Annotated in this window: 51 protein-coding genes (1 of these 51 only partly in view); 18 read left to right on the top strand and 33 right to left on the bottom strand. The window is 60.5% G+C overall.

The window, feature by feature from the left end; all coding sequences use genetic code 11:
• Positions 1-229 precede the first annotated feature (229 nt).
• Positions 230-1,018: a DUF6624 domain-containing protein gene (locus B5F90_RS05080; protein WP_143256107.1), complete on the top strand. Its 789-nt coding sequence runs from the start codon at positions 230-232 to the stop codon at positions 1,016-1,018.
• A 400-nt stretch (positions 1,019-1,418) separates the two neighbouring features.
• Positions 1,419-2,675 carry a DNA (cytosine-5-)-methyltransferase gene (gene dcm / locus B5F90_RS05085; RefSeq protein ID WP_162607752.1) on the top strand — a complete coding sequence of 419 codons (1,257 nt, stop codon included), beginning with the start codon at positions 1,419-1,421 and terminating at the stop codon, positions 2,673-2,675.
• Between the two features lie 33 nt (positions 2,676-2,708).
• On the opposite strand, the gene B5F90_RS05090 is transcribed toward dcm, so the two are convergent.
• The 4 genes from B5F90_RS05090 to B5F90_RS05105 form a co-directional block, all read right to left on the bottom strand.
• Positions 2,709-3,563 carry a hypothetical protein gene (locus tag B5F90_RS05090; protein ID WP_087361727.1) on the bottom strand — a complete coding sequence of 285 codons (855 nt, stop codon included), beginning with the start codon at positions 3,561-3,563 and terminating at the stop codon, positions 2,709-2,711.
• Positions 3,564-3,621: 58 nt separating this feature from the next.
• Positions 3,622-4,392: an ATP-binding cassette domain-containing protein gene (locus B5F90_RS05095; RefSeq protein ID WP_087361728.1), complete on the bottom strand. Its 771-nt coding sequence runs from the start codon at positions 4,390-4,392 to the stop codon at positions 3,622-3,624.
• The gene (locus tag B5F90_RS05100; RefSeq protein WP_087361729.1) at positions 4,389-5,243 is read right to left on the bottom strand and encodes a zinc ABC transporter substrate-binding protein; all 855 of its coding nucleotides are present in this window, start codon (positions 5,241-5,243) and stop codon (positions 4,389-4,391) included. The genes B5F90_RS05095 and B5F90_RS05100 overlap by 4 nt, the downstream gene beginning before the upstream one ends.
• A 120-nt stretch (positions 5,244-5,363) precedes the next feature.
• On the bottom strand, positions 5,364-5,948 hold the full coding sequence (locus B5F90_RS05105) for a CPBP family intramembrane glutamic endopeptidase (protein WP_162607753.1): 585 nt from the start codon (positions 5,946-5,948) through the stop codon (positions 5,364-5,366).
• 1,107 nt (positions 5,949-7,055) lie between these two features.
• On the opposite strand from B5F90_RS05105, the gene B5F90_RS05110 reads away from it, so the two are divergent.
• On the top strand, positions 7,056-8,420 hold the full coding sequence (locus B5F90_RS05110) for a S41 family peptidase (RefSeq protein WP_162607754.1): 1,365 nt from the start codon (positions 7,056-7,058) through the stop codon (positions 8,418-8,420).
• Positions 8,421-8,666: 246 nt separating this feature from the next.
• Here the strand turns inward: B5F90_RS05110 and B5F90_RS05115 are convergent, their stop codons facing one another.
• The 12 genes from B5F90_RS05115 to dnaA form a co-directional block, all read right to left on the bottom strand.
• Positions 8,667-9,188 (bottom strand): helix-turn-helix transcriptional regulator, encoded by a 522-nt coding sequence (locus B5F90_RS05115; RefSeq protein ID WP_087361732.1) that lies wholly within the window; start codon positions 9,186-9,188, stop codon positions 8,667-8,669.
• A 656-nt stretch (positions 9,189-9,844) separates the two neighbouring features.
• Positions 9,845-10,234, bottom strand: a complete 390-nt coding sequence (locus tag B5F90_RS05120) for an HIT family protein (protein WP_087361869.1) — start codon at positions 10,232-10,234, stop codon at positions 9,845-9,847.
• Positions 10,235-10,678: 444 nt separating this feature from the next.
• Positions 10,679-11,230 (bottom strand): hypothetical protein, encoded by a 552-nt coding sequence (locus B5F90_RS05125; protein WP_087361733.1) that lies wholly within the window; start codon positions 11,228-11,230, stop codon positions 10,679-10,681.
• Between the two features lie 4 nt (positions 11,231-11,234).
• The gene (locus B5F90_RS05130; protein ID WP_087361734.1) at positions 11,235-13,454 is read right to left on the bottom strand and encodes a RelA/SpoT family protein; all 2,220 of its coding nucleotides are present in this window, start codon (positions 13,452-13,454) and stop codon (positions 11,235-11,237) included.
• An 18-nt stretch (positions 13,455-13,472) separates the two neighbouring features.
• Positions 13,473-14,486 carry a recombinase RecA gene (recA, locus tag B5F90_RS05135; RefSeq protein WP_087361735.1) on the bottom strand — a complete coding sequence of 338 codons (1,014 nt, stop codon included), beginning with the start codon at positions 14,484-14,486 and terminating at the stop codon, positions 13,473-13,475.
• Between the two features lie 330 nt (positions 14,487-14,816).
• Positions 14,817-15,401, bottom strand: coding sequence for a hypothetical protein (locus tag B5F90_RS10805; protein ID WP_143256108.1), 585 nt, complete (start codon positions 15,399-15,401; stop codon positions 14,817-14,819).
• Between the two features lie 164 nt (positions 15,402-15,565).
• On the bottom strand, positions 15,566-16,030 hold the full coding sequence (gene bcp / locus B5F90_RS05145; RefSeq protein ID WP_087361737.1) for a thioredoxin-dependent thiol peroxidase: 465 nt from the start codon (positions 16,028-16,030) through the stop codon (positions 15,566-15,568).
• Positions 16,031-16,114: 84 nt separating this feature from the next.
• On the bottom strand, positions 16,115-16,333 hold the full coding sequence (locus B5F90_RS05150) for a hypothetical protein (protein WP_087361738.1): 219 nt from the start codon (positions 16,331-16,333) through the stop codon (positions 16,115-16,117).
• Between the two features lie 104 nt (positions 16,334-16,437).
• A complete protein-coding gene (locus tag B5F90_RS05155; RefSeq protein WP_087361739.1) occupies positions 16,438-16,980 on the bottom strand; it encodes a carbonic anhydrase in 543 nt (180 codons plus the stop codon).
• On the bottom strand, positions 16,977-17,891 hold the full coding sequence (locus tag B5F90_RS05160) for a WYL domain-containing protein (RefSeq protein WP_087361740.1): 915 nt from the start codon (positions 17,889-17,891) through the stop codon (positions 16,977-16,979). Before B5F90_RS05160 ends, B5F90_RS05155 begins: the two co-directional genes overlap by 4 nt.
• 101 nt (positions 17,892-17,992) lie before the next feature.
• The gene (locus B5F90_RS05165) at positions 17,993-18,550 is read right to left on the bottom strand and encodes an STM3941 family protein (RefSeq protein ID WP_087361741.1); all 558 of its coding nucleotides are present in this window, start codon (positions 18,548-18,550) and stop codon (positions 17,993-17,995) included.
• Positions 18,551-18,777: 227 nt separating this feature from the next.
• Complete coding sequence (gene dnaA / locus B5F90_RS05170) at positions 18,778-20,190, bottom strand: chromosomal replication initiator protein DnaA (RefSeq protein ID WP_087361742.1); 1,413 nt, start codon at positions 20,188-20,190, stop codon at positions 18,778-18,780.
• A 228-nt stretch (positions 20,191-20,418) separates the two neighbouring features.
• Between dnaA and B5F90_RS05175 the strand changes: the two genes are divergently transcribed.
• The 5 genes from B5F90_RS05175 to B5F90_RS05195 all read left to right on the top strand — a co-directional run bounded on the left by B5F90_RS05175 (position 20,419) and on the right by B5F90_RS05195 (position 26,819).
• Positions 20,419-22,161, top strand: a complete 1,743-nt coding sequence (locus B5F90_RS05175) for a phospho-sugar mutase (protein WP_087361743.1) — start codon at positions 20,419-20,421, stop codon at positions 22,159-22,161.
• A 611-nt stretch (positions 22,162-22,772) separates the two neighbouring features.
• Positions 22,773-23,726 carry a hypothetical protein gene (locus tag B5F90_RS05180; protein WP_239307747.1) on the top strand — a complete coding sequence of 318 codons (954 nt, stop codon included), beginning with the start codon at positions 22,773-22,775 and terminating at the stop codon, positions 23,724-23,726.
• A gap of 265 nt (positions 23,727-23,991) precedes the next feature.
• Entirely contained in the window at positions 23,992-24,396 is a 405-nt protein-coding gene (locus B5F90_RS05185; RefSeq protein WP_087361745.1) for a BlaI/MecI/CopY family transcriptional regulator, read from the top strand.
• A 6-nt stretch (positions 24,397-24,402) separates the two neighbouring features.
• A complete protein-coding gene (locus B5F90_RS05190; RefSeq protein ID WP_087361746.1) occupies positions 24,403-26,205 on the top strand; it encodes a M56 family metallopeptidase in 1,803 nt (600 codons plus the stop codon).
• Between the two features lie 293 nt (positions 26,206-26,498).
• A complete protein-coding gene (locus B5F90_RS05195; RefSeq protein WP_087361747.1) occupies positions 26,499-26,819 on the top strand; it encodes a nucleotide pyrophosphohydrolase in 321 nt (106 codons plus the stop codon).
• 141 nt (positions 26,820-26,960) lie between these two features.
• Here the strand turns inward: B5F90_RS05195 and B5F90_RS05200 are convergent, their stop codons facing one another.
• Together B5F90_RS05200 and B5F90_RS05205 are read right to left on the bottom strand one after the other, a co-directional pair.
• Positions 26,961-27,845 (bottom strand): hypothetical protein, encoded by an 885-nt coding sequence (locus tag B5F90_RS05200; protein ID WP_087361748.1) that lies wholly within the window; start codon positions 27,843-27,845, stop codon positions 26,961-26,963.
• Positions 27,806-28,702, bottom strand: coding sequence for a transglutaminase family protein (locus tag B5F90_RS05205; protein WP_087361749.1), 897 nt, complete (start codon positions 28,700-28,702; stop codon positions 27,806-27,808). The genes B5F90_RS05200 and B5F90_RS05205 overlap by 40 nt, the downstream gene beginning before the upstream one ends.
• Here B5F90_RS05205 and B5F90_RS10970 point away from each other — a divergent pair.
• Positions 28,701-28,856 (top strand): hypothetical protein, encoded by a 156-nt coding sequence (locus tag B5F90_RS10970; RefSeq protein ID WP_162607755.1) that lies wholly within the window; start codon positions 28,701-28,703, stop codon positions 28,854-28,856. The two genes, B5F90_RS05205 and B5F90_RS10970, sit on opposite strands and share 2 nt — an antisense overlap.
• On the opposite strand, the gene B5F90_RS05210 is transcribed toward B5F90_RS10970, so the two are convergent.
• From B5F90_RS05210 to B5F90_RS05235, 6 genes are all read right to left on the bottom strand, one after another.
• Entirely contained in the window at positions 28,853-29,740 is an 888-nt protein-coding gene (locus B5F90_RS05210) for a hypothetical protein (RefSeq protein WP_087361750.1), read from the bottom strand. The genes B5F90_RS10970 and B5F90_RS05210 overlap by 4 nt on opposite strands.
• A gap of 87 nt (positions 29,741-29,827) precedes the next feature.
• Positions 29,828-30,055, bottom strand: a complete 228-nt coding sequence (locus tag B5F90_RS05215; RefSeq protein ID WP_087361751.1) for a hypothetical protein — start codon at positions 30,053-30,055, stop codon at positions 29,828-29,830.
• Positions 30,056-30,069: 14 nt separating this feature from the next.
• A complete protein-coding gene (locus B5F90_RS05220) occupies positions 30,070-30,810 on the bottom strand; it encodes a DUF3857 domain-containing protein (protein ID WP_087361752.1) in 741 nt (246 codons plus the stop codon).
• 129 nt (positions 30,811-30,939) lie between these two features.
• Positions 30,940-31,587 (bottom strand): class I SAM-dependent methyltransferase, encoded by a 648-nt coding sequence (locus tag B5F90_RS05225; RefSeq protein ID WP_087361753.1) that lies wholly within the window; start codon positions 31,585-31,587, stop codon positions 30,940-30,942.
• Complete coding sequence (gene truA, locus B5F90_RS05230; RefSeq protein ID WP_087361754.1) at positions 31,574-32,419, bottom strand: tRNA pseudouridine(38-40) synthase TruA; 846 nt, start codon at positions 32,417-32,419, stop codon at positions 31,574-31,576. The genes B5F90_RS05225 and truA overlap by 14 nt, the downstream gene beginning before the upstream one ends.
• A 126-nt stretch (positions 32,420-32,545) precedes the next feature.
• Complete coding sequence (locus B5F90_RS05235) at positions 32,546-33,976, bottom strand: aspartate ammonia-lyase (protein WP_087361755.1); 1,431 nt, start codon at positions 33,974-33,976, stop codon at positions 32,546-32,548.
• 283 nt (positions 33,977-34,259) lie between these two features.
• Here B5F90_RS05235 and dapB point away from each other — a divergent pair, with 283 nt between their 5' ends.
• The 5 genes from dapB (at position 34,260) to B5F90_RS05260 (ending at position 41,219) form a co-directional block, all read left to right on the top strand.
• A complete protein-coding gene (gene dapB, locus B5F90_RS05240) occupies positions 34,260-34,973 on the top strand; it encodes a 4-hydroxy-tetrahydrodipicolinate reductase (RefSeq protein WP_087361756.1) in 714 nt (237 codons plus the stop codon).
• A gap of 103 nt (positions 34,974-35,076) precedes the next feature.
• Positions 35,077-36,429 (top strand): signal peptidase I, encoded by a 1,353-nt coding sequence (gene lepB, locus B5F90_RS05245; RefSeq protein WP_087361870.1) that lies wholly within the window; start codon positions 35,077-35,079, stop codon positions 36,427-36,429.
• On the top strand, positions 36,429-37,037 hold the full coding sequence (locus B5F90_RS05250) for a YigZ family protein (protein ID WP_087361757.1): 609 nt from the start codon (positions 36,429-36,431) through the stop codon (positions 37,035-37,037). Before lepB ends, B5F90_RS05250 begins: the two co-directional genes overlap by 1 nt.
• 116 nt (positions 37,038-37,153) lie before the next feature.
• Positions 37,154-39,940 (top strand): excinuclease ABC subunit UvrA, encoded by a 2,787-nt coding sequence (gene uvrA / locus B5F90_RS05255; RefSeq protein WP_087361758.1) that lies wholly within the window; start codon positions 37,154-37,156, stop codon positions 39,938-39,940.
• Positions 39,941-39,998: 58 nt separating this feature from the next.
• Positions 39,999-41,219, top strand: coding sequence for a pitrilysin family protein (locus tag B5F90_RS05260; RefSeq protein WP_087361759.1), 1,221 nt, complete (start codon positions 39,999-40,001; stop codon positions 41,217-41,219).
• 215 nt (positions 41,220-41,434) lie between these two features.
• Here B5F90_RS05260 and B5F90_RS05265 read toward each other — a convergent pair whose 3' ends face one another.
• The 4 genes from B5F90_RS05265 to B5F90_RS05280 form a co-directional block, all read right to left on the bottom strand.
• Positions 41,435-43,039, bottom strand: coding sequence for an MFS transporter (locus tag B5F90_RS05265; RefSeq protein ID WP_087361760.1), 1,605 nt, complete (start codon positions 43,037-43,039; stop codon positions 41,435-41,437).
• Positions 43,036-44,103, bottom strand: a complete 1,068-nt coding sequence (locus B5F90_RS05270) for an HlyD family secretion protein (RefSeq protein WP_087361761.1) — start codon at positions 44,101-44,103, stop codon at positions 43,036-43,038. Before B5F90_RS05270 ends, B5F90_RS05265 begins: the two co-directional genes overlap by 4 nt.
• 15 nt (positions 44,104-44,118) lie before the next feature.
• Positions 44,119-45,387: a TolC family protein gene (locus B5F90_RS05275; protein ID WP_087361762.1), complete on the bottom strand. Its 1,269-nt coding sequence runs from the start codon at positions 45,385-45,387 to the stop codon at positions 44,119-44,121.
• Positions 45,388-45,514: 127 nt separating this feature from the next.
• A complete protein-coding gene (locus B5F90_RS05280) occupies positions 45,515-45,901 on the bottom strand; it encodes a MarR family transcriptional regulator (RefSeq protein WP_162607756.1) in 387 nt (128 codons plus the stop codon).
• Between the two features lie 399 nt (positions 45,902-46,300).
• On the opposite strand from B5F90_RS05280, the gene B5F90_RS05285 reads away from it, so the two are divergent.
• The 3 genes from B5F90_RS05285 (at position 46,301) to B5F90_RS05295 (ending at position 50,094) form a co-directional block, all read left to right on the top strand.
• Positions 46,301-46,894: a DUF4251 domain-containing protein gene (locus B5F90_RS05285; RefSeq protein WP_162607757.1), complete on the top strand. Its 594-nt coding sequence runs from the start codon at positions 46,301-46,303 to the stop codon at positions 46,892-46,894.
• Positions 46,895-47,130: 236 nt separating this feature from the next.
• Positions 47,131-47,496 (top strand): winged helix DNA-binding protein, encoded by a 366-nt coding sequence (locus tag B5F90_RS05290; RefSeq protein ID WP_087361764.1) that lies wholly within the window; start codon positions 47,131-47,133, stop codon positions 47,494-47,496.
• A gap of 78 nt (positions 47,497-47,574) precedes the next feature.
• Complete coding sequence (locus B5F90_RS05295) at positions 47,575-50,094, top strand: FAD-dependent oxidoreductase (RefSeq protein WP_087361765.1); 2,520 nt, start codon at positions 47,575-47,577, stop codon at positions 50,092-50,094.
• A gap of 86 nt (positions 50,095-50,180) precedes the next feature.
• Here the strand turns inward: B5F90_RS05295 and ald are convergent, their stop codons facing one another.
• The 4 genes from ald to B5F90_RS05315 all read right to left on the bottom strand — a co-directional run bounded on the left by ald (position 50,181) and on the right by B5F90_RS05315 (position 56,283).
• On the bottom strand, positions 50,181-51,287 hold the full coding sequence (gene ald / locus B5F90_RS05300) for an alanine dehydrogenase (protein WP_087361766.1): 1,107 nt from the start codon (positions 51,285-51,287) through the stop codon (positions 50,181-50,183).
• 90 nt (positions 51,288-51,377) lie between these two features.
• Complete coding sequence (locus B5F90_RS05305; RefSeq protein WP_087361767.1) at positions 51,378-53,813, bottom strand: TonB-dependent receptor; 2,436 nt, start codon at positions 53,811-53,813, stop codon at positions 51,378-51,380.
• Positions 53,814-53,935: 122 nt separating this feature from the next.
• A complete protein-coding gene (locus B5F90_RS05310; RefSeq protein ID WP_087361768.1) occupies positions 53,936-55,387 on the bottom strand; it encodes an aminoacyl-histidine dipeptidase in 1,452 nt (483 codons plus the stop codon).
• A gap of 68 nt (positions 55,388-55,455) precedes the next feature.
• Positions 55,456-56,283: an SDR family oxidoreductase gene (locus tag B5F90_RS05315; protein ID WP_087361769.1), complete on the bottom strand. Its 828-nt coding sequence runs from the start codon at positions 56,281-56,283 to the stop codon at positions 55,456-55,458.
• A 245-nt stretch (positions 56,284-56,528) separates the two neighbouring features.
• Here B5F90_RS05315 and ispF point away from each other — a divergent pair, with 245 nt between their 5' ends.
• Entirely contained in the window at positions 56,529-57,011 is a 483-nt protein-coding gene (gene ispF / locus B5F90_RS05320) for a 2-C-methyl-D-erythritol 2,4-cyclodiphosphate synthase (protein WP_087361770.1), read from the top strand.
• 206 nt (positions 57,012-57,217) lie between these two features.
• On the opposite strand, the gene B5F90_RS05325 is transcribed toward ispF, so the two are convergent.
• Positions 57,218-57,396: the end of a DUF4251 domain-containing protein gene (locus B5F90_RS05325; RefSeq protein WP_087361771.1), read on the bottom strand. The gene runs 364 nt beyond the window's last position; the window shows 179 of its 543 coding nt (coding positions 365-543); its start codon lies beyond the right edge, outside the window; it ends in the stop codon at positions 57,218-57,220.

Consider the following 57,396-nt stretch of genomic DNA (forward strand, 5'->3'; position numbering starts at 1 on the left):
TAAGCTCACTTACGCCGATGGTACTGCGGTTCTCCCGTGGGAGAGTAGGTAGCCGCCTCTTCAAGGTCAGACTCACAAGGTCTGACCTTTTTTTGTGCCCATAGGCGAACGGCGCGCGGAAGGCGGGCGTTGGTCTTCGGTCTTCGGTTTCGGTGTAAAGTGTAAAATGCTATCTTTGCACTCTGTTTCTATCAGTTTTTAGACTTGTATTGATTTAGCATACATGAGCATGAAGCCTATTTTCTATGCGGCGGTGCTGCTTGCGTTCACAACGCTCAGACTGAACGCGCAAAGCTTTTCTGATGTGGCAGATAGCTGCTATTTTTATCTTGAACAGGGCGATACTGCTTCGTTTGGCAGAACCTGCGACCGATTGCCCGATGCGTATGAGAGAACCTATAATGCCGAATTATATTCCATCGCCATGGAGTTGACCGGGATAAGAAACATGGACCAGGGAATTCGGTTGCTGCTGCTCGATGCCCGGAAGAAGGACAGGGATGTCTCCCAAATCAGGCGGATGATGGAGCAGATAGACTGCCGAAATGCCAGCCGTGTCGCTGAAATTATTGACCGATACGGTTGGCTTGCCCCTGAGGAGGTCGGCTATGAAGCCAACGAGGCTCTGTTCCTGTGTATACAGCACACTCAGGACTCGTTGATTCAAAATAAGTACCTGCCGGTTCTGAGAGATGCGGTCCAAAGCGGTGCGGCCGAGGGGTGGCAATACGCCTTTCTCACGGACCGATGTCTCATGAATCGGGGCGAGCGGCAAATCTATGGTACTCAACGGATAGCCAAAGGTGGGGGCGATTATCTGGTGCCGTTGCAGGATGCAGAGCGGGTTGATTCACTGCGTGCGAGCTTAGGTATGGAGCCCTTGCAGGTGTATATGTCGGATTGCGGCTTGGAGCAGGGCTGGAGTATGGAGTACTACAAAACCCATTTGCAACTGCACGAGTCAATCTTTGACTCATGGTACAGGCACCGGCGCGATGCTGTGCGGACTGATAAATAGTCTGCTTTGTGGCTCGTTTTCGGGGGGGCGTTCGGCTGAATTTGTTGCTGGAACCGCTCTGGAACGAGGAGTCGAGCCGGGGAGTGGTGCAGCTAGCTGGCAGGCGAACGGATGGTCACTGGCCTTTAGGTGCAATTGCTGCTTGACCTTGAAGAATTAATGTGCCACCATGTGTGTAGATAGCCACACCAAACAAGGAGGAGTTTCCGAATAACCGGAGACGAACCGCAGGTCAGATTCACAAGGTCTGATTTCTTGAGGCCAGACATGGGTGCCTCGGTATTTGTTTTGATGATAAAATATCCGTAATTTTACACTTTATTCTTAGAATATGCGAAGCCTTATGCCATGGGCTTGAGCACTTGTCCGTTGTAGTTGTGCTTTGCTTAACAGATATTTGATGAAAGTAATAGAGTTATTCGCTGGAGTTGGTGGTTTCAGAGTCGGTTTGAATCGGGTAGATGAGAACTTTTTTGATACGGTGTGGAGCAATCAGTTTGAACCTGCAACGAAAAGGCAGCATGCATCGGAGGTTTATGTAGCTCGTTTTGGCTCTAAGGGCCATGTAAATGCGGATATTGCAACGGTAAAGACAGAGGATATCCCTGACCATGATATGTTGTGTGGAGGTTTCCCCTGTCAGGATTATTCCGTTGCTCGAAATCTTGGACAGGCTGCAGGACTTGTGGGTAAGAAAGGTGTTCTCTGGTGGGAAATTGAACGGATTGTGCGAGAGAAGGGGGAGCGCGCTCCGCAGATATTATTTTTGGAGAATGTCGATCGCTTGCTGATTTCTCCAGCAATGCAGCGCGGGAGAGACTTTGCCGTGATATTGCAATCTTTGGCGGATAATGGCTACGTAGTTGAGTGGCGAGTGATTAATGCTGCGGATTATGGAATGCCTCAGCGGCGTCGGAGAACCTATATTTTGGCATACAGAAAAGGCAGTCCGATAGCTTCATCTATTGTTGATTCTGCGTCCTGGCTTTTTCGCGATGGAGTATTTGCTTCGGCTTTTCCGGTTGTGAATAAGGATGTTAACGGGTTGTTTGGGGCGCAGCTATTCCCGTTTCGACTGAAAAAGGATGGTGATGATTTGGCTGATTTGAGTCAGAAATTTAATGCGGAGAATAAACTCAGACCATTTGAAAATGCTGGGATTATGATTGATGGTCAAGTATGGTCTGTCAGAGTGGAGAGCAGTTATTCAGGGCCGTATACGACTTTGGGGGATATTTTGGCGTTGGGAAAGGAACACGCTTTGGTAAAGGACGAGTTCTACATTCCTGAGCAGGAATTGTCCAAATGGGAATACCTGAAAGGCGCAAAACATGAAGTTCGCAGGACCAAGGAGGGGTTTGAATTTACTTATAATGAGGGGGGGATGGCTTTCCCAGATGCTTTGGATAAGCCTTCGCGAACTATTATAACGAGTGAGGGCGGTGCTACGGCTTCCCGTTTCAAACATGTAATTCGCGACCCTGAAAATGGACGGCTGAGGAGGCTGATTCCTCTGGAATTGGAGCGATTGAACATGTTCCCCGATGGCCATACCGAAGGTCAGAACGATACAAAGAGAGCATTCCTTATGGGAAATGCTCTCGTGTGTGGAATTGTTACAAGGATAGGAGCAGAAATTTATCGTCGATTGAAATAGAATGAGTTGTGCTGTGTGGTGGTCGTATTTGCCCTATAAGTATTGGTCGATAATTTGGGTAATGGATATTGGCGTCGATGCTGCTGACCTGACTCTTCTCCGACGCTCATTGCATTCAATACCCAATTCAGGGAAAAAGGATGCCATCTCCTGATTGGATATGGGTGATACGCCATAGCTCCTTATTAGTTTGTATATGAAATCAGCCCAGGATGTGTGACCGAGCAGACAACATGCATCGTGTGTATAGGTCTTCATGTTGTTTTCTCGCCCAATGCCGGTCTTCTTTTGTAATTTTCCCTGAGTGAAATATTTGACATCCTCATTGAATCCTATGGCATCCAGGAAATGGATATATACTTCCATCGGAATTCCTTCGTAGGAAGATATTGATGAGCAAATCAGGTCGAGCAGTTGGCGGGGTGGTTCGTAAATATAGTAGTGCTTGTTGTCTATGTTGTCTATGCGGTGGTCAATTAGTAGTGCGTTCCTATAGAAGAGAGTAGCAAAGGCAACCAGGAGGTCTTTGCTGTTTGGCTTTGAAAGACAGGATTCCATGAGGCGGAAAATGTCATCGAATCCACCTCGTACGGAATCAATCACAACACCATCCTTTAGTACTGAAGGGCGCATGTCGTTACAATTCTTCTGATTATTGCCGGTTTGACCGGATTCATAGAACTCTTTTCCGTACTTTCCCAAGCTGACTTTATAGCTTAATTCTTGCGCGTATTCCCATATGTTGTTGAAAATCATTGTGCCTTCTGTCGCCGAACCGGGCCATCCGAGTGCAATGTCAATTAGGTCTAACCGCTTCTCGTATACTTCGCGTTTGAAGGCAGGAGAATCGACCTTTACATTTAGAGCATAATTTGTAAGATTAATCATATAAGGTCTTGTTAAGGGTTGGTAATGAGTAAAAAGGGGCTTTCAAGCCCCTTTTTTGTTATTCATGGTCCGGACAGCCGTCGCCGGGATGGTGCTCGAGCACCGTGTGGGGAACGACGCCGTGGGTCAGCAGCTGAATCGGGCAGTCGTAGTTGCGCAGTTGCTCCTCGGTGATGCGGTTCGAGTGGTGGCGGTGCACCTGACGGTTGACGCAGGCAATCTCCTTGACGACGCTTGTGATGGTTCCGATGTCGTGCGAAACCATCACAATCGCCATGCGGCTGTTCAGCTCATGGAGCATGTGGTAGAGCTCCTTTTCGAACTTGTTGTCGACGAAGTTGGCCGGCTCGTCGAGTATCAGCAGCCTCGGGTCGGAGATGATGGCCCGGCAGAGCAGCGCCCGCTGCATCTGTCCGCCCGAGATTTCGCCAATCGGGTGGTGCGCCACCTCACCGATGCCCGCAGCCTCGAGCAGCGCAAGGGCCTTGGCGCGGTCTTCGCGCGTGTAGCGGGAGCGGAAGCCGCGGCGTCCCTGGAGCCCCGAGAGGGTCGTTTCGACCACCGAAATGGGGAACGAACGGTCGAAGTTCGAGAGCTGCGGCATGTAGCCAATCAGCCGCTCCTTGCCGTGGAAGAGCTCCGGAGCCAGCGTGATGGTGCCGCGATAGGGTACCGTGCCGAGAATCGCCTTGACCAGCGTGGTTTTGCCGCCTCCGTTGGGGCCGATGATGCCGATGAAGTCGTCGTCGGCGATGTCGAGGTTGACGTTGCGGAGCGCCTCGTAGCCGTCGTAGCTGACGCTCACGTTGCGCATGGAGACAAGGTTCATGGGCGGGCGGTGATTTGGTCGGTGATTTCGGCGATGTTCGCCAGGACATCCTCGCGCAGCGGGTCGATGGCGACGCTCGTGGCATTGAGGTCGCGGGCGATGATTTCGACGGCCGATGCCGGGAACTGGCTCTGGTAGAGGATGCGGGTGATGCCGTCGGCCCGGGCCTGTTTGATGATGCGGGTCAGCTCTCGGGCCGAGGGCTCCTTGCCCTCGTTCTCGATGGCCACCTGGCGGATGCCGTAGTCGCGGGCGTAGTAGGTGAGGGCCGGATGGTAAATCAGGAAATAGCGCGTTCCGGCCGCCTTGAGCCGACTGCCCACCTGGCGGTCGAGCTGTTGCAGGGCCGCCTGCAGTTTGCCGTAATTAAGCGTGTATTTTGTCGAATCGGGATAGGCGGCATGAATGGCTTCGTAGGCGTTTGCTGCCATCTGCTGGAGTGCGCGCGGCGAGGTCCAGATGTGGGGGTCGACGCCGAGGGCATGTTCGTGGCCGTCGTGGTGGTGTGCACAGCTGCCCTCAATCAGCTCGATGCCGCGGCTCAGGTTGACGACGCGCTGGGGCTCCTCGAGCTTCGAGAGCAGCGAGTTCTCGAAGTCGATGAGTCCCACGCTGAAAATCTGTCGTGCGCGGTTCATGCGGGCGAACTGGCGCGGCGTGGGTTCGAAGGTTTCGGGGCTCGCTCCGGCGGGAACAAGCACCTCGATGTCGAAATCAGAGCCGACGATGCCGCCGATGATAGTGCGCAACGGCAGAATCGAGACGACCATCGTGCGGTCGTCCGTCCGGGGTGTTTCGCCGCACGCGGCCAGCAGCAGGGTAGTGACGAGTAGAAGGAGGTATTTTCTCATGGTGGATGTTTCTTGCGACAAAGATAAGAAAAAACCGCGGTTGCCGCACTCCGGGTTGCGTATGTCTTCCGGTTGCATCGCTGGTGTCCCCGGTTTGTGCGCATAGGGTGTAGGTCCTCTTCAATTTCGCCGCGGCTGTGTTTCATGCGGTTGGCGGGTGGGTTCGTGGCGGCTGGCTCCGACGGCGCTCAGTATCAGCCACGGCTCGACGAAGAGGTTGATGAGCACATGTGCCGCCACGGCAGGCAGCAGATTGCGCCCCGCTGCGACGTAGACTACTGCGAGCAGCAGGCCCAGTGCCGCGGTCGATGCCGCCGAGGCTGCCCCTGTACGCAGGTTCCCGCCCAGGAGCGACCACGAGAGGTGTATCTGGCCGCAGGCAAGGGCCGAGAGCACGATTTGCATCAGCGCGCACGCTCCGTTGCCCTGGAGCCAGTCCATCAGCATCTGACGGAAGAGGGCCTCTTCGACGATTCCGCCCGCAAATCCGGCATAGATGCCCAGCCATTTGAGCAAACCTTTGAAACAGAGAAGATTCTGCCGGACTTCGGGAATCATGCGGGCCGTGTAGGCAATGTAACCGGCGGCCGTTGCCGCGGCCAGGAGCCAGGCGTGGGGTAGGACCTCTCCGGAACGGCTGAAGCCCAGATAGTTCAGAAATTTCTCGGGGCCGTTCACGCACCAGATGACAATGAATGTGGTCATGAAGGCCGCTGTTGCAGCGAGTACAATGGCTGCGGTTCGTCTTTGTCGGTGGTCGTTCGATTTTTCCATTTTTTATCGCAATTCGGTGATTTGCTGTGTGGTCCGGTCTTTATGCGGGGTTCAGGTCGTATCTTTCTTTGTTAATATTAATAAGTTTATAATATAAACCAAAACATTTTGCTTTTTTTGTTTGAAAGGGGAGTTTTTGTGCTTGCAGCAGCCCTTTGCGCGGTTGGTGAGGGAGCTTTTGCAAGTGAGGACACTCCAGCTCCTTGAGTTTGAACCGTGTAATGCTCATTGTTGCAACCGGGCGCTGTTGAGCGTATAATGGCGGCGTATGTTGCTGTGGATGAGTCTGTTTTGAGCTGTGAGGATTGTGGGGCTTTACCTGTCCGCGGCTGGCGCCATATTTTATACGCGCAATGCTCCTTGTATATATGTGTCCGTCAGCCGTTTTGCGCGATTACGTTCGGGCAAAAAAGTGTTGGTTTTCAATGCATCGGGTTCTCTGCACCTGGTTTGCCAATCCGGAGGGACCGGTGTCGGGTTCGAGTAGGCTATTCCCTATTTACCCGTTAATAATTTAACATAATGTAAATATTAATTCATTCCTCGTCTGCTGCGAATCCCTCCGGCGTTCCGTATTTTGCCGAATTGCGTTGTCCCTGGCTGTTGCATCTCCTGCCAAATATGACTATATTTGATGGATGTTACAATTATCCTTGGATTTCTTTTGGGCATGACTCTTATCTTCGACAGCAATAATTCCGACCAATGAAAAGGAACCTGTTCACATCTTCGGCCGTACTTCTCTTTTCGGCCTTGACCCTTGCATGCTGTGGCGGCAGCTCCGTTCAATCGCCTTCGACCGAGGAGGCCCGGGCTGCGTTGGTACTCCCCGAGGCGCCCGACAGCGCGCAGCGCTCCGCGGCGGTACAGGCCGCCCGGATATGGGGCTTTGTCAAGTACCACCATCCGGCATTCGCCAGGAAATCGCTGAATGCCGATGCCGAGTATTTCACGCTGCTGCACCGTATTATAAATGCGCCGGACTCGGCTCGCAACGCGGTGTTCGCGGAGTGGATTGCCGCATTGGGACCTGTTTCCATGCGTTCCGACAGCAGCGTGAAGTGCGAAGTCTTCAACGATTTCGCATGGATTTACGACACGCTGCAGCTGGGTGCGCCCCTGAGCCGCATGTTGGCTGAAATCCGTCAGGCGGACCCGGGCAAAAACAGATATGTGGAGCAGACCTCTGTCAACGTCTCATACATCGAGCCGGAATATACGGATATTCCGGACGAAGACATCGCATACAGACTGCTCGGTGTGGCTAAATTCTGGAACGCCGTCGACAGCTACTCCCCGAACCGCAATCTGACGGACCGCCCGTGGGACGAGGTGCTTCGCGACTATACGGCCATGGCATTCGACTCCTCGGTCGACTTCATGGCGCTCTACTCCCGCATGGTATCCGAACTGTGCGACTCGCATGTCAATTCGTGGTTTATTCCGCTCTTCGGGGGCCGCTTCGTCCCCGTCGTGTGCCGCTTCGCCGGGGAGCGACTCTTCGTTACGGACACCTGTACGCTTGTGCCCAATGATTTCCGCGTCGGGGACGAGATTCTCCGTATCGACGGCAAAAGCCCGGTCGAACGTTTGGCGGAACTCGCGCCCTACATGTCCTGCTCCAACCGTGCTGCGCTCATGCGCGACGGCTCCTATGCATCGCTGCTCACGGCGAAGGAGGAGGTGCAGCTCGAGTATCGGAGCCGCGGGGAGCTCCGCACGTCGACCCTCTCCACGGTCGATGGCGAGCATTTTGTCGGACGGATATACGCGAATCTGTATTCGCCCCAAAAGCCGACGTTCGAAGAGGTGGCCGACGGCATCGCCTGCATCCGTATCGGCTCGCTTACGTGCGACGATGAACCCGAGCTTGAGGAGCTGCTGAAGAGGTACGACAAGCTGATTATCGACCTGCGTGCATATCCAGCCGAGTACGATGTAATCCACAAGCTGCTTCCGGAGTATCTCTTTCCCGAGGCCCGGGAGGCAGTTGCCGTGCTGCTGCCTCAGGCCGACACTCCGGGAACCGTCGTACGTTGGGTCGAGTCGACGGAGCGGAGCTCCGATTCCGGTCGGCTTTTCCGGGGGCAGGTCGTGCTGTTGGTCGATGCCTGCTCGCAGTCGATGTCCGAGTATTTCACAATGTTCCTGCAGACCATTCCGGGCGTCGTGACCATTGGCAGCCAAACGGCCGGCGCCGACGGAAACGTAACGCGCATCCAGCTGCCCTATGCGTCATTCAGCCTCACCGGTCTCGGTGTCTGCTATCCCGACGGGCTGAACGCTCAGCGTCGCGGTGTGAAGATTGACCGTGTGGTCGAACCGACTGCCGAGGGGTTGATGCAGGGTCGGGACGAACAGATGGAGGCGGCAATCGACTGTCTGAACGGGGCTCGTATCTGAAAAGTGCGCCCGTAACCATAAAATGAAAAGGAGGGAATCATTTCGATTTCCTCCTTTTTTATTATCGCCTCCAGATTGCACCCATCCTGTACGGATTGATGCCTGTACCGTTGTGAGCCGATGTCTGGCCTGCATGAATTTTCTGCCCGGATAATCAGGATGTAACGGGGTTCTTTCCCTGTTTTCCGCCCGATTTTAACCCTCCGTGTTTGCGATATTCAGAGTCGTTCCGACCGGTTGCCGGAATTATCGCTCCGACGGCGTGTAACTTTCGAAGGTGTGGTCGTCGTAGAGGATAACGATGCGGCGCACCAATCCGTGTCCGCGCAGGGCAACCTGCTGCAATGCCTCTGAGGTGAGGGCAGCCGACGATGCTCCGGCTGATGCGGTCGATGGCGTTGCGATGGAGGCGTCTCCAGCCGCCGGACCGAAGAGCGTTGTCCCGGCCGGACTCTTCGCCCTGGTCTGACCGGCCGCTCCGGCTCCGATTCCTGTCCCGACTCCAACTTCGGGCGACCCGCCATTCACCGCCGCACCCGTTGCTGCGGCGGTCGTGTCACTCCGGTACATCGGCCCCTTGTCGAGCAGAAGCCAGTCGGGGCTGAGCCGGGGAAATTTCAGCAGCATCTTTTGCAGAAAATCGAAGCTGGGCTTGTTGCGCCCGGCCAGAATGTGGGAGATTCCCGCCGGATTGATTTCGAGTCTTTCGGCCAGCTGGCTTGGCTTCAAACCTTCACTTTTCATGATATCGAGCAATTTCTCCCTCATCAGCGTAATTTTTTACAAATATAAACACTTTTCATTTGTAAATCAAGAAAATTTGCTATTTGTAAAATGTCAATAACTGTTGATAATGTTTACAAATGGAAACAAATAAATTCCGTTAAAAGTTGCCCTTCGTTGTTACGTTTGTTTTTACTTTATACTGTATTAATTAAAATACTCGTTTTCAGTGTAATATCAATGATAAAATCTTGTTGTGCGCCCTCTACGCCGGCGTGCTTGCATCTTCTATTGTTTTGGTTTATCGTTCGTTGATGTAAATTTCGTAAAATATTGATATTATGAAGTATTTAATGGTGCATGTTTAGTGGTTTAACAGCGGTTGTAGCCGAGAAATTGCACCCGGATGAGCGTTTATCGATAATTTACAAATATATATTATTAACAGGGCAAGCAGCACTATTCTTTTTACATATGTAATTACAACTGGAAAATATCCCTCTCCCTAATCTTTACAATTGTAAAATAAGCACCTCCCTACCCTACTTTTTGACCGTTTTTGGCGTATTCCGCTCGGCTGTTCATATCTTTTGTTTACAACTCTGTTTGCAGCTCAGATTATGTTAAATAATAAAGAAGCGGAGCAGGATAAAGATATCCTACTCCGCTCAGGAATAATCAGTTACCTGTTTGTTAACAACCTACTCCCTGGAGAGCTTTTCCGCAATTTCGCGGAACTCTTCCGGAGTCAGTTGGAGCTTTTCGCGGTGAAAATCGACGTCGTTTTCGCTGTTCATCGGTATCAGATGGATGTGTGCATGGGGAACTTCGAGTCCCAGTACCACTACTGCCACCTTCCTGCAGGCGGTTTCCCGCTTGATTCGGGCTGCAACCTTCTTGGCAAAGAGCATCATGCCGGCAAGGGTTTCGTTATCGAGGTCGAAGATATAGTCGACCTCCTTCTTGGGAACGACGAGCGTATGCCCTTTGGCCAGCGGATTGATGTCGAGGAATGCGTAGTAGCGGTCGTCTTCGGCGACCTTGTAGGAGGGAATCTCCCCCGCAATGATGCGTGAAAAGATGGATGCCATAATCTGAATAGTGTTGAATGTTATTGTTTCCGTTGTCTTGATGCGGCACCGGGCGTCTATCCCGGTCTCTGTCCGGTGCGGTTCGCTCCGGCCGGGGCGGTTAGGCGCGTCGTGTGCTTCGTGTGCCTCTATGTGTTGCCTCTCTATGGGACGGTTTTGTGTCTCGCTTAACGGCTTCTTGCCGCGGGAGATTCTTCGCCGGTCCATCTGGTCGAAGGTCGGCAACCGGGGCTGTAGAAAAGCCCGTGGGCACCTCCCTGCCGAATCATCGGGTGCCGGTCAGCTGCAGGGTGCCTCGCCAGGCGTCGGCGCGCATCCCATGTCTGCGAGCCTCGGTTTTCCGCGCTTCATTCTTCCCGGGCGGTGCACCTCGTTGTTCGCTTCGCTCATCGAAGTCATGTTCATATAGACAGTTTGTCCGCGGCTCGGTTGTTTGGTGTTATGTTACTCCTCGAATTTGGGCTTCAGAATCTCGGCGTAAATGACCGCTTTGCGCAGGTCGAACTCCGCGACTATCTCATTGGCCGTCTCCTCCGTTTCCGGCAACCGTACGGGCTCCTTTTCGCGCATTGCCGCCATAACCTGCGGCTGGGCGGCCGATATGTTGCTGTGCCTGCGTTGGAGGCTTTCGCCCGCGTGCTGCAGTCCGTGTTGGGAAGATGCGGTTGCCGCCGTCTGCGACCGCGACGCAGCGGCCTGTTGTGCGGTCGCCCGTTGTGCAGCGGTCTGTTGCGTAGTGGATTTTGCGCCTCCGGTCGAGGGCGAAGTGGCCGGCCGACGGCTGCGTTGTTGCGGCAGAGGAAAACCCTCCGGCAGACCGCTGCCCGGGGTCGGATAGCGTGGAACGGTCGGATGGCCCTGCCCGGCGTTGCGCTCCTGCCCCTCTTCGGTCTCGTCGGCTCGCCGTGCAGCCCGCTTGCGGGCCTTGGAGAGCGCCGAAAAGCCCATCGATACGACGATGAACAGCAGCCAGAGTATGGGCGCGTAGTCTTCCATGGTCTCAGTTCATGGCTCGTTTGACGGTTTCGATGCCTTTGATTTGGCGGATGCGGTCCATGACGGCGTTCAGACCCTCGGCGTCCTTCACGTAGAGGCTGACGCTTCCCTCGAAGATGCCGTCGTGGCTGTGGATGTTCACCTCGCGGATGTTGATGTTGAAGTCATCGCTGACGACCTTGGCCAAATCGAGCAGGATGCCCATCCGGTCGATGCCGCGGATTTCGGCCGTCACCAGGTAGGACATCGCCTTGTGCTGCGACCACTTGATTTCCTCCTTGACGATGTTGTTGCCGAACTGGCTGGCCAGCCGGTTCAGCTCGTCGCAGGTTGCCTTGTGGACGATGATGTCGCCGCTGGCCGGGTCGCGGTAGCCCACGACCTTGTCGCCCGGAATGGGTTTGCAGCACTCGGCGATGCGGAACTGTGGTTCGGCCTCCACGTCGGGCGAAGGCTGTATCTCACCCGGCGACACGGGAGCATCGCCCTCCTCGGGCTCCTCCTTCTTGGGGATGAAGAGGGTCCAGAACTTGAGTATCTTGCTCTTCGAGTCGACCTTGAGGGTCTTCTCCAGCGTGTCGATGGTGACGATTCCCGCGCCGATTTTGCTGTAGAGCTCCTCCTTGTTGCGGCAGCCGTAGGCCGGGACGATTTTGCGCAGCACGCGGCCGCTGAGCTTGATGTTGAGCTCCTTCATCTTGTCGTCGAGCATCTGCATGCCGTGCTCGATGTTGTGCTGCCGCTCGCGCTTGAGGAAGCTCTTGATGGCCTGCTTGGCCTTGGCCGTCGTGACGATGTCGAGCCACTCAGGCTTGGGTCGGGCGTTGTCGGCCGTGATGATTTCAATCTGGTCACCGCTGTTGAGCGTCGTGGTGATGGGCTCCAGCTTGTGGTTGATTTTGGCGCTGATAGCGTTGTTGCCGATTTTCGAGTGGATGTCGTAGGCAAAGTCGAGCGCCGTGGCGCCGAAGGGCAACTTACGTGATTCTCCCTTTGGTGTAAATACCACTATTTCACTGGTGTACAGCGATAACTTGAAGTTGTCCAGGAAGTCGACGGCATTCTCCGTCGGGCTGTTCAGCGCCGCCCGAATCTGCTTGAGCCACTTGTCGAACTCGTCCTCGTCCTGCGAGATGGTCGCATGCTTGTACTTCCAGTGGGCGGCGAATCCCCGTTCGGCAATCTCCTCCATGCGCTGCGTGCGGATTTGCACCTCGACCCATACGCCGTCAGGGCCCATGACCGTCGAGTGCAGCGCCTCGTAGCCGTTAGCCTTGGGCATCGAAATCCAGTCGCGCAGGCGGTCGGGTTTCGGGGTGTAGGTGTCTGTAATGGAAGAGTAAATCTGCCAGCACTGCGTCTTCTCGGAGGGGAACGGAAGCGGCTTGAAGACAATCCGGATGGCGAACAGGTCGTAGACCTCCTCGAAGGGTATCTGCTTGCGCTGCATCTTGTTCCAGATGGAGTAGACGCTCTTGACGCGGGCCGATATCTCGTAGTTTATTTTGTCGCGGTTGAGCGCCGCGATAATCGGGGCGTTGAACTTGTCGACGAACTCCTGGCGCGAGGCCTCCGATTCGCTCAGTTTGCGGGTGATTTCGGCGTACTCCTGCGGGAAGCGGTACTTCATGCAGAGGTCCTCCAGCTCGCTCTTGATGGAGTAGAGCCCGAGCCGGTAGGCCAGCGGCGCGAAGAGGTAGATGGTCTCGCTCGTGATTTTGATTTGCTTGTTGAGCGGCATCGAGCCGAGCGTGCGCATGTTGTGCAGGCGGTCGGCAATCTTGATGAGGATGACCCGCACGTCGTCCGAGAGGGTCAGCAGCACCTTGCGGAAGTATTCGGCCTGCTTCGAGGTGTCGGCGTTGAAGACGCCCGACATCTTGGTAAGGCCATCGACCATCGAGGCGATTTTGGGGCCGAAGATGCGCTCCATGTCCTCGACGGTGTACTCCGTATCCTCCACCACGTCGTGCAGCAGCGAGGCGACGACCGACTTGACGCCCAGGCCAATCTCCTCGATGACTATTTTGGCTACTGCAATAGGATGCAGGAGATAAGGCTCGCCGGAGCGGCGCCTTACCCCCTGATGGGCCTCTTTGGCGAGGAAAAATGCACGTTTAATCAGATTCCAGTCTTCGTCGTTCTTGCATATTTTGGTGCACGAGAAGAGCAGGTCGTCCCATTTCTCCTTTATTATGAGTTCATCCTCGGCAGTATAATCCATAAGCAAACACTTGGGGTATTACTCCTTTTTCTCCTTCATGGCCTCGCGGACCTTGGCCTCAATCTCGGCGCTGAGCGCTTCGTCCTTCTTGAGCAGCTCCTTCACCGCATCGCGGCCCTGGCCGATTTTGCGGTCTCCGTACGAGAACCACGAGCCGGCCTTCTTGATGATTCCGTAGTCGACGCCCAGGTCGATGATTTCGCCGATTTTCGAGATGCCCTCGCCGAACATGATGTCGAATTCGGCACGCTTGAACGGGGGCGCCACCTTGTTCTTCACCACCTTGACCTTGGTGCGCGTTCCGAGCTGGTCCTCGCCGTCCTTGATGACCGACATGCGGCGGATGTCGATGCGCACCGAAGCGTAGAACTTCAGCGCGTTGCCGCCCGTCGTGGTCTCGGGGTTGCCGTAGACGACGCCAATCTTGTCGCGCAGCTGGTTGATGAAGATGCAGACGGTCTTCGTCTTCGAGATGCTCGACGTGAGCTTGCGCAGCGCCTGCGACATCAGACGGGCCTGAAGACCCATCTTGGCGTCGCCCATCTCGCCCTCGATTTCGGCCTTGGGCGTCAGCGCCGCCACCGAGTCGATGACGATGATGTCGATGGCGCTCGAGCGAATCAGCGAGTCGGCGATTTCGAGCGCCTGCTCGCCGTTGTCGGGTTGCGAGATGAGCAGGTTGTCGACATCGACGCCCAGCTTCTGGGCATAGGCGCTGTCGAAGGCGTGCTCGGCGTCGATGAATGCGGCAATACCGCCCGCCTTCTGCGCCTCGGCGATGGCGTGGATGGCCAGCGTCGTCTTACCCGACGATTCGGGACCGAAAATTTCGATGACACGTCCCTTGGGGTATCCGCCCACGCCCAACGCCATGTCGAGCGTGATGGAGCCCGTAGGGATGACGGGGATGTCGGCAATCTCCGTGCTGTTCATCCGCATGATGGAGCCCTTGCCGAAGTCCTTCTCTATCTTTTCCATAACCGCGTTGAGCACTTTGAGCTTGTCCGCGTTCACCTGAACTTTTTCTGCCATTGTGTGTAGTTCGTTATCTGAATAAATTGTTCGTTCTTTTTGTTGTTGTGCGCCCCGTTTCGGGGTGCCGTTTCGGGGTGCCGTTTCGGGGAGCGCGCTCCCCTGCTTTTGCTTTCGCGGCTGCGTTTGCCCTGGTCTTTGCCGCTGTTTGGAGCTGCGCCGGCTTGCGGGGGCGCCCACCTTCGGCACAACTCCGTTATCGGGGCCTCCTTTGGACGTTTCCCGCTTTCGGACCGTTTCCGCCCACCTTCGGGTCTTCGCGTTTCTGCGCTTTTCCTCGGGTCTTCGGGTCGTTTCCGTTTTTGGGCCGTTCCCGCCCCCCCCCGGAGTCTACCGCCGCGATTTGCGGAGCGCGTCGCGACGCTGCTCAGCCAGCGGCCGCTTGTCGGGACGCATGTTACGCGGCAGCGGCATGCGGATGATGCGGGCGTCGAGCCAGCGGTCCTCGTAGGGACTCCAGTTGTTCATCGGGAGATACCCTACCGTCATCCGCCACCGGAACCCGGTGCGGTTGACCAGGTCGTTCGACAGGCGCGGTATGGAGAGCACCGAAGCTCGGGCCCGTTCGCGCATCTGCTGCAGCTGCTTCTGCTTGCGCTCCTTCCGCGCAAAGGGATTGCCGCTTTGGCCGAGCCAGTCGCCCGGAAGGGTCAGCGGCTCGCCGTAGAGCAGCTCCATGAGCGCCAGCGAGTCGTCGAGCGGCCGAATTTCATCCCCGCCGTGCTGTGCGCCGCCCCACTGCGGAGGCTCGCCCTGCGCCGGGAGGGCTTCCCGAGCGGGATGTTCTCCCTGTGCCCGGAGCTCTTCCTGTGCAGCAAGAGGCTGTGGCGCCGGCGCCGGCTGCGGAGTCTGGGCGCCAGGCACCCCGATGCCGCAAAGCAGGCTCATGCCGATGGTAAGCAGTCTCGTCTTCATGTCTCCTCCTTTTGCTTTGTCTCCGTTTATCTCCCTTGAGCTCAAGGATTCCCGTTACCGAGTATTTCTGCCATTCCGGGGTGTTCCCTACTCCCCCTGGTTCTTCCTCCGTCCGGATGTTCGCCTCCGGATGTCTCCGTCAGCCGTCTCCGGGCGGCTGCGGGTCACTTGTCGTAGGCCTCCAGAATCTGCTGGTAGTGGTCCTTCGTGCGCACCTTCTCGAAAATTTTCTCGATGCGCCCCTCGGCGTCGATGATGAAGGTCGTGCGCAGAACGCCCATGTACTTGCGCCCGTACATCGACTTTTCGGCCCAGACGCCGTAGGCTTCGCAGACCGAGTGGTCGGTGTCGGCCAGCAGCGTGAAGTTCAAATCGTGCTTTGCGCAGAAGTTGCGGTGCGACTGCTCGCTGTCGGGGCTCACGCCGATAATCCGAAACCCCCGACGGGCCAGTTCGTCGCGCCCGTCGCGCAGGCTCTTGGCCTCGAGCGTACACCCCGAGGTGTTGTCCTTGGGGTAAAAGTAGAGGATGACGCGCTGGCCGCGAAGGTCCGCAAGCGACAGAGGTTCACCCTCTTGCGTGGTCGATTTGAAGTCGGGAGCCATATCCCCGGGTCGTAATGCAATCATAGGTTTCTCAACGGATGAAATTACCTTTCAAAATTAATATAATTCCGCGGATTTCCATGCATGGGCCCCCACTTTTTTTGCGCCTCAGTCCCACGTGTAGGTCACCTCCACCTGCTCGTTGAACTCTTCGGGCGAGGTGTTCAGCCGGCGGCGGCAGGCCGGGCAGCGGATGGCCGTCTCGGTCTCGACATAGCCTCCGTCACCGCAGCCGATGCAGGAGGGCAGCATGCCGAAATAGGGTTGCGTCGAGTGTTCGAACTGTGCGCCGCAGTGTTTGCAGCGGATTTTGTAGGCTGTTCCCATGGTCGTTTTCTTTTAGGTTCACGATGCAAAGGAACAACCTCAGAGTGACAACTTGTGACACAACCCGAAAGTGCGCAAAAAAAATCCTGCCGCCGGGGGCTCCGCTACTGAATCGGCCGCAGTTCGCCGGTGGTCGAGTCCATGATGTACCCCTTGACCACCACGTCGTCGGGGATGAGCGGATGGTTGCGGACCAGGTCGACGGTCTCCAGAACGGCCGCCTCGGTATCGTCGAAGCCGTGGAGCCAGGCGTCGAGGTCGATGCCGCAGTGCTTCATGAGCGTGATGTGCTGCTCGGGAATCCCCCGCTGCTTCATCAGGTGCTGCATCTCGGCGCTGTCCATCCCCTGCACGCCGCAGTTGGTGTGTCCGATAATCATCACCTCGGTGACCCCCAGCTCGTAGATGGCCACCAGCAGGCTGCGTACCGTGCTGTCGAAGGGGTTGGTGATGGTGCCGCCGGCGTTCTTGATGATTTTCACGTCGCCGTTGCGCAGGCCGAGGGCTGCCGGCAGCAGCTCCACCAGACGCGTGTCCATGCAGGTGACAATCGCGATGCGCTTGTTGGGGTATTTGTCCGTAATATACCGCTCGTAACCCTTTTCGGCCACGAAGCGGCGGTTGAATGCCAGAATTTCGTCAATCATTTTTCGTCGTGTGTTTTATCCAGATTTTCAGTAATATATCGTCTTATGTATTCGCTCAGCTCCGGGGTGTCGACGATGCGGATGTCGTCGAGCAGCCCCACCACGAAGCGGCCCACGCCGGCGTAGTTGGCCACCTCGGTGTCGAGCAGCCAGCGCCCCTCGCCTGCCGGGCGGATGTCGCGTTCGGCGAGCGGATACTCCTCGCAGAGGAGGTTTCGGGCCAGCATGCCCAGCTCGAGCCGTACGCGGTGCCGCTCCTCGCCGTGCATGCGGAAGGGGTCGATGAAGCCCTCGGCGTGGTCGTCGGCATGCTGCCACGGCCGGCCGGTCGGAATGACCGAACCGATGCGCGCCGTCTTGAAGAGCTTGCACCGCCCGTCCTCGAGGTCGTAGCACCACACCTGCACGTAGTTGGTCGTGAAGGCGAAGGGCTCGACCTGCCGGTCGCGGACGCCTCCTCCGTGGCCCGACTGGTAGTCGCGCAGCGTCACCTGCTGCTCCTCCTCGATGGCCTCGACCAGTTGGCGGATGTTGGGGGCGTTCTTGCCGCGCACGACCGTGTCGGCCAGCGTGCGGTTGTCGTAGACCGAGTAGAGCTTGCGTTTGAGGTTCTGTTTCAGCAGGTTCGTGTCGTCGATGTTCTCGATGGCGCTCTTCAGGATATGGGCCTCCTCCTCGGTGAAGTGGACCAGCTGCGAGATGTCGCGGAAATGGGGCGACGCCTTGTCGAGCCGGATGCAGTCGCCCGTCTTCTTGATGACGAAGCCCGCCTCGCGGAAGGTATCGATGTAGCGGTAGATGGTGCGGCGCGACATCTGGAGCCGTTCGGCCAGCTGGTCGACGTTGTAGGTGGTGTTGGCCGTGAGCAGTTTCATGAGGCGCAGCAGCCGTTCGAGCTTGGGTTGGTCCATGTGCGGAGGTCGTTTTTGCCCGGCAAAGATACGAAAAAGCCGTGACATGAGCTGTCACGGCCAAGTTTTGTCTCCGTTGGTGGATGGCGGTCGGCGCAGGTCTATTGCTGCCGTGCCTCTCCCCTTGCTGCGAGGTACTCTTCGAGCACGTGTTCCAACTGTCCGGGTTCGGCATCGAGCAGGCGGTCGTTGATTGTGTACGGCGTGTCGCAGATGCGCAGCGTTAGAGCGATGTTGGCCTTCTCCAGCATTCCGGAACTGTCGTATCGCTGTGCGAGGTCGCGGACATGGATGGCGAGGAGTTCATTCCCGGCAATCCGTTCCCGGCGGAACCCCTCAATCGACTTCCAGGGAAAGAAATAACCCTTTGTCGGTCTGAAAATCGTGTTGACCCGGAGCCCTTCGGGTGATACGATCACCAGCGGGCAGCGTCTGCGGAGTACAAGCAGAATGAAGAGTCCGACGCCGCAGGTGCCGAAAAAGAGGATTGACAGCCACCCTATGGCGGGGATGACGTAGCGGGCTGCCCACGACGGGTCACTCTGGGCGTGGAGAATCATCCATGCCCCCGCGCCGACAAAGGCGATGCTTCCTGCCAGCAGGGGCAGGATTTTGCGGAGGCTGAGGTGAAAAAGGCAGGTTTCGTATTTCGGATTCACGGCGTATGGAGTTGGGTGTATACAAAGATATAAAAAAATCGCGACGTGAGGCTTTGCCGCTTTTCATGTGAAAACCGGAGGGAGGGATGCATGAATCGCATCCCTCCCTCCGGTTTCTCTTTCATCTCTGCCTTCCGGCTCTTTTCTCTGTCCCTCTTTCCGGCTCTTTTTTCTGACCTTCTTTTGCCCTTCTTCTGTTCTTCTTCTGCCCCCCCCCGGCTTCCGGGCTACTGGGCCAGCACCAGCTTCTCAATCTCCTCGACCTGGCGGCGGAAGTTCTTGTCCGTCTCCATCAGATTGGTTACCGCCTTGCACGAGTGGAGCACCGTGGCGTGGTTGCGGCCGCCGATGGCTGCACCGATAGCCGTCAGCGGGGCCTTGGTGTGCTGCTTCGAGAGGTACATCGCAATCTGTCGCGCCTGGGCAATCTCGCGCGTCCGCTCCGTGGAGTTGAAGCGCTCGAAGTCGAGGTTGAGGTACTGGCAGACCACCTCGATGATGTGCTCGATGGTCACCTCCTTCTGGTAGAGCTTCACGTAGGCCTTCAGAATCTCCTTGGCCAGCGCCACGGTCATCTTGCGGCCCAGGAAGGTGGTATTGGCCGCAAGCGACGAGAGGGCCCCCTCGATTTCGCGGACGTTGGCCGAGATGTTGTCGGCCAGGTAGGCAATCACCTCCTCCGAAACCTCCGTGCCGAGCTTCTGCGCCTTGGCGCGGATGATTTTCACCTTCGTCTCGCGGTCGGGCGTGTCAATCTGGGCCGAAAGACCCCACTTGAAGCGCGTCAGCAGCCGCTGCTCGATGTCCTTCAGCTCGACGGGCGGCTTGTCTGAGGTGAGGACGAGCTGCTTGCCGGCCAGCTGCAGGTGGTTGAAGATGTTGAAAAAGGCGTTCTGCGTACCGGTCTTTCCGGTCAGCTCCTGGATGTCGTCGATGAGCAGCACGTCAATCATCTGGTAGAAGTGGATGAAATCGGGGATTTCACCATTCTTGTAGGCCGTCTGGAACTGCGCCTGGAACTTGTTCATCGAGACGTAGAGCACCTGCAGTTCGGGATGGCGCTGGCGCACCTCGTGGCCGATGGCCTGGACGATGTGGGTCTTGCCCAGCCCCGAGTTACCGTATATATACAGCGGGTTGAAGGGGTTGTTGCCCGGATTGAGCGCCACGGACATGCCCGCCGAACGGGCCAGCCGGTTACATTCCCCCTCGATGAAGGTCTCGAAGGTGAGCGCCGGGCTGAGCTGCGGGTCGATGATTATCTTCTTGAGTCCCGGAATGACGAAGGGATTCTTTATATTTGCGGTGTTGGTCTGCGTGCTGAAGTGCGAAATGGCCGTCGTGTCGGCTTCGGGCGGAAGCGGCATCGAGGGCTTGTTGGATTTCGGCACGGCGTAGTGCAGACGGGTCTGCTGCCCGTAGAGCTGCGAGATGATGGGACGCAGGAAGGGGATGTAGTTCTTCTCGATTTGGTCCACATAGCTCGCATTGGGTACGCGCAAACGCAGCGTCGTGCCGTCGAACTCGAGCGGGACGATGGGCAGAAACCACTTGGCAAACTCCTCCTCGGTCGTCTGCTTTTTGATGCGGTCAAGACAGTTCTGCCATATATCGCTATATGCCTGCGCGTTGTTTAACATGGTACGGGTTTGTGACATTTTGACGAGACAAAGTTGTGAATAATTTTGTAAAAAGATTCCCGGATTTTGGTTGCATATTTCCTTTTTTTATATATACGAAAATAGACGTCGGCGGGGTGCGAATTTTAACTCGCTGATATTGAATTGTCGAATAATTTTTCTTATATTTGCGTATAAAATTTTTGGATGTTTTACGAATCAAACTATAAATAAAACAGATAAGCAACTATGGCAAACGAACTGGAACAAATGGTACTGCGCAAGGCGCAGGCATGGCTCGACGGTCCCTACGACGAAGAGACCAAAAAACAGGTCAAATACCTGATGGACAACGATATGAAGGAGCTTGTCGAAAGCTTCTACAAGGACCTTGAGTTCGGTACGGGCGGCCTGCGCGGCATCATGGGCGTGGGTACGAACCGCATGAACGTCTATACGGTGGGTGCCGCCACGCAGGGGCTTTCCAACTACCTGAAGAAGAACTTCGCGGGCGAGCAGATTCGCGTGGCCGTGGGGCACGACAGCCGCAACAATTCGCGCATGTTCGCCGAGCGTGTGGCCGACATCTTCGCCTCGAACGGCTTCACGGTCTACCTCTTCGACGCGCTGCGTCCGACGCCCGAGCTGAGCTTCGCCATCCGCGAGCTGAAATGCCACTCGGGCGTTGTGGTGACGGCCTCGCACAACCCCAAGGAGTACAACGGCTACAAGGCCTACTGGACCGACGGTGCGCAGGTGACGCCGCCGCACGATACGAACATCATCGCCGAGGTGGAGAAGATTACCGACATCAACATGATTCAGACGGGCGCCCACCCCGAGAACATCCACATCCTGGGTCAGGACTTCGATGAAATCTACCTGAACCGCGTGCATGCCCTCTCGCTTTCGCCCGAGTGCATCAAGCACCACCACGACATGAAGATTATCTATACGCCGCTCCACGGCTCTGGCGTGCGTCTGGTTCCCGCCTCGCTCCGCAAGTTCGGCTTCACGAACGTCAAGCTGGTTCCCGAGCAGGCGGTTGTCGACGGCAACTTCCCGACGGTCGAGTCGCCCAACCCCGAGGAGCGCAAGACGATGTCGATGGCCATCGACCTGGCGGCCCGCGAAGGTGCCGACCTGGTACTGGCCACGGACCCCGACTCGGACCGCATCGGTGTGGCGCTGCGCAACAAGAAGGGCGAATACGTGCTGCTGAACGGTAACCAGACCCTCGTGCTGCTGCTCAGCTACCAGCTCACGCGCTGGGCCGAGCTGGGCAAGCTCGACGGCAAGCAGTATGTGGTGAAGACCATCGTGACGTCGCAGATGGCCAATGCCGTGGCCAAGTTCTTCAACGTGAAGTGCTACGACTGCCTGACGGGCTTCAAGTACATTGCCAAGATTATCCGCGAGAACGAGGGCAAAGCGCAGTACATCGGCGGCGGCGAGGAGTCGTTCGGCTATCTGGCCGGCGACTACGTACGCGACAAGGACGCCGTATCGGCCTGCTCGATGGCGGCCGAGGCTGCCGCATGGGCCATGGATACGATGGGCCTGACGCTCTTCGAGTGGTTGCAGCAGCTCTACGTGAAGTACGGTTTCTACCGCGAGGGGCTCGTTTCGGTGGTCCGCAAGGGCAAGGAGGGCGCCGAGCTGATTCAGAAGATGATGGCCGACTTCCGCGAGAACCCGCCCAAGACGATTCTGGGCTCGCCCGTGGTGCGCATCAACGACTTCAAGACGCTCGAGACGCTCGACGTGAAGAGCGGCGTGAAGACCCCCATCGTGCAGGACAGCAGCAACGTGCTGCAGTGGTTCACCGAGGACGGCACGATTGTTTCGGTACGTCCGTCGGGTACGGAGCCCAAAATCAAGTTCTACTTCGGTGTGAAGGCTCCGCTGCACTCGGTTGAGGAGTACGACAAGGTGCTTGCCGAGCTCGACGCCAAAATCGAGGGCATCAAGAAGGACCTCAAGCTGGAGTAGTCATCTGCTCTACGGCTTTCGGCTCAGCCCCGGAACTTCCCGCAGGGAGGTTCCGGGGCTTTTTTTGCCGAGTCGTCTCGTGGGCTTCTTCATCTCACGCACCTGAGTACTGGGTTTCCGGGCTTCTTCCGTCCGTTTTGCAGCCCGGCTCTCCCCGGCTCTCCTCAGCTCTCCTCGCCTCTGCTTTGTCCGGTTATCGCTGTACGTTGTTCTTTCTGTTCGCTCCAGTTCCCGCCCCTGCTTTTCAGTCCCCGTCCCTGCTTTTCAACCTCGCTCCTTACCCCTTGTTTGCCCTTGTCATGCCTCTGCCCTGCTCCTGCCTCTCCTCCTGTCTCCACGCCCCACACTTGTCTTCGTCCCACGCCTGTCCCCACTTTTGTCTCCGCGCTCGCCTTACCCTTGTCTCTACCCTTGTCTCTACCCTGCCTCTTCCCCTGCGCCTTTCCCTGCCTCTGCCCTTGCTCCCGCTCCTCGCGCGCCCCTGCCTCTGCTTCTCCCCCCTGCCTTCCCTTCCTGTCCCTTTTTTCTCTGTCCGGCGTGAGAATTATTGTATTTCTAAATTTTTAGTAGTATATTTACGAAAAATTTAGAACGTGATGCGAAAATCGACTTTGACCCGAATTATTCTTCTGCTGGCCGCCCTCGTGCCGGGTCTGTGGAGCGCTTCGGCGCAGGAACCCGGGCAGGTGGAGGCGGTGCTGCGCTTCGACCAGGCGCAGCGCGATACGGTGGCCGATGCTCCGGCCGCCCTGCCGGCGCTGGCGGATACCACAAGTCGTGTTGCCTGCAAGCTCAACCGCCGGCGGGTCCCCTTTTCGGATGCTTACGATGTCGTGACACTCTGGAATGTGCGGCGCGTGAAGGTCAAGAGGCGGTGCATGCGACTCTCCGACTCAACGGGTCGCGAGCAGGTCCGGTTGCTGAAGTTCCTGACCGAACGCAACCGCCGTAAAGCCGTTGCTCCCCATCTGGTCGGCAACGTGGCCGGGTATACATGGACGGGCGGCGAAGCGACCGACCGGCGTACCGGCAGGCGGCGTTACGAACCGGTGCGGATGAATACCTATTCGCTGCGTGTCGATTACGACTCGCTGCGGCGGCGGGTGGGCTATGTGCAGGTATCGTGGGAGCCGGAGGGCATCTGGCGCGGCCTGCCGAAAGATGCGGTTTACCTGCTCGACGGCAAGCTCGTTCCGGGGGCCGTGCTCCGCTTTATCGAGGGGCTGACTCTGCGGCGGCTCGATGTCTGGAACCCTGCCGACGGCAAGGAGGCTGCGGCAAGGGCCTCCGCCCTGCTCGATTCGTTGAAAGGGGTTGTGCCGCCGTCCGCTGCTGCACGGCGTGCGGTGGTTGTGGGTGAAACCTACCCCGAACGGGTGCCGCTTGTCCTGCTCGACGGTCATTTTACGACGGTTGACGCATGGCTGGCGATGTGTCAGGCTAATGCCTTCTCGACAAGCGCCGAGGTCCCGATGTACTACTATTATATTTTACCGGCCGAGGCCGTTCGGCTCTACGGGCCTCGGGGACGCTACGGCGCCGTTTACATCGACCTTGCGGAGTGAGCGCCGGTTGTACGCTCCTCTGCACTTCGGTCTTTGTCCGGCGTGGCGTGTCCTGCCGGATGACACCCCAAGTTCTGTTTTGTACCGCTGGCGGGTCCATGAAGGAGCCCGCCTTTTTCCTGTCTTTCCCCGTTCGGATATCGCCACCTCTGGGCTACCCTTTCCCGCTTTGACCGACCTTTTATGAAAATAACTAAGAATTTAGTTGTATAATTAATAATTTAGTTATATCTTCGCCGTAGAGAGAACAACAAAATGTATAGTTATGGCGGAAATCGTTAAAAACAGGCCGCAAGAGCTGACGCGGGCCGAACTGGAAATCATGCAGGTGCTCTGGGCGCGGGGGGCCGCCGTGGTCCACGGCATCCTCGACGGGATGGAGGAGCCCAAACCCGCCTACAACACCGTCTCGACCATCGTGCGGATTCTCGAAAAAAAGGGTTTTGTCTCGCACAAGGCCTACGGCAAGACCTACGAGTACTTCCCGCTCGTAACGCGGGACGAGTATGCGCGGCGTTACATGGACGGTGTGTTGAAGAACTTCTTCGGCGGTTCGCTCAGCCGCCTGGTATCCTTCTTTTCGGAGCAGAAGGCCATCTCGCTCGAGGAGACCGACGCGATTCTCCGCATGCTGCAAAACGACACCTCGCAAAACGACGTGAAACAATAGGACGCCATGAAACCCCTGCCGCTCTATCTGCTCGAAGTGCTCTTCTGCAGCGGTCTGCTGCTGGCCTTCTACCACCTGATGCTCGTGCGACGGGTTGCTTTCGTCCATTGCCGGCGTTTTCTGGTGATGGCCATTCTGCTCTCGGCGGCACTTCCGCTTCTGAACATCCCCCTCTACCCTGCCCGCACACGCATCGTTACGGCTACGTTGGTCGGCGAGCCTGCGCCGATAGCTGCTGCGGAGCGCTCTCCGGAGGTTGTGTCTCTGCAGCCGACGGGTGGGGCTGCTCCGAAGCCAGCAGCGGCGGAACCGGACCCCGCGCGGACCATGCGTGCGGTGGCATGGGGACTTTACGGCACGGTGACGGCTCTGCTGCTTCTGGCTCTGCTCCGGCGCATGGTTGCCATCCGGCGGCTGCGGCGTCGTGCAAGGGTGACCGACCGTGGGGATTGCTTCGTGGCCGAGAGCGACGAGGTCGAAACCCCCTTCTCGTTTTGGCGGACGGCCTATCTGGGGTCAGGATACGATGCGGAGGAGCGTGAGGCGGTGCTCGCTCACGAGGCGAGCCACATCCGTCACCGCCATTCGGCCGAATTGCTCGTTGCCGAGCTGGCGCGCTGTCTGCTGTGGTTCAACCCCTTTCTCTGGCTGCTTCAGCGGGCTCTGCGCGAGGTGCAGGAGTGGGAGGCCGACCGCGACGTGCTCGACCGCGGATACGACCTGAACCGATATCGTCAACTGCTTTTCCGTCAGCTTTTCGGTTATAATCCGGATATAACCTGCGGGCTGAACCATTCATTCACCCAAAACCGATTCGTTATGATGACACGACCTGAAACGCATCGCCATGCCCTGTGGCGGCTTGGTGCTGCCATCCCCGTGGTGGTGGGGATGATGATGCTCTGCAGCTTTACCACCCGCGAATCCTCCCCGGCGCCGGACGCCCCTTCGGCTGCCACCTCTTCTGAATCCGCTCCGCAGCGGAGCGAAGTCCGCATTTCCGACGGCAAAATCTACTTAAACGGGCGGGAAGTCACGGCCGGGGAGCTGCGCACGGCCGTAATTGCATGGCGCGACAGCCTCTCCAGGGAGGAACGTTCAGGCATGACGGTCGTCATCCGCGCCGCCCGCACGGTGCCGATGGGCTCCGTCACCGATGTCAAGGATTTGCTGCGCAAGGCTGCTGTGCTGCGTGTACGCTATAAGACCATGGAGGGCGAGACCGAAGTCGAGCGGCTTCTTCCGCCCCGAATCGACGCGCTGCCCGAGGGTGTTGAGGCGGTAACCCCTTGGGAGCGGGTTCCGGGCAATTCGCACTACCCCGATTCGTACCGACTGCGTATGGCGGAGCGCAACTACTTCATGGTGCAGGTCAATGCCCGGGGGACAATCCTTGCGGGAACGCAGGGCAATTTGGAGCAGTGCGGCGTGGAGGAGTTGAAGGCCCGGGCACGGGAGTTCGTGCTCAATCCTTCGCACGACTCGTCCCTCTCCGAGAGCCGGCAGATGGAGGTTGACCTGCCCGACGGCCGCACGGAGCGTTATGAGACGAGCCGGGGCCTTTTCGGCATTCATCTCGCCCGCGAAACGCCCTATGCCGCCTATGCCGAGGTGCAGCAGGCGTTGTCGGAGGTCTATGCCGGCCTTCGCACGGAACTTTCCCGTCGTTGGTTCGGCCGGCCTTTCGAGGAGCTGGACGAGGCGCAGCGCATCCCGGTGCAGCGTGCCCTGCCGATTCGGATTTTCGAGGCCGATTTGCATGCGAGAAATGCACAGCCCGATGTCGCGCACCTCTCCGACGCGCACTGACGTCCGATAAACGGCGTTCTCCCATGAGCCTCCCCCGTGCCGGGCTTGTCCATGCTCCCGGCACGGGCATTTCCGGTGCGGTTGCCCCGCGATGCCAGGCCACAGAGGACGGTATCTTACGAATATGCCCTGTGTTAAGGCTTCCTGCGAGCCGCCGCGCGGGGCTTTTCGTGCGGTGCTGGAGGGGAAAAGGTGCCGCGCGGATGCAGCGCTTCGGGATGGAAAACCGGCAGCGGAGGTTGCCCCGTCGGCGCTTTTTTCGTATCTTTCGGACGCTTAAAATCGCTTGAACAATGGAATTGAAGGAGTTGCAGGAGCGCGTCGACGGGTGGATTCACCAGTACGGCGTGCGCTATTTCAGTGAGTTGACCAATATGGCCGTTCTGACGGAGGAGGTGGGCGAACTGGCCCGCATCATGGCCCGCACCTACGGAGACCAGTCCTTCAAGGAGGGCGAGAAGAGCAACCTTGCCGACGAGATGGCCGACGTGTTGTGGGTGCTGGTTTGCCTGGCCAACCAGACGGGGGTCGACCTCACGGCCGCCATGGAGGCCAACTTCGCCAAGAAGACTGCGCGTGACCACGACCGCCACCGCAACAACCCGAAGCTGTAGAGGCGGCGCCGACGTCGTCGGACGCTGACGGATACTACCCTCTTTGCATGTCGATGCGGCCGATGCGTGTGCCGCGACCGTTTCATGCCGGCCGCGGCACACGTGTCAGGCCCCGGCGCACACGTCGTGCATCCTACCCGACTACTCCTTTTTCAGCACCAGCCGGGCGTTGAAGGCGCGCGAGCGGGCGTCGATGAACTTCCGGTAGTCGTCGAACATTTCGGGGGGATAGAGTCCCGCATGCATCCGCGTGCGGAGCACGACGGTGATGCACCCCTCTTCCGTGGTGATGTGCGTCGAGAAGCTCCCGAAGGGTGACGTTCCGGCGCTCTGCTTCGGTACGGATTCGATGGTCATCCCCTCCGGGATGCGGAGCCGTATGGTCGTGACGTCGTCGTACCCCTCGGCGCGGTAAATCGGATTCTGTCGCTCCCTGTCGGCGAGTGTCCCGTAATCCGCGAAGGGGGTCAGCGGTACGAAGAGCCGGTTGCCCGACAGGGTGCCGTATTTCGGGGCGTCGATATCGTAGGCGAATTCGATGGCGGGCAGCGCCTCCTTCAGCTCCGTGCAGGCGATGTTCGCAAGCCGCACGAGCGGCAGCTTGCGCAGGTCGCTGAGCAGAAAGTCGCTGCGGCGCCGTGCGTCGAGCTTCGCAAACGTCATCACCGATTCGTACTGCCCCACTTCATAGCGCTCGGCGATGTGTCCCCTGGCGCCGCCCCGGTCGTCGAGCGTCACTTCGACGGTCTGCTCCATGCGGTTGAGCGAATCGGCGTAGGTGGGCAGCGTGACGAACTCGGCCGTGTTGTCGTGGAAGGCGATGGCGTCGTGGCCGGCAATCGTATTGTGTACATATCCGAACGGAATCTCGGGATTGGTGCACTCCAGCCAGAGGGTGTCGCTCTCGAGCGGGACGCGCAGAATGACGTGGTCGGCCTGGGCGGGCGAGGCGAAGTCGTGGAACATGCGCGGCCGCTGGGTGTGAATCATCGTGTAGTCGGAGGCGATGCCGCACTCCGCAAGCATGCCTTCAGGTAGTTGCTCAGCGCCTTGCAGTCGCCGAACTTCGTGCGGAAGACCTCCTCGGCCGGCATGGGCTGCAGCCCTCCGATGCCGAGCTGGATGCTTACGTAGCGGGTCGTTTCACCCAGATAGTCGTAGAGCGCCCGGACCTTTTCGCGGGGTGTGCCGAGCGCGTCGGTGCGTCGGTGCACCTCGGCCCGCAGCTCCTCGGGCAGCAGGTCGCGCCCTTCGAGCAGGCTGCATTGCCAGCGGCCGTAGCTCTCCCAGTTCTCCATGCTGCCCTGCGTCTTCTCGTATTCGAACCGGTGCGGCACGGCGTAGACGACGGGCACGAGGTCGATGAGCGGAGGCGAGGAGGTTTCGCTGCAGACGGCCGGCACCCCCTCCAGCCTCCAGCGGTAGGTCTCGGTCTCCTCCGTCGAGTCGTGCTCGGGCTCGCCCGCACGCAGGCTCTTCCACCCGAAGGGGATGTTGCGCGGGAGCGTGATGGTGTAGCTTCCGCTGAGCAGCGCCGTTGCCGTGCTGCTTTGAGGCAGGAAGACGGGAAAGGTCAGAATCCCGTTCCGGTGGGCGATTTCATGTTCGAAGCGCACCGTGTAGCAGCTCTGCGGCACGTCGACCTGCAGGTAGTAGACGGCGCCGTCCTGTGCCAGGCTGGAACTCGAGTATTCGGTATACTGCAGGTCCGAGCGCTTGAGCTTGCGGATGAGTTTTCCCTGCTCGTCGTAGACCGCGCCGCTGAAACTGCGGAGGCTTCTCGTGCGGTCGGTGTAGCAGCTGAAGTAGCTCTTCGAAGCCCCCGATTTGTTGAGAATCGTGATTTCCTGAATGCATTTTTTCGTCGGCCGACGTGGGTGAATGGTAGACGAACTCCTGGTCGTAACGTCGTACCACGGCGTCGCTGTTGCGCAGCAGCGAGTCGGGAATCCCGCCTGCGGGCTCTGCCCGGAGCAGTTGCAGCGTGCCCGTCAGCGCAACGAGCAGCAGTATGTGGCGTCGGAACAAGGCGCTTAGATTTTCTTGAGTACGATTTGACTGTTGCTCAGCTCGGTAACCATGCCCATGAAGGTGTTCAGGTCGGGGAACTCCGTGGCCGGATATACGATGCGCGCAAGCGTGTAGGAGAAGTTGAACTGGATGAGCCGGCCCGTCGTCTGGGCGATGTAGCGGCAGCGAATCCCGTTTTCACACGAGGACATGGCGATGTTGCGCGGCAGCTCCTCGACGGTGTACCCCTCGGGTACCTCCAGCGAGCAGCGGAAGTTGTAGGTCTCCGGATAGGAGAACTCGACCGGCAGCTTGCGGTTTTCGGTGTTGAGGCTGTTGGTGCTCATGAAGGGGATGATGGTGGCGTTGAGGTAGAGCATGTCGTCCGTTCCGTCAATCCGTCTGGTCATGTCGTACTGCATGGTCACGCGCGGAGAGCGCTGCCCTTCGATTTTGAAGTTGCTTATTTCCAGGTCGTTTTCAGCCGCAAGTTTGCGGATGAACTCCTCTTCGCTCTGCTCATCGGCCCACGAGCGGCTCAGCTCGAAGGCCTTCTGGCCGTTGGCCGTATCGGTGATGCTGCCCGTAACGACGCCCTGCTCGGGGTCGATGCGGAGAACCATGTTGGTGTTTGTTGAGCTGGCCGTGAGCTGCGTGAGGTCGCACCACCCCGAGTCGCCGTTGATGCCGTAGATGCGGGCGCGGTCGGTCAGCAGCTGCGTCGGCAGCAGGTTGGGATACGAGCAGTCGTCGGTGCCGTCCACCACGACGCTCTTGCCGTCGTAGTCCACCTTCACCACGAAGGAGTTGATGCGGCTGATGGTGGCATGGGTATAGGGAAGGCGTCCGAACGAGCGCGGGTTGAGCAGAATGGGGGTGACGGTGAATCCTGCGTCGCGCAGTGCGGCCATCAGGGCGAAGTTGATGTCCGAGCTGCTGCCCGTGCCCTTGTTGGCAGCGGCACGCGGCTGCTCCGAGAAGAGCGTGTAGGAGCCGTCCTACGTGATTTTCGACTGGATGAGCCGCAAGATGGCCACCAGCTTTTCGTCGTTCGTAAGCTGTCGGGCGACAATCTCATCGACCTCCTTGCGGAAGGGGTTGCCCATCCGGCAGTGGCTGTCGAAGGAGGTCTTGCGCAGGGCGTCGTTCACGTCGGCCCACGAGGTCGAGTAGCTCTGGACGGGCTGCATGGGGAAGGCAATCTGCGAAAGTTCGAATTCGAGCATAGAACGGTAGTCGTTCAGACACCATACGTAGGGCTCGCGGCGCAGTGCGGGCAGGTTCTCTCCCGTGCAGACGATGTTGCGGATGGTGTACGTGAGGGCATGCCGCCCGTGTCGGGAATCGAAGCCGAGGAGAGCGACTCCGAGATGTTGATGCTCAGATACCCCTTCAGCGAGCGGTTGAAGCGGAAGAACTCGGGAATCGCGGCCTTCGCGCTGCAGTGCATGACGGGAATGTCGTGCTGGAAGACGAGCGAGGGGATGGAGGTGACGTAGTCCGACGTGAGTCGGTAGCGGTATTCGATGACCGTGCCCTCGCGGACTTCGGGAATCGAGAACTTGACCACATGGAGATTGTCGCTCACCTGTTCGTCGAAGATGTACTGCTTCTTGAGCGGTGTCTTGACCACCTTGCCGTCGACGAGGTTGTAGGCCGCCGCATTCAGCCCCGAGATGCTCTCCTTCATGGAGGGGGTTGACGTGTAGTCCAGCTCGACGTCGGCCACATCGGTGCCTTCGGGGCGGAGCACCTTGATGCGTACGGTGTATTCGTATATCAAATCGATGCCCGTGGAGATGTCGTACCAGAGGTAGGTATCCTCGTTGAGGATGACGGCCCGGGCCTCGGGGTCGGGCTCGTAACTGCTCATTTCGAGCTCCTCTTTCGATACTTTTCCGAATTTGTAATCGGGAGCTGCATGCAGCAGCAACGGGCTCGCGAGAAGAGCGAGCAGGGCCAGCAGGGTTCGATTTTTCATGGGGCGGTTGGTTTGGGTAGACCAAATATAGCGATTTTTTCGCTGTTTGGTACCGACCGGGCCCGGAGAAGATGGATTTTCAGGGCTTTTTGCCTCGTCCGAATCCGATGTGTGGCCTCCGATTCCGGTTTACCGCACCCGAATCAGATTCAATCCGTCGCGCAGCGGGACGATGACGTTCTCCGTGCGGGGGTCTTCGACCACCATGCGGTTGAATTCGAGCAGCGCCTGCGTGTGACGGTCGTTGTGGGCCACGGGCTGCACCACCTTGCCCGACCAGAGGATGTTGTCGGCGATGAGCACCGAACCCGGGTGGACCAGCGCCGGCGTTCCGCTGTCGCCCATCAGCATCCGGTAGTAGGCCGGATATTCGCGCTTGTCGCCGTCGATGAAGACCAGGTCGAAGCACTCGCCCAGCTGCGGGGCGATGTCGAGCGCCGACCCGATGTGGAGCCGGATTTTGCGGCCGTGGGGACTGCGGTCGAAGAAGGAGCGGGCGAACGACTCCAGCTCGTCGTCCACCTCGATGGTGTGCAGCACCCCGTCGTCGCCCAGCCCGGCGGCCATCGCCAGCGCCGAGTAGCCCGTGAAGGTGCCGATTTCGAGGATGCGGCGGGCCCCCGTCATCCGGACGAGCAGTTCGAGCAGTTTGCCCTGAATGTGGCCCGAAATCATGCGGGGCTGCACCACGCGCAGGTTGGTCCGCCGGTCGAGTTCGTGCAGCAGCGGCTCCTCGGCATCGCTCATCTGGTGGATGTATTGTTCAATGGGCTCCATTCTCTTCACGTTTGGTTGGGGTGAATGTTTCGTTGTCGGGACGCTGCAGCAGGCAGCCGTGTGGGTCGCGGCGGAGCATCGCCGGACGGAACAGCTCCTCGGGGTAGCGCACGTCGCTCAGGAAGAGCCCCTGTGGGGGCGCTCCCCCACTCGACCTGGAGAGGTTGCGGCTGCGGACGATTTCGCCGAACTCCTCGGGCGTGTAGCGTCCGCGGCCCACGTCGACGAGCGTGCCGACGATGGACCGCACCATGTTGCGCAGGAAGCGGTCGGCTCGAATCGTGAAGCAGAGCGTCCCCCACGGCTCGACCTCCCAGCGGGCGACGCTCACGCGGCAGATGTTGGTCCGGTTGTTCGAGTTGAGCTTGGCGAACGAGGTGAAGTCGCGCTCCGTGAGCAGCACCTCCGCCGCACGGTTCATCCGCTCGATGTCGAGCGGCACGTAGTACTGCCACGACATCTGACGTGTGAAGGGGTTCTTCTGCGGCTCGATGTAGTAGCGGTACTCCCGTTCGCGGGCGCTGAAGCGGGCGTGCGCCAGCTCCCGAACGGGGGTCAGCCCCCCGGCTGAGATGTCGTCCGGCAGCAGGAAGTTGAGCTTGTAGAGCGTCTGGGCGGTATCCTCCACGGCAGTCGTCACGTCGAAGTGCGCCACGTAGTAGGAGGCGTTGACCCCCGTGTCTGTCCTCCCGGCGCCCGTCACCTCGACGGGTTCGCGCAGCAGGGTCGACAGCGCCTTTTCGAGCGTCTGCTGTACGGAGGGCATGTCGGGCTGCCGCTGCCATCCGCAGTAGGCGCCCCCGTTGTACCGGAGTTCGATGAAATAACGCATGGGTTGCTCGGTTCGTTCCGGCGACAAAGATACGAAAAGCGAAGCGCAGAGGCAAGCCGGAAACCGAAGTTTTCAGCCTCGCCTCTGCGCTCGGGTTCTTCACTCAGAGAGGAATGCGGCGGGAAATCAGCGCCGGGGCTTGATGCCCAGCTTCACGGGGCGAATCATGTTCTCGGGCTTGAGTACCTCGTCGAGCTCCTCGCGCGTCAGAATGCCGTGCTCGAGCACCAGTTCGTAGACGCCGCGGCCGGTTTTGAGCGCCTCCTTGGCAATCTTCGTCGAGTTCTTGTAGCCGATAATCGGGTTGAGTGCCGTCACCACGCCGATGCTGTTATGGACATACTGCAGGCAGCGCTCGGCGTTGGCCGTGATACCCTCGACGCAGCGGATGCGCAGCGTGTCGAAGCCGTTCATCAGCAGCTCGGCCGACTCGAAGCAGCACTGGGCCATGACCGGCTCCATGGCGTTGAGCTCCATCTGTGCGGCCTCGTCGGCCATCGTCACGCAGAGTTCGTTGCCGATGACCTTGAAGGCAATCTGGTTCATCACCTCGGGAATCACCGGGTTGACCTTGCCGGGCATAATCGACGACCCGGGCTGGCGGGCCGGGAGGTTGAATTCGCCCAGACCGCAGCGGGGACCCGACGAGAGCAGACGCAGGTCGTTGCAGATTTTGTTCATCTTCGAGGCGATGCGCTTCATGGCCGACGAGTAGCCCACCATGCAGACCGTGTCGGAGGTGGCGCCCACCAGGTCGTCGGCCAGCTTGACGTCCCACCCCGTGATTTCACGGATGGCGGCCGTGCAGCGCTCGGCATAGCCCGGCTCGGCGCAGATGCCCGTACCGATGGCCGTGGCGCCCATGTTGATGGAGAGGAACTCGAGCGCCGCGTGGTCGAGGTTGTCGACCTCGCCCTGAAGCACGCTTGCAAAGCCGTGGAAGGTCTGCCCGAGGGTCATGGGAACGGCATCCTGCAGCTGCGTGCGACCCATCTTGAGCACGTCGGCGAACTCCTCGCCCTTGCGGTCGAATGCCTCGATGAGGGCCACGAGGTGCTTCCGCAGTTCGAGGTGCGTGGCGTAGAGTCCCAGATGGATGGCCGACGGATAGGCGTCGTTGGTCGACTGCGAGCAGTTGACGTGGTCGTTGGGCGAGCAGTACTGATATTCACCGCGGTGGTGACCCATAATCTCCAGCGCACGGTTGGCAATCACCTCGTTGGCGTTCATGTTCGTCGTCGTGCCGGCGCCGCCCTGAATCATGTCCACGGGGAAGAACTCGTGGAACTTGCCCGCGCGGATTTCGCGGCAGGCCTGGGCAATGGCTTCGAAGAGCTCGTCGGAGAGCAGCCCCATCTCGTGGTTGGCCATGGCGGCGCCCAGCTTCACGACGGCCAGCCCCTCGATGAAACGGGGATAGTCGCACAGGTGGAACTTGCTGATGGCGAAGTTCTCCAGTCCGCGCATGGTCTGCACGCCGTAGAGCACATCTTCGGGGACCTCCACGCTTCCGAGCAGGTCGCTCTCGGTGCGGGTCTTCTTTTCGTCGGTTTTCATGGTAACGGTTTTTATGGTTTTTGCCTTGATTCGTTTCGGATTGGAATCAATTTCTTCCGAAAGATAATAATTTTTTCGTGTTGTCCGCCTTTTTTTTGAAAAAAGTACGTTTTTTTCTGCGGTTCGCGGACGCAGCCTCCGGCCGCGCCTCTTTCCGGAGTGAAGTCACGGTTGGGGACGCTTCGCGCCGCAGCGCTCCCGAAGGGACAAAAATCGGGTCGGACGTTGTTTTTACAGCGGCGATGTATTATCTTTGCGCACATATATTATAGACACGAAAAAGATGAAGGCAGCAATCATCGGTTACGGCAAGATGGGCCGTGAAATTGAAAAGATACTTCTGGAGCGCGGCCACCAGGTCGCACTCGTCATCGATGCGGAGAATGCCGCGCAGCTCGACGCGGCCCACCTGGCGGGGGTCGACGTGGCGCTGGAGTTCACCACGCCGGCCACGGCCTGCGACAACATCCGCACCTGCATCGCATGCGGCGTTGCGGTGGTGAGCGGCACGACGGGCTGGACCTCCCGCCTGGAGGAGCTTCAGGCATTCTGCCGCGAGCGCGGCGGCGCCTTTTTCTACGCCTCGAACTACAGCCTGGGGGTCAATCTGATGTTCCGGCTCAACCGCCAGCTCGCCGCGCTGGTCAACCGCGTGGGCGGCTACGAGGTCTCCATCGAGGAGGTGCACCACACGCAGAAGAAGGATGCGCCCAGCGGTACGGCCATCACGCTGGCCGAGGGCATCATCGCCGAACTCGGGACCAAGCACGGCTGGGTGAACGACGCTCCGGCCGCCGCCGACCAGATTGAAATCCACTCCGTGCGCGAAGGAACGACGCCCGGCATCCATACGGTGACCTACGAATCGGAGGACGACCGCATCGAGCTGCGCCATACCATCAAGAACCGCCGCACGCTGGCGCTGGGCGCCGTCGTGGCGGCCGAGTTCCTCTGCGGGCGCCGCGGCGTCTACTCGATGGAGGACCTTCTGAAGTAACGAATAACGCAACCTCCCGCCGGAGCGGCCTGCGGCGCACTCCGCCGTAATGGCTTCGGAGCTGCCGGAGCTGCCGCCGGACGGGAGCCAACCGAATCTCAAGATGAAAAAACTCAAGGCGATTCTTCGCAACAAGTGGGTGGGCTTCACGCTCGCCTCGCTGCTCTACACGCTCTGGTTCGTCGTCTGGACGGGCAACCTGTGGCTGCTTCTGGGCCTCGTGGTGATTTACGACTTCTACATCTCGCGCCTCTTCTACCGCTACGTGTGGCACCGCAACGCCGAGCTCTGCCGCAAGAGCCGTTGCTACAAGACCATCTACGAGTGGGTCAACGCCATTGTCTTCGCCACGGTCGTGGCGTCGCTGGTCCACATCTTCATCTTCCAGATGTATGTGATTCCCACCTCGTCGATGGAGAAGTCGCTGCTCATCGGCGACTACCTCTACGTGAGCAAGGTGGCCTACGGTCCCCAGATGCCCAATACCCCGCTCTCGTTTCCCTTCGTGCACCACACGATGCCCTTCTCGACCACGCGCAAATCCTTCTCCGAGGCGGTGAAGTGGCCCTACCACCGGCTCAAGGGGCTGGGGCGCGTGCGCCGCGGCGACGTGGTGGTCTTCAACTTCCCGGCCGGAGACACGGTGCTGCTCGAGAAGCAGAACGTCACCTACTACGACGAGCTGCGCGCCTACGAGCAGGCGTACGGCAGGAAGGAGGGACGCCGCCGCCTCTTCGACGAGTATACGGTCATCACGCGCCCGGTCGACAAGCGTGAGAACTACATCAAGCGCTGCGTCGCCCTGCCGGGCGATACGCTCTCGGTGGTCGACGGAGCCGTGTACATCAACGGCCGCGAGACGGACGACGTGCCGGGCAAGCAGTACATGTATCTGGTGCAGACCTCCTCGCCGCTGACCAAGTATGCGCTCGACAACCTCGGTGTGACCGAATACAGCGGCAACGGCTCGGTTTACTACATGACCCTCACGGCCGAGGCGGCCGCCGAGCTGGGCAAGCTGAACAACGTCCTCTCGCTGCGCCGCTATGTCTACGCCCCCAACGACGACGTCTTCCCGCAGTGGGGCGATGCGCGCTGGAGCCAGGACAACTACGGCCCGGTGTGGGTGCCGGCCCGCGGGGCGACCGTCGAACTGACGCCCGAGAACCTGCCCCTCTACCGCCGCATCATCGAGACCTACGAGGGCCACGAGCTGGATGTGCGTGACGGCCGCATCTTCATCGACGGTGCCGAGACGACGCACTACACCTTCGCCATGGACTACTACTGGATGATGGGCGACAACCGCCACAACTCGGCCGATTCGCGCTTCTGGGGATTCGTGCCCGAGGACCACATCGTCGGCAAGGCGTCGTTCATCTGGCTGTCGCTCGACGCTGCCAAAAAGTTCCCGTCGAACATCCGCTGGGAGCGAATCTTCACCAAGGTACGCTGATGGAACAACCTTCGGACAGCTATCGGACCATCGCCGCGCCGGCCGAGAGCCACAGCCGCGAGCGGAGCAGCAAGTTCCTCGCCTTCGCCTATCCGGTCCAAAGCGAGGAGCAGATTCGCACGCTGCTCGATGAGCTGCGCAAGCGTTACTACGACGCCACGCACCACTGCTATGCCTGGCGGCTGGGATCCCGCGGCGAGAGCTACCGCGCCAACGACGACGGCGAGCCCTCGGGAACGGCCGGGAAGCCCATCCTCGGGCAGCTGCTCTCGTGCGAGGTGACGGATTGCCTGGTGGTTGTGGTCCGCTACTTCGGCGGAACGAAGCTGGGCGTGCCGGGGCTGATTGCCGCCTACCGCGAGTCGGCGGCCGAGGTGCTCGCGGCGGCCGAAATCGTCGAGCGGACGGTCGACCGCACGCTGCGCGTCGACTTCCCCTATGCGGCGATGAACGGCATCATGAAGGTGGTCAAGGAGGAGCAGCCGACCGTCGTCGCCCAGCGCTTCGACAACCTCTGCACGCTCGAACTGCGCATCCGTGAAAGCCGCGCCGAGCGGCTCGTGGAGCGGCTGCGCAAGGCCGAGGGGAGCGTGGTCGACGAGCCCTGAGCCGTCGGGGGTGCATGACCTCCGCCGCCTCCCGCGTCACGCGACTCGGCCGGGAGGAGGGCGTTTCTTCGGGGCGGAGCCTCCGCCCTGCAGAGCCGCAAACCGAAACGAACGAAATGCAGGAACATTCGATAATCATCAAGGGGGCGCGCGTCCACAACCTCAAGAACATCGACGTGGAAATCCCCCACAACGCGCTGGTCGTCATCACGGGTCTCTCGGGCTCGGGCAAGTCGACGCTGGCCTTCGATACCATCTTTGCCGAGGGGCAGCGGCGCTACGTCGAGAGCCTTTCGGCCTATGCCCGCCAGTTTCTGGGCAAAATCGGCAAGCCCGACGTCGACCTTATCTCGGGCATCGCTCCCGCCATCGCCATCGAGCAGAAGGTCAACACGCGCAACCCGCGCTCGACCGTCGGCACGACGACCGAAATCTACGACTATCTGAAGCTCCTCTTCGCCCGCGTGGGCCACACCTTCTCGCCCGTTTCGGGCCGCGAGGTGCGCTGCTACGGGGTCGACGAGGTGGCCGAGCGGGTGCTGGAGCTCGAAGCGGGGAGCCGTGTGGCCGTGGCCGCCCCGCTGCTGCTCGACAAGGGGCAGGGGCTCATCGAGAAGCTGACGCTGCTGCTGGCCGACGGCCTGCTGCGCCTTCATGTCGACGGGCGGACAATGCTCATCGAGGATTTCCTGCCGACGGTCGATGAGAAGAGCTCGGCCGAGGAGCTGTCGGTGGTCATCGACCGGTTGAAGGTCTCCACCGACGACGATGCCCAGACGCGTCTGCGCGACTCCATCGCGCGGGCCTTCTCCTACGGCGGAGGGGTCTGCCGCATCATCACCGACGCCGGTGTGGAGGAGTACTCCTCGCGCTTCGAGGCCGACGGCATCGAGTTCGAGCCCCCCACCGAGCACCTCTTCAGCTTCAACAACCCGCTGGGAGCCTGCCCCCGCTGCGAGGGCTACGGCAAGGTCATCGGCATCGACGAGGACCTGGTCATCCCCGACAAGGGCAAGAGCATCTACGAGGATGCCGTGGCCTGCTGGCGCGGCGAGACGATGCGCCGGTGGAAGGACCAGCTGGTGGCCAACGCCTCGAAATTTGACTTCCCGATACATACGCCCTACTACGAGCTGACGCCCGAGCAGAAGCTGCTGCTGTGGCGCGGCAACGAGTATTTCCACGGGCTCGACGACTTCTTCGCCTACATCGACTCCGAGCGGCGCAAGATTCAGTTCCGCGTCATGAAGGCGCGCTACACGGGCAAGACCACCTGTCCCGAGTGCGGCGGCAGCCGCCTGCGCCGCGAAGCGCTCTACGTGCGGGTCGGCGGCCGCAACATCGCCGAGCTGGTGCGCATGCCCGTCGATGCGCTCATCGACTTTTTCGCCGGACTGGAGCTGGACGAGCACGATGCGAAGACCGCAGCCCGGATTCTGGTCGAAATCCGCAACCGTCTGCAGTATCTGGCCGACGTGGGGCTGGGCTATCTGACGCTCGACCGCCTTTCGTCGACCCTTTCGGGCGGCGAGAGCCAGCGCATCAACCTCTCGACGTCGCTGGGCAGCAACCTCACGGGGTCGCTCTACATCCTCGACGAACCCTCCATCGGCCTCCATCCGCGCGATACGAACCGCCTGATTAAGGTGCTCCGCCAGCTGCGCGACCTGGGCAATACGGTCATCGTCGTCGAGCACGAGGAGGAGGTCATCCGCGCGGCGGACTACATCGTCGACATCGGCCCCAAGGCGGGTTACAACGGCGGCGAGGTGGTCTTCAGCGGAACCTACGACCAGCTGCTCCAATGCAAACGCAGCCTGACGGCCGACTACCTTACCGGACGCCGCCGCATCGAGATACCGGCGTCGGAGCGCGCGTGGCGCAACTCGATTCTCATCCGCGGCGCCCGCGAGAACAACCTCCGCAACATCGACGTGCGGATTCCGCTCGGGGTGATGTGCTGCATCACGGGGGGCAGCGGCAGCGGCAAGTCGTCGCTCGTCAAGGGGATACTCTACCCGGCGCTGCGCCGCCGGCTCTTCGACACGGGGCTCAAGCCGGGCGATTTCGACGCGCTGGAGGGCGACGTGGCGATGCTGCGCTCGGTCGAGATGATTGACCAGAACCCCATCGGCAAGTCGACCCGTTCCAATCCGGTCACCTACATCAAGGCCTACGACGAAATCCGCAAGCTCTTCGCTGACCAGCCCTATGCCCGCCATACGGGCCTCACGCCGGCCCACTTCTCGTTCAACGTGGCGGGCGGCCGCTGCGAGGAGTGCCAGGGCGAGGGGGTCATCAAGGTCTCGATGCAGTTCATGGCCGACGTTGAGCTGGTCTGCGAGTCGTGCGGCGGCAAACGCTTCAAGGATGAGGTGCTCGAGGTGAAGTACCGCGGCAAGTCCATCTACGACGTGCTCGAGATGACCGTCGACGATGCGATTGCCTTCTTCGGCGAGGAGTCCGGGGATGCCACCTGCCGCCGTATCGTCGAGCGGCTTCAGCCGCTGCAGGACGTGGGGCTGGGCTACATCAAGCTGGGGCAATCCTCGTCTACCCTCTCGGGCGGCGAGAGCCAGCGCGTGAAGCTGGCCTCGTTCCTCACGAAGGACGATGCGCAGGGGGGCGTGATGTTCATCTTCGACGAGCCCACCACGGGACTCCATTTCCACGACATCTCGAAGCTCCTGGCCGCCTTCGACGCCCTCATCGAGCGGGGCCATACGGTGGTCATCGTCGAGCACAACATGGATGTCATCAAGTGTGCCGACTGGGTCATTGACCTCGGTCCCGAGGCGGGCGACCGGGGCGGAGAGCTGGTCTACGAGGGCACGCCCCGGGGGCTCGAGTCGTGCGCGGCAAGCCATACGGGCGAGTTCCTGCGGCTGCGCACCAAACTCTGACCCCGGCGCGGGCAGAACCAACGCGGAGGAGCGACTCCGCACCGATGAAGAATCTACCATGCAACGTGAATTTCATACCTACCGTCTCCCCAACGGCATTCGGGGAATCCACCGCCAGGTGAAGGGCAACGTGGCCCACTGCGCGCTGGTGGTCAATGCGGGGAGCCGCGACGAACGTTCCGACGAATACGGACTGGCCCACTTTGCCGAGCACGCCTTCTTCAAGGGGACGCAGCGGCGGCGTGCCTGGCAGGTCAACTGCCGGCTGGAGAATCTGGGCGGCGAGCTCAACGCCTTCACCACCAAGGAGGATACCACCATCCACGCCACGACCCTGCGCGGCGACTTCGCCAAGGCGGCCGAGCTGCTCGCCGACGTGGCCTTCCGCTCGACCTTCCCCGACCGCGAGCTGGAGCGCGAGAAGGAGGTTATCTACGACGAAATCAACACCTACAAGGATTCGCCCGCCGACCTGATATACGACACCTTCGAGGACATGCTCTTCGAAGGCTCCGAGCTGGGTCACAACATCCTGGGACGCAAGGCCGCACTGGCGCGCTACAACGGCGATGCGATTCGCCGCTTCACCGCGCGGACCCATACCACCGACCAGATGGTCTTCTCGACGATTGGCAACCTCTCGGAGCGGAGTGTCGAGAAGCTGGCGCAGCGCTACTTCGGCGACTTCCCGGCCACCGCGCGCAGCTTCACGCGGGCCGTTCCCGCCCCCTGCGCCCCCTTCGAGCGGCAGGTGACCAAACACACCCACCAGCTCCACTGCATCGTCGGCAGCCGCGCCTACGGTATCGACGACCCCCGGCGGCTGCCGCTGGCGCTGGTGACCAACATCCTGGGTGGTCCGAGCGCCAATTCGCTGCTCAACGTCTCGCTGCGCGAGCGGCACGGCCTCTCCTACAACATCGAGGCGAGCTATACCCCCTACGGTGACTGCGGCATCGTGGCCATCTACTTCAGCTCCGACCATGCCAATGCCGACCGCTGCCTCGAGTTGCTCGATGCCGAAATCGACCGGCTGCGCCGCACGCCGCTCAGCAGCCGCCGGCTGTCGATGGCCAAGAAGCAGTTCGTCGCCCAGCTCGCCATCTCGATGGAGAGCAACGAGGGCTACATGCTCGGTGCCGGCAAGAGCTTCCTGACCCACGACGAGGTGGATACCATGGAGCGGGTCTACGCCAAAATCGAGGCGCTCACCGCTTCGCAGCTCACCGAGGTGGCCGAGGAGATTTTCGCCTCCCCGTCGCGTCTGATTTACCGTTAGCGCAGCATCCGGACGGCGCCTCTGCTGTGTCCGGGGCGCGTTACCTGGGTTTCGGCTTTTCGGAGAATAAGAGCTTCTGTGATTATCGGAAAGATACCCGGCCGTACGGCATAATTGTCGTGCGGCCGGGTATCTATTTTGCCTGGAGCTGCGCCGGTTGAGGTGAGTATGCTTAATGCGTTGATGCAGAGACTGCTGGTCCCAGATAAGTTCTGCTAAACCATATCGTCGCCCGCCTTGGCGTAGCGTACGCGGATGGTCTTGTGGAAGGGAATGAAGCGCGAGATGACGGCGATGACCAGCGAAACGACGAAGAGCCACCCCAGAATCTCCTTCAGCGCCAGCAGCAGGGCCTGTTGCTGGAGGATGGAGTTGAGCGACGTGACGGCCATCTGCGCCGCCTCCGAATAGCCGTGTCCCTGTGCCATGTAGGAGCTGAGCGCCTGGTTGTAGCGCGCGGCGGCCAGCGGGTCGACCAGCGAGAAGTTCTCCGAGAGCGTATGCACGTAGTGCTGCTGCAGTCGGTAGAGCAGGTTGCTGTAGAACGAGGTGGCCATGACGGGGGCCAGCACCGAACGGAACAGAATCAGGAAGAAGGCGTTCGAGGGGAAGTACTTCGGGTTGAGCTCCTCGACGGCGAAGAGCGCGAAGGCGATGATGAGCGTCAGCATGCCCAGTCCGCGGATGAAAATCGGGAAGAAGAGCATCTCGTAGGTGCTGTCGGGCGAGATGCCGAAGTAGAGCATCCCGAAGAAGAGCGCAAAGCAGGACATGCCCCCGGCGATGAGGAAGCGGAAGCGCCACCGCTGCCAGCGGAACCACCAGAAGCAGATGAAGGCGCCGAGCGCGTAGCCCGGGAGCAGGTAGATGTAGAGCACGTAGGTGCGTGTGGCGTCGACCTGCAGAATCGAGGTCATGTAGTTGGTCAGCAGCGTGGTCGAGGTGCTGAAGAACATGACGAGCATCATGTAGAGGTAGCCGACGATGGCCTTGGGCTGGTAGAGGGGCGCCAGATTGACGTAGGGCGTGCGCGAGTGGTACTGCAGCCAGATGAAGAAGGCGATGAGCATCGGTGCCAGCGCAATGTAGAGGCAGATGCGCGGCGAGGCCATCCAGTCGAGCACCTTGCCGTAGTTGAGCACGTACATGAGCATCAGCACGCCCGTCGAGATGACCAGCATCTCGCGGATGTGCAGCTCCTTGAGGGGGACGCTCCGCAGCGGCTTGTCGTTGCGGAAGCAGATGGCCACGAAGAGGATGGCCAGCAGCAGCAGCGACATCATGAAGTAGTACATGTACTTCCAGTCGTAGTGGTAGGCCAGCTCGGCGGTGATAATCATCGAGAGTTGTCCGCCGCCGTAGACCAGCGGATAGAAGTAGGCGTAGAATTCGCTTCGGACGTTGTTGGGGCTGAACATCTTGTGCATCCGGTGGATGCCCCACATCATGAGGAAGCCCTTCAGAAAACCGATGAAGAAGCTGCAGACAATCAGTACGTCGGCGCTCTGCGAGCGGGCGCAGAGCCAGCTGAGCAGAAACTGGAGCGTCAGGTCGACGAGCAGCATGAGCTTCGACGAGATGACCTTCATCACCTTGGGGATAATCGGATAGGCCATCGCCATGCCGGCCGACGTGGCGTAGAATCCCATCGTGATATCCTCGCTGTTGGTGCCGAGCGTGCTGGAGACCTCGAGCATCGAGCCGGTGTAGGAGCCGTTGAGCATCGTGACGGGCAGGATGACGGCGAACATGCTCACCACACCCAGCCAGTCCGGCACCCACTTGCGCACGGGCAGCTCGAGTTCGGCCATCGTCATCATCGGCGCAGCGCTTCGGTTTCAACCATCATGCCGGCCCGCAGCAGAGCCATCTCCTCGTCGGTAACTCCTTCGAATTCAATCCGCACGGGGATACGCTGCTGCACCTTCACGAAGTTTCCGGCCGAGTTGTCGGTCGGCACGAGCGAGTATTTCGAGCCGGTGGCCTCCGAGATGGCCGTGACGCGTCCGCGGAAACGGCGCCCGGGCAGCGCATCGACCTTGATGATGACCTCCTGCCCGATGAAAATGTGGGCGATTTGCGTCTCCTTGTAGTTGGCCGTCACCCACTTGTCCTTGCTGCGGACCAGATAGGAGATGGTCTGTCCCGACTGTACATACTGCCCCGGTTCGAGCGTGCGGCGGCCGATGTAGCCGTCGTAGGGGGCCGTCAGCACCGTGTAGGAGAGATTCAGACGGGCGATGTCGAGGCTGGCCTCGCAGCGGAGGATGTTGGCCTCGGCGCCGATGGTACGCTTGCTGGCTTCGGTATATTGCGATACGGCGGCGTTCTTCTGGGCCACCAGCGCGTCGTAACGGGCCTTTGCGGCGTCGTAGGCCGCCTTGGCCTGCTCGTACTGCTGGCGCGGAACCGACTCGTCGCGCATGAGCCGCTCGAAGCGGTGGTAATCCTGCTCCAGCTGCCAGAGCTTGGCCTTGGCCTCGGCGATGTTGGCCTCCTGCACGGCGACGTTCGTGTGCGAGGTCTCGACCCCCGAGTGGATGACATCCTGCGTGCCGTGGGCGTCGAGCAGCGCCGCCTCGGCCTCCTTGACCTTGATGATGTACTCGCGGTTGTCGAGCACGAGCAGCGTGTCCCCCTTGTGGACATATTGATGCTCGCGGAAGCGCACCTCCTGGATGTAGCCCGACACGCGGATGTTGATGGGGGCCACATACTGGTCGACGAAGGCGTCGTTGGTTATCTCGTAGTTGATGTGGCGGCGGAAGTAGTTGAACGTGAACCAGAGTCCCGAGCCTGCCAGAAGGATGCAAATCAGATTCAGTACGATGTTGCGGAGCCGGTGTTTGCGGAGTTTCCGTCGTTTTTCATGCCATTCGTTCATGTTCCTTGCGTGTTGTCAGAGCCGGCCGCAGGCCTTCTGGAGTTGATAATAGGTATAGATGACGCGCGTGCGGGCCGCCGTGAGCTGCAGCTCGACGTTGAGCCGCACGCTGTTGGCGTCGAGCAGGTCGGTCAGAATCGCCAGCTGGTTGAGGTAGCGGTTCTGCATGATGCGGTAGTTCTCCTGGGCCTGTCGGACCGAGAGCTTGAGCGCCTCGACCTGCTGACGCGCCTCCTGGTGCCGCAGGAAGGCGGTGCGCACGCGCACGCGGATGCGCTGCATCTCCTGCTCCTCGGCGTTGCGGCGCAGCGAGACCGCAATGCGGCTTTCGCGCACCTTGTAGCGGTTCTTGTAGAGCGCGAAGAGCGGCACGGAAATCTGCAGTCCGACGTTCCAGTTGTTGTTGTAGAGATCCTCGAGCGTGCGGGCGATGGGTCGGGCCAGCGTGTTGGAGGCGTAGAGCGAGAGTGTCGGAAGCGAGGCCGAGCGGGTCAGCCGCACGTCGTTCTGCGCCAGTTCGGTCTGCATGCGCAGCTGACGCATCGTGGGGTCGTTGGCATAGGCCTCGGCGATGTAGCTTTCGTAGCTCTCCATCTCCAGCCGGCTGTAGAGCAGCGTCGAGTCGGGACGCAGCAGCAGCGTCTCCTCCAGCCCGAGCAGGATGTCGAGCTGCTGCGAGGCCAGCTCGATGCTGTTCTGCGTCTCGCGGAGCGAGAGGCGGTCGTTGGTCAGCTGCATCTCGCTGCGCAGCACGTCGTTGTTGGTGATGAGCCCCTCCTCCTTCATCCGGCGGATGTCGCGCAGGCGGAGCTCCGACTCCTCGATGTTGCGCGTGAGTACCTCCTGCTCGCGGTAGAGCGTGAAGAGCTGCAGATACTGGTCGAGCAGGCTCAGCTTCACCTCGGCGCGGTCCCCCGAGGTGCGGAGCACGGCAAGACGCTTCTCAAGGTCAGCCTTGCGGATGGTGTAGCGGATGCGTCCGCCTTGGTAGAGCGGCTGGGCGAAGTCCACCACATAGTTCTGCGACCAGTCGGGCGAGTCGGGACGGTAGGCTCCCGTGAGTCCGTGCCGGAAGACGACGGGCTGGCCGACAAAGCCCCCCTTGAATCCCACCTGCAGGTCTGGATAGCGCTCGGTGCGGGCCGTGCGTTCGCGCTCGCCGGCCGCCAGCTCCTCCATGGCATCGGCCTGAAGCTGAAGGCTGTGGAGGACACCCTGCTCGAAGAGCTGCTCGACACTCAGAAAGAGCGAGTCGCGATGCGCGAGGGCCGCAGTGTCCGCCATGGCCGCCGCGACGGTGCGGTCGTATTCCGTTGCGGCATCCGCGGCCGGCTGCGGAAACGGCTCCTGGGCCCGGCACGCAAGGCCTGACGACAGCAGTGCCGCGAGGATGATTGCTGAGTTGAGTGTTTTACGCATTTTCCAGTCTGTTGTGTATCTCTTCCAACTCTTCGGAGAGCGTACGGATGCGTTCCGGTCCGATGATTTGCTCCGCCTGGTTGTAGACGTCGTCGAGAATCGGAAGGAGCCGCTGCCAGAGAGCCTCGCCTGCGGGGGTGAGGTATACCAGCTTGTTGCGGCGGTCCGACGCATCCTCGCGGCGGCAGACGTAGCCCTTGCGCTCGAGGTTGCTGAGCAGATTGCTCAGACTCGCCTTGTCCTTGATGATTCGCTCGGCGAGCGTCTGCTGAGCGATGCCCTGGTCGCGCCACAGGCAGCTGAGCACCTGCAGCATCTCGAAGGTGATGCCGATGCCGTGCTCTTTCAACGTGCGCTGAATGTAGCGGCGGAATGCCATGCGGGCACGTACGATGAGCAGTTATAGATTCCGGAAATCGGAGCCTGGCCTGTTCATGGAGGAGAGTGTTTGCGGCTGCAAAGATAGCAAATCGCCTGCAAATGGTCAAATATTTGACTAATTTGCGCCCCTCGGGGCTCATAGCGAGACCTTTGCGGCGAGTGTCTGCCTCTTGCCGGGTCCTCTTGCCGGCCCGTTTGCTGATAAAATTGCCCTGCGGGCCCTTTCTGCTGCATGCTGTCGCCCTTTTCCCGCTTTGCGCCGTGCAATAAAAGGGGGCTTTTCCCCGTTATAACAGCAGATGCGGCCGGGGTGCCCTACCCCTTCGGCGGGACTTTTTTCCGTAAGGCGGCCGCATGACGTCTGGTGTTGCATGAAATGTGTAGAATGATGTTTAAAATGAAACGTAGAAAAATGTTGTTGGCATTGATTCTGATGCTGGCATTGAGCTTCGGCGCGACGTCGAGCGCACGCGCCGAATCGCCGGCACCGCAGCAGGAGGAGTTGACGCGGGCCCAGAAGCGCAAGGTCCGCAAGCAGCTCGAAGCGATTCAGGATTCGGTCGACTATGCCCAAGCCGTGCAGGCGCTCAACGACCGGAACTTCATACTGGCGGCCGACCAGCTGGTCTTTAAACGGGGCGGAACGGCCTTCGTCACTAATACGACGAACTTCGTCTCGCTCACGAATGACGATGAGGCCGTCGTACAGATTGCCCCCTTCAACAGCGGCGGTCCGAACGGTGTGGGGGGCATTACGGTCGAGGGCAAGGCTTCGAGCGTGAAAATCGAGAAGGACCGGCAGGGTACGACGCTCTTCACGATGACCGTGACGGGAGTCGGTATCTCGGCCATGGTGACCATCTCGCTGCCCGAGGGGACGAACCGCGCCTCGCTGCTTGTCGAGTCCATCTACCGCTCGCAGCGGATTACGCTCAACGGGCGGCTGGTCCCCTATGACCGGCGTCAGGTAGTTCAGGGCGCGTCGCTCTGATGCGCGACGGAGCGGTTGCGTGACGCGGTCCGCTGTTTAATGTTTGATAAGATGAATTTGCTCCCGGCTGCATCGAGCGGCCGGGATTTTTTATGGTATTTTCTACTCAGATTGTCCGCCCTCTTTGAAAAAAGGCCCTAAAAAACCGTCCCTCCCCCACATGAAAATATTTTCCACTGGAAAATTTGTCCGATATGAAAATATTATTACCTTTGCTTCCGAATTGATTTGGGATTATGGAACGGATTTGTGTTATCAAGGATATTTATAAGGCGTTGTACCGCTTCGAGCGCGATTTTGCCGACGAGCACGGCATCACCATCAACGAGGCGATGGTGCTCTGCGCCCTCAGGGAGGGAGAGACCCGCACGGCTGGTGCGCTGAGCGAGTATGTCGGTCTCTCCAATTCGCGGGTTTCGAAGGTCATCACGGCGGTCGAAAACAAGGGCTACGTGCGGCGGGAAATCGCTCCGCACGACAAGCGGCAGATGGTCTTCTCGCTCACCGATGAGGGGCGTGCCAAGATTGAGGGGACGATGGCCTCGGGTCTTCCCTGCAAGGCGCTCTTCGATGCCCTCAGGCGTTCGATGGAGCAGGCCTGAGACGCTCTTTTTTACCCGAATATTTTCCAGTAAGAAATATGTATATTGTCAAATAAACAACAAAAAACGAAGACCAACATGAATTATCTGATTGTCGGGGGCGTGGCGGGCGGAGCCACCGTTGCGGCCCGTTTGCGCCGAATGGACGAGCATGCGAACATCGTGCTTTTCGAGCGGGGGAAGTATGTCTCCTATGCCAACTGCGGACTGCCCTACTACATCGGCGGAACGATTGCCGACCGCAACAAACTCTTCGTGCAGAGCGTCGAGGGGTTCACCCGACGCTTCCGCATCGACATCCGCACTGAGCAGGAGGTGGTGCGCATCGACCGTGAAAAGCGGCTGGTCGAGGTGCGGCGCCTGGCCACGGGCGAACTCTATACGGAGCCCTACAACAAACTGGTGCTCTCGGTCGGTGCCGAACCGCTGCGTCCGCCCATCGAGGGCATCGACGACCGGCGCATCTTCACGCTGCGCAGCGTGCCCGACACGGATGCCATCAAGGAGTATCTGCTTCGCGAGCGGCCCCGGCGTGCGGTGGTGGTCGGCGGCGGGTTCATCGGTCTTGAGATGGCCGAGAACCTCCACGAGGCGGGTCTTCATGTCGATGTGGTCGAGATGGCGCCGCAGGTGATGGCTCCGCTCGACTTCTCGATGGCGGCCATCGTCCACCGTCACCTCCAGGACAAGGGCGTGGGCCTTCGTCTGAGTGAAGGGGTGGTCCGCTTCGAGGATGCGGGGGCCGCCGTTGCGGTGCACCTTCAGAGCGGTGCCCGCATCGAGGCCGACATGGTGCTGCTGAGCATCGGCGTACGGCCCGAGAACCGGCTGGCCCGCGAGGCGGGACTCCGGCTCGGCGCCCGCGGCGGCATCGTCGTCGACGACCGCATGCGGAGCTCCGACCCCGATATCTATGCGCTGGGCGACGTGGTCGAGGTGCTCAACCCCGTGACGGGACGTCCGACGATGATTCCGTTGGCCGGCCCGGCCAACAAGCAGGGCCGCATCGTGGCCGACAACATCGTCTTCGGCGACAAGAGCACCTACTCCGGCTCCATCGGCACCTCGATTGCCAAGGTCTTCGACCTGACGGTGGCCACGGCCGGCATGAATGCCCGCCAGCTGCAGCGCGAGGGCATCCCCTACTGCTCCTCCTATACTCACTCCTCGTCGCACGCCGGCTACTACCCCGGTGCCGTGCCGATGAGCATCAAGGTGGTCTTTGCCCCCGACAGCGGGCGGCTGCTGGGCGTGCAGATTGTCGGTTACGGCGGTGTGGACAAGCGGATTGAGATGGCTGCCCAGGTCATCCAGCGGGGCGGCACGGTCTACGACCTCACCGAGCTCGAACACGCCTATGCACCCCCCTACTCCTCGGCCAAGGACCCCATCAACATGGCCGGCTACGTGGCCGAGAACATCCTCACGGGCAAGTGCCGCACGCTCCACTGGCGCGAGGTGGCCGGGCTTCCGGAAGAGACCGTGCGCATCGACGTGCGGACGCGGGCCGAATACGAGCTGGGCTCCATCCCGGGCTTTGTCAACATTCCGCTTGACGAGCTGCGCGAGCACCTCGACGAACTGCCCCGCAACCGGCCTCTGGTCGTCACCTGCGCCGTCGGCCTGCGCGGCTATCTGGCCTCGCGCATCCTCACGCAGCATGGATTCGACGACGTGCGCAACCTCTCGGGCGGTTACCGGACCTGGCTCGCCGCCACGGCGCCCCTCACCCCTCCCAACGGCGGCGGTGAACAGGGCACGTCGGCCCGGCGTGCGGCCGAAGCGGCTCCGGTCTCGGAGGATGGCTCGGTGGGCAGTGAGGCTCCGGCAACCTCCGCAGCGTGCGGCTGCGGCGAGGTGGTTGAGGTCGACGCCTGCGGGCTGATGTGCCCCGGGCCCGTCATGCAGCTCAAGCGCTGCTATGAGGGTTTGTCGGTCGGCGGACGGCTGCGGATTCGCGCCACCGACCAGGCCTTTGCCCGCGACGTCGTTTCGTGGTGCCGGATGACCGGGGCCCGGCTCGAAGGGGTCGAGCAGCACGGAGGCATCGTCGAGGCGACGGTGAGCAAGGGCGAGGCTGCGGCCGCTCCGGCATGCTGCGGCGCCTCCCCCTCACCCTCCGGTGCGGCTGACGGCAAGACGCTGATTGTCTTCAGCGACGATTTGGACCGGGCGCTGGCCTCCTTCGTGATAGCCAATGGGGCCGCGGCGGCCGGCAAGCATGTGACGATGTTTTTCACCTTCTGGGGACTGAACATCATCAAGAAGCAGCAGAAGCCCTCGGTGGCCAAGGACCTCTTCGGCCGCATGTTCGGATGGATGATGCCTTCGGACAGCCGTCGGCTGAGCCTCTCGAAGATGAACTTCTTCGGACTGGGCAGCCGGATGATGCGCCACGTCATGCGGACGAAGCGCATCGACAGCCTCGAGCAGATGATGCGTCAGGCGGCCGATAACGGTGTGGAGATGATTGCCTGCACGATGAGCATGGACGTGATGGGCATCCGCCGCGAGGAGCTGCTCGACAACGTCACGCTGGGCGGCGTGGCCGCCTACCTCGAGCAGGCCGAGCAGGCGAACGTCAACCTCTTTATCTGACGTTCGGGAGCGGTGCCTGCCGCCGTGCATGAAAAGAGGGCTTCCCCGGTCGGGGAAGCCCTCTCTGTGTTTGGTGTGCAGAGGCTTTACAGCTCCAGCGGCTCGTAGGGAAGTCCCCAGGCCTCGGCAACGGGCTTGTAGACCACCTTGCCCTGTACGACGTTGAGGCCCAGCTCCAGCTCGTGGTTCTCCTTGCAGGCGCGGCGCCACCCCTTGTCGGCCAGCTGAATGGCGTAGGGCAGCGTGGCATTGGTCAGCGCCAGCGTCGAGGTGTAGGGCACGGCGCCCGGGATGTTGGCCACGCAGTAGTGGAGAATGCCGTCGACGTAGTATACGGGCTCCTCGTGCGTGGTGGGATGCGACGTCTCGAAGCAGCCGCCCTGGTCGATGGCCACGTCGACCATGACCGTGCCGGGCTCCATGAGCTTCAGCATGTCGCGCGTCACCAGCTTCGGGGCCTTGGCGCCCGGAATCAGCACCGAACCAATCACCAGGTCGGCCGTCTTGAGTTCCTCGCGGATGTTGTACTCCGACGACATGAGCGTCTTGACGTTCTGCGGCATGACGTCGGCCAGATAGGTCAGACGCGGCAGCGAGATGTCGCAGATGGTCACGTCGGCACCCATTCCGGCGGCCGTACGGGCTGCAGCCGTGCCGACCACGCCGGCGCCGATGACGAAGACCTTGGCAGGCTTCACGCCCGGAACGCCACCGAGCAGCTTGCCCTTGCCGCCGCGCGGCTTCTCGAGGAAGTAGCATCCCTCCTGGGTCGACATGCGGCCGGCAACCTCCGACATGGGAATCAGCAGCGGCAGCGAACGGTCCGGACGCTCGACGGTTTCGTAGGCGCAGCAGACGGCGCCACTCTCAATCATCGCACGGGTGAGCGCTTCGCTGCTGGCGAAGTGGAAGTAGGTGAAGACCAGCTGGTCCTTGCGAATGAGTTTGTATTCGGGAGCAATCGGTTCCTTGACCTTGATAATCATCTCGGCCCGGGTGTAGACCTCTTCGATGGTGGGCAGAATCTCCGCACCGACAGCTACATAGGCCTCGTCGGGGAAGCCGCTGTTGACGCCGGCCGTAGCCTGAATATATACCTTGTGGCCCCGTTTGGTCAGTTCGTGGGCACCTGCGGGGGTAAGAGCAACGCGGTTCTCGTTGTTCTTAATCTCTTTGGGAATACCGATAATCATTGTAGATAGTAAGTTTTGGTTTTTTGGTCACTCTAAATTATAAAAAATTAGCCAAAAGCTCCAAATTCGGCGCAAAAATTTAATATTTACTTAAAATTTGTAAGAGACCGTAAGGTAGAACGTGCGGGGATAGATGTGTAGAAGACGAGTGTCGAACGGCGTGAAGACCTCCGTGTCGCCGCTGTAGCTGCGCCGCACGCGGAGCGATTCGTAGGCCGAGTATACGGCGTTGCGTCCGCCCAGCAGGTTGTTCAGCATGAGCGAGATACTCAGACGCGAGCGGGTGAAGTAGAAACTCTTGAAGAGCGAGGCGTCGAGCGAGCAGACGTCGCCGAGCCGCTCCTGTGTGGTGAAGCGTTCGTAGAGCTCCTCCGAGAGGGCCCCCTGCCGTGCCACGCGCTCCGTGCGGCGCACCTCCGAGGGTTCGACATAGCGTGCGCCGATGTAGCTGCCCGAAAGGCGGAAGCCCCAGCCCCGCGGCCCGAAATAGCGCACCTGGAGGCAGCCGCTCAGTTGCGGAGCTCCGCCCGGCACGCAGCCGCCCATGTGGCTCTCGGCATGGTCGTCGACGAGCCTGTTGTCCACGTCGGAGTAGAGTGTCACGCGCGGATTGCGGATGTACTTGTAGCGTGCGGCCGCCGCCGCGAGCGAGAGGCTCCAGCGCCGGGACATCCGCCACTCGAGCGCCGCCTCTGCTCCGGCCGAGAGGGTCCCGATGCCCGATACGACCAGGTCGCAGTAGGTGGCTGCCAGGTCGTCGTAGTAGCGCCGGGTCTTCAGCCCGTCGAACATCGCCACGGCGAAGAGCGACGCCTGCAGCGAGAGGTAGCGCCCCGTGCGGCGGTAGTTGAGTTCGATGGCATGGAACTGCTCCGTCGAGGGGTTGTCAACCAGGCGGTTGTTGTACTGCGGCTGGAGGAAGAGCGCCTCGCTCTGCGGCGAGCGGGCTCCGGTGGCGAGCACCAGCTCCAGATAGCTGCGCGGCGAGAAGGCCCAGCCCGCGGCTCCCTTGAGCAGATAGGGCGTAAAGCTGCATTCGCGCGAGCGGCCGTAGGAGCCGCTGCCCGCGAAGAGCTCCTTTTCGTAGTATCCCTGCCGGAAGTGGAGGTCGTAGCCCAGCGAGGCGTGGAGCCGTGCCGTCAGCCGGTCGGTGCGGTACTCCGCATCGATGTGGGCGCGGATGCGTTGCGCCTGGAGCGCATAGTCGTATCCGAAGCGGTCTCCCTCGCCGATTCGGCGGTCGGGATGACGCAGGTCGTTCTGCAGCAGGTTGCTGTATGTGTCGTCGTCGACCAGATACTGGTCGATGTCGGTCAGATAGCGGGCGCCGAGCAGGTCGCGCATCCGCTTGTAGTTGCGCCGGTTGTCGATATCCGCGCTCAGACCGTAGCGCAGCGTCAGGCGGGAGTCGACCTCGGTGGTCAGCCGCAGCTCGAGCTGCATGCGGGCCGTGCGCGTCATGCGCTCCTCGAGTGCATAGACGGCCTCGCCGTCGGCCAGCCGGTTGCGGGCGATGAGGCCGTCCCAGTCGATTTGCGTGTAGCGCGTCTCGTTGCGGCGCCAGGCCTCCTCGGTGGCGCGGTCGCCGATATAGGAGGGCAGGTAACGGTAGTTGTCCGGCAGCGGCGTGCGGGCGTTATACCACCCCAGCGAGCTGTAGGACTGCCAGCCGTAGCGCAGACCGAGCGTCGCCTCGAGGCGGGTTGCCCCACTCAGACGGCGCCGGTAGATGGCGGCGGCGAAGGGTTCGAACTGACGCCGTACGTGCGAGTTGCGCACCTTGCCGTCCTGAAAGCCCCAGGCCGGGTTGTAGAGCGGGTCGCCCGTGAGGGTGAAGGCCTCCTCGGTCGACGGGGAGCGCAGCCCCCGCATCGAGGGCGCCGCCACGAGCAGCAGCGTGAGCGAGTGCTCCTCGCCGAATCGCTTCGCGGTCCTCACGCCAATCGACAGCCCGTCGGTGAAGACCCCTTCGGCCCTCAGGTCGCGCCCCGTGCGGTAGTGGAGCGCCGCGGCTCCGCTCCAGCCATGACCCAGCTGCCTCCCGGCCGCGATTTTCGCACCGAAGAGGTAGTTGCGCCCGGTGAAGGTCACCGATGCGCGGTGCCACGGGGCGCTCTCCTCCTCCGGAAGCCGCATCTCGCGGCTGCCGTTCACGGCATCGCCCACCGTGGCCGACATGTGGAGCCCGCCCGTGCGCAACTCCTCGGCCCCCAGATTCCGCAGCGCCGAGAGCGCATCGTAATCGAGCTCGATGCCGTGGAGCGTGTTCCGCTCCGTATCCCACGCCAGACCGCGCCGCCGGTAGCGGACGAACGAGAGGCGGAAGTCTGTGTTCAGACCATAGAGGTCCTCGGCAAGCGCCACACCACGGTAGAACAGCGTCGAGTCGGGGCGGAGCATCGGGCGGGACTCCTCCTCGTAGTCGGGCTGTTCGTAGGGATAGTAGTTGTCGAGCGGCTCCTGGGCCGAGGTTGTTCCGATGAGGAGCAGTCCTGCGGCCAGAAGCGCCGTGTGGCTCCGCTTCATGGCGTGTGGCGGCTTTTGGGGGACGGAGGGTTCGGTTGTCGGGAACGGGCGGCGGGCGAAACCGGCGGGGCGACCTCCCGACGGAGGTCGCCCCGCAGATTCGCCCCTTGGGGCTCAGTGCGTCAGAGGTTCTTCATCACCTCGAGGAGCAGCGCCCAGAACTTGCCGACGGTAGCAATCTCGAGCCGCTCGTCGGGCGAGTGGACGCCGCGGAGCGTCGGTCCGAAGGAGACCATCTCCAGGTCGGGATACTTCTCGAGGAAGAGTCCGCACTCCAGTCCGGCGTGGATGGCGCGCACCTTGGGCTCGGTCGAGAAGAGCCGCTCGTAGCTCTTGACCGTGATGTCGAGCAGCCGCGATTCGGGGTTGGGCGCCCAGCCGGGATAGCCGTCCGAGTGTGCCACGTCGGCGCCTGCCAGCGTGAAGACCGACTCGACCATCTGCATGACGTAGGTCTTGGCGCTCTCGACCGACGAACGCTGCGACGAGGTGACCACGATGCTCTCTTCGCCGACGAACTTCACCGATGCGAGGTTGGTCGAGGTCTCCACCAGCCCCGGAACGGCAAACGACATGGCGATGACGCCGTTGGGCACACCCACCAGCGAGTAGACGAGTCCGGCCTGCGTCCGTGCGTCGAGCACCTTGTCCACCTGCGGCATCTCGTTGAGCGTGATGCGGAGGTTGGGCTCGCGGAAGCGGAACTCGGCCTTCATGTCTTCGGCAAAGAGGGCGAAGCGCTTGCGGAACTCTGCGGCAAAGCGCGTCGGCACGCCGAAGATGGCATAGGCCTCGCGCGGAATGGCGTTGCGCAGATTGCCGCCATTGAAATAGCTGAGTTTCAGCTCGAAGCTCTGCATCCCCTCCCACAGGAGGCGGGCCACAATCTTGTTCGAGTTGGCGCGGCCCTTGTCGATGTCATCGCCCGAGTGTCCGCCCAGCAGGTCCGACACGTCGACGCGGAAGAAGGTGTAGTTGAGCGGCGCCTCCTCGGCGTGGTAGTGGAACGTGGCGATGGTGTCGATGCCGCCGGCGCAGCCGATGAAGAGTTCGCCCTCGTCCTCCGAGTCGAGGTTGATGAGGTATTTGCCCGTGAGCATCCCCTCGCCCAGCTCGAAGGCCCCCGTGAGGCCCGTCTCCTCGTCGACCGTGAAGAGCGCCTCGACGGGTCCGTGCTCCACCGAGGGGTCAATCAGCACGGCCAGCGCAGCCGCCATGCCGATGCCGCAGTCGGCGCCCAGCGTCGTCCCTTCGGCCTTGACCCACTCGCCGTCGATGTAGGGGCGGATGGCATCCTTCTCGAAGTCGAACTCCACGTCGGAGTTCTTCTCGCAGACCATGTCCATGTGCGACTGCAGCACGACGGTCGGCCGCTGTTCGAAGCCCGGAGTGGCCGGCTTGCAGATGACCACGTTGCCGATGGCGTCCTTGCGGTACTCGAGTCCGTGGCGCTTGGCGAAATCGACCAGAAAGGCGATAATCTTGCCCTCCTTCTTCGACGGACGGGGAATTTGCGTGATGGCGTCGAACTGCTCCCAGACGATGCGGGGTTCGAGAGTGGTGATAGATGACATAGCGAATCTGTTTTATGTTGTTTTTCGGTTGTTTCCGTTTCTTCGGACGAACTGCTCCGTTCGGGCGGTCACTCCACGTAAATCATCTTACGGGTCATGCCGCCGTCGACGGTGATGTTCTCGCCGTCGATGAAGTCGTTGGCCTCGGCGCAGAGAAAGAGGCAGAGGCGGGCGATGTCCTCGGGGCGTCCCACGCGGCCCGACGGGTGCTGCGCATGGTCCTCGGGGCGGAGCCCTTCGTAGTTGGCATGCTCAATCCATCCCGGGGCAATAGAGTTGACCGTCACGTGCAGCGGGGCAAGCGAGAGGGCCAGGGCGTGGGTCAGCGAGCGGATGCCCCCCTTCGAGGCGGCGTAGCCCTCGCTGCCGGGTTCGCTCATGAGGTAGCGCGTCGAGGCGATGTTGATGATGCGTCCGTAGCGATTCGCCTGCGGGTGGGCCGTCCGGTGGCGGGCCAGGGCCCGCGAGGTGATGAATGCCGGGCGCAGGTTGGTGGCCAGAATCCGGTCGAACTCCTCCACGGAGGTCTCCACAAGCGGTGAGAAGCGGCTGATGCCCACGTTGTTGATGATGACATCCAGGTCGCCCCACGCTTCGAACAGCTCCGCGATGCAGTCCTCCAGTGCCTCTCCGTTGCAGACGTCCACCTCGGCAAAGCGGGCTCCCGTCTCTGCGGCGGTACGGGCTCCTTTCACCGTATCGATGTCGCAGAAGGCCACCCGGGCGCCGGCCCGGCAGAAGGCTTCGACGATGGAGCGGCCGATGCCCCGGGCACCGCCCGTGACGAAGACGCGCCGCCCCGGAAAGCGGTATTCGACCTGCTCTGTGAGTGGCTCCGTGCCGCGGCCCGCAGGTTGCGTTTCGGGCCCCCTCTCCTCGTTCTGATGTATTGCCATGTGGTCCGGACTCTTTGTTGTATCGTACAAATATAAGAAAAAGTTTGGAATATGTGCACCGTCCGCGGTGTTTCGCCGCTCGGACTGAGGCGGCTCCGCGGCGGAGCTTCGTGCCGTGCGGTGAAAAAGCGGCCCGTCACCGCGTGGATTCCGCTGCAAGTTCGTATCTTTGTTCCGGAATGGACGGAGGTGCGGCTGGCGTGTTGCTGCGCGGCAGCCCCTCCGCAAAAAAAACTGTTTGAAAGATGACGGATTTCAGAATCGGACACGGATACGACGTGCATGTCCTCGGTGAAGGGCTGCCGCTGGTGCTGGGCGGCGTACGGATTGCCCACACGAAGGGGTGCATCGCCCACTCGGACGGCGATGTGGTGATACACGCCCTGTGCGATGCGCTGCTGGGTGCGGCGGCGCTGGGCGACATCGGGCTGCACTTTCCCGATACGTCGGACGACTATGCGGGCATCGACTCGAAGATTCTGCTGCGCCGCGTAGCGGCGATGCTCCGCGAGCGGGGCTACGAAATCGGGAATGTCGACTGCACGATTTCGATGCAGCGTCCCAAGCTCCGTCCCCACATCGACGCCATGCGTGCGGCGATGGCCGAGGCGATGGGCGTCGACGTCGACCGCGTCTCGGTGAAGGCGACGACGACCGAGCACCTCGGCTTCGAGGGGCGCGAGGAGGGGGTTTCGACCTCGGCCGTGGCGCTGATTTACAAGGCCTGACCCCGCGCCGGACGACCTCGGAGCGGGAAGAGGACTACCCTGCCCTGCCCCGGCGCTGCGTCGGATGGCGCTGGCGTTGCCCCGCCCCGATATGGAAATCTCCGCGCCCCGATGCGGAAACAAACAAGAGAGAACGCCGTTCATCATGCGTGAACGGCGTTCTCTTTTTCGCGCGGTTTGGTCGGATGGCGACCGCAGACAGCGGCTCAATAGAGCTGCGAGAGCGTGCCGGTGTACTGTACGTCGCTGTACCAGGGGTTCGAGATGGTCAGGTTGGCACCGCCCGTGCGGCTGAAGATTTCGAAGGTGAAGGTGTAGTTCGAGGCCGAGAAGAGCGGCGTCGAGAAGGTCACCATCCACCCTTCGTTCGTCTGCTCGGTGGTGT

Source organism: Alistipes sp. An31A, from assembly GCF_002159425.1.
GTDB lineage: Bacteria > Bacteroidota > Bacteroidia > Bacteroidales > Rikenellaceae > Alistipes > Alistipes excrementigallinarum.

Coding starts and splice junctions, on each gene's coding strand:
- B5F90_RS05080 (WP_143256107.1), top strand. CDS start 230: ATGAAGCCTATTTTCTATGCGGCGGTGCTGCTTGCGTTCACAACGCTC.
- dcm (WP_162607752.1), top strand. CDS start 1,419: ATGAAAGTAATAGAGTTATTCGCTGGAGTTGGTGGTTTCAGAGTCGGT.
- B5F90_RS05090 (WP_087361727.1), bottom strand. CDS start 3,563: ATGATTAATCTTACAAATTATGCTCTAAATGTAAAGGTCGATTCTCCT.
- B5F90_RS05095 (WP_087361728.1), bottom strand. CDS start 4,392: ATGAACCTTGTCTCCATGCGCAACGTGAGCGTCAGCTACGACGGCTAC.
- B5F90_RS05100 (WP_087361729.1), bottom strand. CDS start 5,243: ATGAGAAAATACCTCCTTCTACTCGTCACTACCCTGCTGCTGGCCGCG.
- B5F90_RS05105 (WP_162607753.1), bottom strand. CDS start 5,948: ATGACCACATTCATTGTCATCTGGTGCGTGAACGGCCCCGAGAAATTT.
- B5F90_RS05110 (WP_162607754.1), top strand. CDS start 7,056: ATGCGTTCCGACAGCAGCGTGAAGTGCGAAGTCTTCAACGATTTCGCA.
- B5F90_RS05115 (WP_087361732.1), bottom strand. CDS start 9,188: ATGAGGGAGAAATTGCTCGATATCATGAAAAGTGAAGGTTTGAAGCCA.
- B5F90_RS05120 (WP_087361869.1), bottom strand. CDS start 10,234: ATGGCATCCATCTTTTCACGCATCATTGCGGGGGAGATTCCCTCCTAC.
- B5F90_RS05125 (WP_087361733.1), bottom strand. CDS start 11,230: ATGGAAGACTACGCGCCCATACTCTGGCTGCTGTTCATCGTCGTATCG.
- B5F90_RS05130 (WP_087361734.1), bottom strand. CDS start 13,454: ATGGATTATACTGCCGAGGATGAACTCATAATAAAGGAGAAATGGGAC.
- recA (WP_087361735.1), bottom strand. CDS start 14,486: ATGGCAGAAAAAGTTCAGGTGAACGCGGACAAGCTCAAAGTGCTCAAC.
- B5F90_RS10805 (WP_143256108.1), bottom strand. CDS start 15,401: ATGAAGACGAGACTGCTTACCATCGGCATGAGCCTGCTTTGCGGCATC.
- bcp (WP_087361737.1), bottom strand. CDS start 16,030: ATGATTGCATTACGACCCGGGGATATGGCTCCCGACTTCAAATCGACC.
- B5F90_RS05150 (WP_087361738.1), bottom strand. CDS start 16,333: ATGGGAACAGCCTACAAAATCCGCTGCAAACACTGCGGCGCACAGTTC.
- B5F90_RS05155 (WP_087361739.1), bottom strand. CDS start 16,980: ATGATTGACGAAATTCTGGCATTCAACCGCCGCTTCGTGGCCGAAAAG.
- B5F90_RS05160 (WP_087361740.1), bottom strand. CDS start 17,891: ATGGACCAACCCAAGCTCGAACGGCTGCTGCGCCTCATGAAACTGCTC.
- dnaA (WP_087361742.1), bottom strand. CDS start 20,190: ATGTTAAACAACGCGCAGGCATATAGCGATATATGGCAGAACTGTCTT.
- B5F90_RS05175 (WP_087361743.1), top strand. CDS start 20,419: ATGGCAAACGAACTGGAACAAATGGTACTGCGCAAGGCGCAGGCATGG.
- B5F90_RS05185 (WP_087361745.1), top strand. CDS start 23,992: ATGGCGGAAATCGTTAAAAACAGGCCGCAAGAGCTGACGCGGGCCGAA.
- B5F90_RS05190 (WP_087361746.1), top strand. CDS start 24,403: ATGAAACCCCTGCCGCTCTATCTGCTCGAAGTGCTCTTCTGCAGCGGT.
- B5F90_RS05195 (WP_087361747.1), top strand. CDS start 26,499: ATGGAATTGAAGGAGTTGCAGGAGCGCGTCGACGGGTGGATTCACCAG.
- B5F90_RS05200 (WP_087361748.1), bottom strand. CDS start 27,845: ATGCTTGCGGAGTGCGGCATCGCCTCCGACTACACGATGATTCACACC.
- B5F90_RS10970 (WP_162607755.1), top strand. CDS start 28,701: ATGGTAGACGAACTCCTGGTCGTAACGTCGTACCACGGCGTCGCTGTT.
- B5F90_RS05210 (WP_087361750.1), bottom strand. CDS start 29,740: ATGGCCGCACTGCGCGACGCAGGATTCACCGTCACCCCCATTCTGCTC.
- B5F90_RS05215 (WP_087361751.1), bottom strand. CDS start 30,055: ATGCTCGAATTCGAACTTTCGCAGATTGCCTTCCCCATGCAGCCCGTC.
- B5F90_RS05220 (WP_087361752.1), bottom strand. CDS start 30,810: ATGAAAAATCGAACCCTGCTGGCCCTGCTCGCTCTTCTCGCGAGCCCG.
- B5F90_RS05225 (WP_087361753.1), bottom strand. CDS start 31,587: ATGGAGCCCATTGAACAATACATCCACCAGATGAGCGATGCCGAGGAG.
- truA (WP_087361754.1), bottom strand. CDS start 32,419: ATGCGTTATTTCATCGAACTCCGGTACAACGGGGGCGCCTACTGCGGA.
- B5F90_RS05235 (WP_087361755.1), bottom strand. CDS start 33,976: ATGAAAACCGACGAAAAGAAGACCCGCACCGAGAGCGACCTGCTCGGA.
- dapB (WP_087361756.1), top strand. CDS start 34,260: ATGAAGGCAGCAATCATCGGTTACGGCAAGATGGGCCGTGAAATTGAA.
- lepB (WP_087361870.1), top strand. CDS start 35,077: ATGAAAAAACTCAAGGCGATTCTTCGCAACAAGTGGGTGGGCTTCACG.
- B5F90_RS05250 (WP_087361757.1), top strand. CDS start 36,429: ATGGAACAACCTTCGGACAGCTATCGGACCATCGCCGCGCCGGCCGAG.
- uvrA (WP_087361758.1), top strand. CDS start 37,154: ATGCAGGAACATTCGATAATCATCAAGGGGGCGCGCGTCCACAACCTC.
- B5F90_RS05260 (WP_087361759.1), top strand. CDS start 39,999: ATGCAACGTGAATTTCATACCTACCGTCTCCCCAACGGCATTCGGGGA.
- B5F90_RS05265 (WP_087361760.1), bottom strand. CDS start 43,039: ATGATGACGATGGCCGAACTCGAGCTGCCCGTGCGCAAGTGGGTGCCG.
- B5F90_RS05270 (WP_087361761.1), bottom strand. CDS start 44,103: ATGAACGAATGGCATGAAAAACGACGGAAACTCCGCAAACACCGGCTC.
- B5F90_RS05275 (WP_087361762.1), bottom strand. CDS start 45,387: ATGGCGGACACTGCGGCCCTCGCGCATCGCGACTCGCTCTTTCTGAGT.
- B5F90_RS05280 (WP_162607756.1), bottom strand. CDS start 45,901: ATGGCATTCCGCCGCTACATTCAGCGCACGTTGAAAGAGCACGGCATC.
- B5F90_RS05285 (WP_162607757.1), top strand. CDS start 46,301: ATGAAACGTAGAAAAATGTTGTTGGCATTGATTCTGATGCTGGCATTG.
- B5F90_RS05290 (WP_087361764.1), top strand. CDS start 47,131: ATGGAACGGATTTGTGTTATCAAGGATATTTATAAGGCGTTGTACCGC.
- B5F90_RS05295 (WP_087361765.1), top strand. CDS start 47,575: ATGAATTATCTGATTGTCGGGGGCGTGGCGGGCGGAGCCACCGTTGCG.
- ald (WP_087361766.1), bottom strand. CDS start 51,287: ATGATTATCGGTATTCCCAAAGAGATTAAGAACAACGAGAACCGCGTT.
- B5F90_RS05305 (WP_087361767.1), bottom strand. CDS start 53,813: ATGAAGCGGAGCCACACGGCGCTTCTGGCCGCAGGACTGCTCCTCATC.
- B5F90_RS05310 (WP_087361768.1), bottom strand. CDS start 55,387: ATGTCATCTATCACCACTCTCGAACCCCGCATCGTCTGGGAGCAGTTC.
- B5F90_RS05315 (WP_087361769.1), bottom strand. CDS start 56,283: ATGGCAATACATCAGAACGAGGAGAGGGGGCCCGAAACGCAACCTGCG.
- ispF (WP_087361770.1), top strand. CDS start 56,529: ATGACGGATTTCAGAATCGGACACGGATACGACGTGCATGTCCTCGGT.